Annotated in this window: 52 protein-coding genes, 1 tRNA gene, 1 pseudogene and 1 riboswitch (2 of these 55 cut by a window edge); of the genes and pseudogenes, 38 read left to right on the forward strand and 16 right to left on the reverse strand. The window is 71.0% G+C overall.

All coding sequences use genetic code 11. The features are described from left to right. On the forward strand, positions 1-2,166 hold the 3' portion of the coding sequence (gene mfd / locus ACFT4A_RS20810) for a transcription-repair coupling factor (protein ID WP_382832249.1). 1,392 nt of this gene lie to the left of the window's left edge; the window shows 2,166 of its 3,558 coding nt (coding positions 1,393-3,558); its start codon lies off the left edge, out of view; it ends in the stop codon at positions 2,164-2,166. 13 nt (positions 2,167-2,179) lie between these two features. Here the strand turns inward: mfd and ACFT4A_RS20815 are convergent. From ACFT4A_RS20815 to ACFT4A_RS20825, 3 genes and pseudogenes are all read right to left on the reverse strand, one after another. Further along, a pseudogene (locus tag ACFT4A_RS20815) lies at positions 2,180-2,512 on the reverse strand (MerR family transcriptional regulator); the annotation flags it as partial. Between the two features lie 44 nt (positions 2,513-2,556). After that, positions 2,557-3,342 carry an SDR family NAD(P)-dependent oxidoreductase gene (locus ACFT4A_RS20820; protein WP_382832251.1) on the reverse strand — a complete coding sequence of 262 codons (786 nt, stop codon included), beginning with the start codon at positions 3,340-3,342 and terminating at the stop codon, positions 2,557-2,559. 130 nt (positions 3,343-3,472) lie between these two features. Next, the gene (locus ACFT4A_RS20825) at positions 3,473-3,658 is read right to left on the reverse strand and encodes an antitoxin (protein WP_382832253.1); all 186 of its coding nucleotides are present in this window, start codon (positions 3,656-3,658) and stop codon (positions 3,473-3,475) included. 138 nt (positions 3,659-3,796) lie between these two features. On the opposite strand from ACFT4A_RS20825, the gene ACFT4A_RS20830 reads away from it, so the two are divergent. The 16 genes from ACFT4A_RS20830 to ACFT4A_RS20905 all read left to right on the forward strand — a co-directional run bounded on the left by ACFT4A_RS20830 (position 3,797) and on the right by ACFT4A_RS20905 (position 20,927). Then, positions 3,797-4,573, forward strand: coding sequence for an HNH endonuclease family protein (locus tag ACFT4A_RS20830; RefSeq protein WP_382832254.1), 777 nt, complete (start codon positions 3,797-3,799; stop codon positions 4,571-4,573). A 20-nt stretch (positions 4,574-4,593) separates the two neighbouring features. Then, positions 4,594-5,298, forward strand: coding sequence for a DNA alkylation repair protein (locus ACFT4A_RS20835; RefSeq protein ID WP_382832255.1), 705 nt, complete (start codon positions 4,594-4,596; stop codon positions 5,296-5,298). 104 nt (positions 5,299-5,402) lie between these two features. Then, positions 5,403-6,146: an N-acetyltransferase gene (locus ACFT4A_RS20840; RefSeq protein WP_382832257.1), complete on the forward strand. Its 744-nt coding sequence runs from the start codon at positions 5,403-5,405 to the stop codon at positions 6,144-6,146. A gap of 160 nt (positions 6,147-6,306) precedes the next feature. Further along, the gene (locus tag ACFT4A_RS20845) at positions 6,307-6,918 is read left to right on the forward strand and encodes a hypothetical protein (protein ID WP_382832259.1); all 612 of its coding nucleotides are present in this window, start codon (positions 6,307-6,309) and stop codon (positions 6,916-6,918) included. Further along, positions 6,915-8,453, forward strand: a complete 1,539-nt coding sequence (locus ACFT4A_RS20850; protein WP_382832261.1) for a protein kinase — start codon at positions 6,915-6,917, stop codon at positions 8,451-8,453. Before ACFT4A_RS20845 ends, ACFT4A_RS20850 begins: the two co-directional genes overlap by 4 nt. A 152-nt stretch (positions 8,454-8,605) precedes the next feature. After that, positions 8,606-9,253 carry a SurA N-terminal domain-containing protein gene (locus tag ACFT4A_RS20855; RefSeq protein ID WP_382832263.1) on the forward strand — a complete coding sequence of 216 codons (648 nt, stop codon included), beginning with the start codon at positions 8,606-8,608 and terminating at the stop codon, positions 9,251-9,253. A gap of 131 nt (positions 9,254-9,384) precedes the next feature. Then, positions 9,385-10,392, forward strand: a complete 1,008-nt coding sequence (locus tag ACFT4A_RS20860; protein ID WP_382832265.1) for a nucleoside triphosphate pyrophosphohydrolase — start codon at positions 9,385-9,387, stop codon at positions 10,390-10,392. A 45-nt stretch (positions 10,393-10,437) separates the two neighbouring features. Further along, positions 10,438-11,724 carry a cytochrome P450 gene (locus ACFT4A_RS20865; protein ID WP_382832267.1) on the forward strand — a complete coding sequence of 429 codons (1,287 nt, stop codon included), beginning with the start codon at positions 10,438-10,440 and terminating at the stop codon, positions 11,722-11,724. 148 nt (positions 11,725-11,872) lie between these two features. Further along, a complete protein-coding gene (locus ACFT4A_RS20870; protein WP_382832269.1) occupies positions 11,873-12,841 on the forward strand; it encodes a transglycosylase family protein in 969 nt (322 codons plus the stop codon). A 228-nt stretch (positions 12,842-13,069) separates the two neighbouring features. Further along, positions 13,070-13,236: riboswitch (cyclic di-AMP (ydaO/yuaA leader) on the forward strand. A gap of 4 nt (positions 13,237-13,240) precedes the next feature. Continuing rightward, positions 13,241-13,942, forward strand: coding sequence for a transglycosylase family protein (locus ACFT4A_RS20875; protein WP_382832271.1), 702 nt, complete (start codon positions 13,241-13,243; stop codon positions 13,940-13,942). A 257-nt stretch (positions 13,943-14,199) separates the two neighbouring features. Next, positions 14,200-15,480 carry a phosphopyruvate hydratase gene (eno, locus tag ACFT4A_RS20880; RefSeq protein ID WP_382832273.1) on the forward strand — a complete coding sequence of 427 codons (1,281 nt, stop codon included), beginning with the start codon at positions 14,200-14,202 and terminating at the stop codon, positions 15,478-15,480. A gap of 119 nt (positions 15,481-15,599) precedes the next feature. After that, positions 15,600-16,076 (forward strand): septum formation initiator family protein, encoded by a 477-nt coding sequence (locus ACFT4A_RS20885; RefSeq protein WP_376390706.1) that lies wholly within the window; start codon positions 15,600-15,602, stop codon positions 16,074-16,076. A 65-nt stretch (positions 16,077-16,141) separates the two neighbouring features. After that, positions 16,142-16,672, forward strand: a complete 531-nt coding sequence (locus ACFT4A_RS20890; protein ID WP_376390708.1) for a DUF501 domain-containing protein — start codon at positions 16,142-16,144, stop codon at positions 16,670-16,672. Continuing rightward, positions 16,669-17,610, forward strand: coding sequence for an exopolyphosphatase (locus ACFT4A_RS20895; protein ID WP_382832275.1), 942 nt, complete (start codon positions 16,669-16,671; stop codon positions 17,608-17,610). The genes ACFT4A_RS20890 and ACFT4A_RS20895 overlap by 4 nt, the downstream gene beginning before the upstream one ends. A 421-nt stretch (positions 17,611-18,031) precedes the next feature. Continuing rightward, entirely contained in the window at positions 18,032-19,420 is a 1,389-nt protein-coding gene (locus tag ACFT4A_RS20900; protein WP_184598197.1) for an NAD(P)/FAD-dependent oxidoreductase, read from the forward strand. A 205-nt stretch (positions 19,421-19,625) separates the two neighbouring features. Next, positions 19,626-20,927, forward strand: coding sequence for a class I SAM-dependent methyltransferase (locus ACFT4A_RS20905; protein ID WP_382832276.1), 1,302 nt, complete (start codon positions 19,626-19,628; stop codon positions 20,925-20,927). A gap of 62 nt (positions 20,928-20,989) precedes the next feature. Here ACFT4A_RS20905 and ACFT4A_RS20910 read toward each other — a convergent pair whose 3' ends face one another. After that, positions 20,990-23,521, reverse strand: coding sequence for an ABC transporter permease (locus ACFT4A_RS20910; protein WP_382832278.1), 2,532 nt, complete (start codon positions 23,519-23,521; stop codon positions 20,990-20,992). Positions 23,522-23,559: 38 nt separating this feature from the next. After that, positions 23,560-24,330 carry an ABC transporter ATP-binding protein gene (locus ACFT4A_RS20915; RefSeq protein WP_189726760.1) on the reverse strand — a complete coding sequence of 257 codons (771 nt, stop codon included), beginning with the start codon at positions 24,328-24,330 and terminating at the stop codon, positions 23,560-23,562. Between the two features lie 417 nt (positions 24,331-24,747). Between ACFT4A_RS20915 and ACFT4A_RS20920 the strand changes: the two genes are divergently transcribed. From ACFT4A_RS20920 to ACFT4A_RS20930, 3 genes are all read left to right on the forward strand, one after another. Next, positions 24,748-24,831 (forward strand) — tRNA-Leu (locus ACFT4A_RS20920). A 147-nt stretch (positions 24,832-24,978) separates the two neighbouring features. After that, complete coding sequence (locus ACFT4A_RS20925) at positions 24,979-26,154, forward strand: 4-hydroxybenzoate 3-monooxygenase (RefSeq protein WP_382832280.1); 1,176 nt, start codon at positions 24,979-24,981, stop codon at positions 26,152-26,154. A gap of 169 nt (positions 26,155-26,323) precedes the next feature. Further along, positions 26,324-27,232, forward strand: a complete 909-nt coding sequence (locus ACFT4A_RS20930) for a Bax inhibitor-1/YccA family protein (protein ID WP_215120963.1) — start codon at positions 26,324-26,326, stop codon at positions 27,230-27,232. 70 nt (positions 27,233-27,302) lie between these two features. Here the strand turns inward: ACFT4A_RS20930 and ACFT4A_RS20935 are convergent, their stop codons facing one another. Beyond that, positions 27,303-27,533 carry a DUF4287 domain-containing protein gene (locus ACFT4A_RS20935; protein WP_215120964.1) on the reverse strand — a complete coding sequence of 77 codons (231 nt, stop codon included), beginning with the start codon at positions 27,531-27,533 and terminating at the stop codon, positions 27,303-27,305. Positions 27,534-27,634: 101 nt separating this feature from the next. On the opposite strand from ACFT4A_RS20935, the gene ACFT4A_RS20940 reads away from it, so the two are divergent. Next, the gene (locus tag ACFT4A_RS20940) at positions 27,635-27,946 is read left to right on the forward strand and encodes a hypothetical protein (protein ID WP_376390716.1); all 312 of its coding nucleotides are present in this window, start codon (positions 27,635-27,637) and stop codon (positions 27,944-27,946) included. Between the two features lie 91 nt (positions 27,947-28,037). Here the strand turns inward: ACFT4A_RS20940 and ACFT4A_RS20945 are convergent, their stop codons facing one another. From ACFT4A_RS20945 to ACFT4A_RS20955, 3 genes are all read right to left on the reverse strand, one after another. Further along, entirely contained in the window at positions 28,038-28,820 is a 783-nt protein-coding gene (locus ACFT4A_RS20945) for a hypothetical protein (protein ID WP_382832283.1), read from the reverse strand. A 273-nt stretch (positions 28,821-29,093) separates the two neighbouring features. Next, positions 29,094-30,314, reverse strand: coding sequence for an acetyl-CoA C-acetyltransferase (locus tag ACFT4A_RS20950; protein WP_215120967.1), 1,221 nt, complete (start codon positions 30,312-30,314; stop codon positions 29,094-29,096). Between the two features lie 129 nt (positions 30,315-30,443). After that, positions 30,444-31,469, reverse strand: a complete 1,026-nt coding sequence (locus ACFT4A_RS20955; protein ID WP_382832284.1) for an SGNH/GDSL hydrolase family protein — start codon at positions 31,467-31,469, stop codon at positions 30,444-30,446. Between the two features lie 159 nt (positions 31,470-31,628). Between ACFT4A_RS20955 and ACFT4A_RS20960 the strand changes: the two genes are divergently transcribed. Then, entirely contained in the window at positions 31,629-33,035 is a 1,407-nt protein-coding gene (locus ACFT4A_RS20960) for a cystathionine beta-synthase (RefSeq protein WP_382832286.1), read from the forward strand. A gap of 318 nt (positions 33,036-33,353) precedes the next feature. Here ACFT4A_RS20960 and ACFT4A_RS20965 read toward each other — a convergent pair whose 3' ends face one another. Then, complete coding sequence (locus ACFT4A_RS20965; RefSeq protein WP_382832287.1) at positions 33,354-34,208, reverse strand: helix-turn-helix transcriptional regulator; 855 nt, start codon at positions 34,206-34,208, stop codon at positions 33,354-33,356. Between the two features lie 145 nt (positions 34,209-34,353). On the opposite strand from ACFT4A_RS20965, the gene ACFT4A_RS20970 reads away from it, so the two are divergent. Continuing rightward, on the forward strand, positions 34,354-35,115 hold the full coding sequence (locus ACFT4A_RS20970) for an SDR family oxidoreductase (protein WP_382832289.1): 762 nt from the start codon (positions 34,354-34,356) through the stop codon (positions 35,113-35,115). A gap of 15 nt (positions 35,116-35,130) precedes the next feature. On the opposite strand, the gene ACFT4A_RS20975 is transcribed toward ACFT4A_RS20970, so the two are convergent. After that, complete coding sequence (locus ACFT4A_RS20975) at positions 35,131-35,553, reverse strand: hypothetical protein (RefSeq protein ID WP_382832335.1); 423 nt, start codon at positions 35,551-35,553, stop codon at positions 35,131-35,133. Positions 35,554-35,719: 166 nt separating this feature from the next. Between ACFT4A_RS20975 and ACFT4A_RS20980 the strand changes: the two genes are divergently transcribed. Beyond that, the gene (locus ACFT4A_RS20980) at positions 35,720-36,562 is read left to right on the forward strand and encodes a MurR/RpiR family transcriptional regulator (protein WP_193480035.1); all 843 of its coding nucleotides are present in this window, start codon (positions 35,720-35,722) and stop codon (positions 36,560-36,562) included. A 26-nt stretch (positions 36,563-36,588) separates the two neighbouring features. Here the strand turns inward: ACFT4A_RS20980 and ACFT4A_RS20985 are convergent, their stop codons facing one another. After that, on the reverse strand, positions 36,589-38,088 hold the full coding sequence (locus tag ACFT4A_RS20985) for a diaminopimelate decarboxylase (RefSeq protein ID WP_382832291.1): 1,500 nt from the start codon (positions 38,086-38,088) through the stop codon (positions 36,589-36,591). Here ACFT4A_RS20985 and hutU point away from each other — a divergent pair. From hutU to ACFT4A_RS21010, 5 genes are read left to right on the forward strand one after another with little or no spacing between them, the layout of a single operon-like run. After that, positions 38,087-39,751 carry a urocanate hydratase gene (gene hutU / locus ACFT4A_RS20990; protein ID WP_382832293.1) on the forward strand — a complete coding sequence of 555 codons (1,665 nt, stop codon included), beginning with the start codon at positions 38,087-38,089 and terminating at the stop codon, positions 39,749-39,751. The two genes, ACFT4A_RS20985 and hutU, sit on opposite strands and share 2 nt — an antisense overlap. Positions 39,752-39,804: 53 nt before the next feature. After that, positions 39,805-41,007: an allantoate amidohydrolase gene (locus ACFT4A_RS20995; protein WP_382832337.1), complete on the forward strand. Its 1,203-nt coding sequence runs from the start codon at positions 39,805-39,807 to the stop codon at positions 41,005-41,007. Further along, a complete protein-coding gene (locus ACFT4A_RS21000) occupies positions 41,004-42,353 on the forward strand; it encodes a formimidoylglutamate deiminase (protein ID WP_382832294.1) in 1,350 nt (449 codons plus the stop codon). Before ACFT4A_RS20995 ends, ACFT4A_RS21000 begins: the two co-directional genes overlap by 4 nt. Then, positions 42,350-43,651, forward strand: a complete 1,302-nt coding sequence (gene hutI / locus ACFT4A_RS21005) for an imidazolonepropionase (RefSeq protein ID WP_382832296.1) — start codon at positions 42,350-42,352, stop codon at positions 43,649-43,651. Before ACFT4A_RS21000 ends, hutI begins: the two co-directional genes overlap by 4 nt. Before the next feature lie 7 nt (positions 43,652-43,658). Next, positions 43,659-43,979: a hypothetical protein gene (locus ACFT4A_RS21010; RefSeq protein WP_382832297.1), complete on the forward strand. Its 321-nt coding sequence runs from the start codon at positions 43,659-43,661 to the stop codon at positions 43,977-43,979. A gap of 77 nt (positions 43,980-44,056) precedes the next feature. Here the strand turns inward: ACFT4A_RS21010 and ACFT4A_RS21015 are convergent, their stop codons facing one another. Further along, positions 44,057-44,983 carry an RNA polymerase sigma factor SigF gene (locus tag ACFT4A_RS21015; RefSeq protein WP_193480042.1) on the reverse strand — a complete coding sequence of 309 codons (927 nt, stop codon included), beginning with the start codon at positions 44,981-44,983 and terminating at the stop codon, positions 44,057-44,059. Positions 44,984-45,225: 242 nt separating this feature from the next. Between ACFT4A_RS21015 and ACFT4A_RS21020 the strand changes: the two genes are divergently transcribed. From ACFT4A_RS21020 to ACFT4A_RS21035, 4 genes are all read left to right on the forward strand, one after another. After that, positions 45,226-45,603, forward strand: coding sequence for an STAS domain-containing protein (locus ACFT4A_RS21020; protein WP_382832299.1), 378 nt, complete (start codon positions 45,226-45,228; stop codon positions 45,601-45,603). A 243-nt stretch (positions 45,604-45,846) separates the two neighbouring features. After that, entirely contained in the window at positions 45,847-46,407 is a 561-nt protein-coding gene (locus tag ACFT4A_RS21025) for an ATP-binding protein (RefSeq protein WP_382832301.1), read from the forward strand. A gap of 178 nt (positions 46,408-46,585) precedes the next feature. After that, positions 46,586-47,287 carry an LPXTG cell wall anchor domain-containing protein gene (locus tag ACFT4A_RS21030; protein WP_382832303.1) on the forward strand — a complete coding sequence of 234 codons (702 nt, stop codon included), beginning with the start codon at positions 46,586-46,588 and terminating at the stop codon, positions 47,285-47,287. Positions 47,288-47,289: 2 nt separating this feature from the next. Next, the gene (locus tag ACFT4A_RS21035; RefSeq protein ID WP_382832304.1) at positions 47,290-48,330 is read left to right on the forward strand and encodes a hypothetical protein; all 1,041 of its coding nucleotides are present in this window, start codon (positions 47,290-47,292) and stop codon (positions 48,328-48,330) included. Between the two features lie 76 nt (positions 48,331-48,406). Here the strand turns inward: ACFT4A_RS21035 and ACFT4A_RS21040 are convergent, their stop codons facing one another. Then, a complete protein-coding gene (locus ACFT4A_RS21040) occupies positions 48,407-49,903 on the reverse strand; it encodes an oligopeptide:H+ symporter (RefSeq protein WP_382832306.1) in 1,497 nt (498 codons plus the stop codon). Positions 49,904-50,395: 492 nt separating this feature from the next. Here ACFT4A_RS21040 and ACFT4A_RS21045 point away from each other — a divergent pair, with 492 nt between their 5' ends. Then, positions 50,396-51,073: a response regulator transcription factor gene (locus ACFT4A_RS21045; RefSeq protein WP_189726740.1), complete on the forward strand. Its 678-nt coding sequence runs from the start codon at positions 50,396-50,398 to the stop codon at positions 51,071-51,073. A 32-nt stretch (positions 51,074-51,105) separates the two neighbouring features. After that, positions 51,106-52,383 carry an ATP-binding protein gene (locus ACFT4A_RS21050; protein WP_382832307.1) on the forward strand — a complete coding sequence of 426 codons (1,278 nt, stop codon included), beginning with the start codon at positions 51,106-51,108 and terminating at the stop codon, positions 52,381-52,383. Positions 52,384-52,401: 18 nt separating this feature from the next. Here the strand turns inward: ACFT4A_RS21050 and ACFT4A_RS21055 are convergent, their stop codons facing one another. Further along, a complete protein-coding gene (locus ACFT4A_RS21055; protein ID WP_382832309.1) occupies positions 52,402-52,893 on the reverse strand; it encodes a GtrA family protein in 492 nt (163 codons plus the stop codon). Between the two features lie 163 nt (positions 52,894-53,056). Between ACFT4A_RS21055 and ACFT4A_RS21060 the strand changes: the two genes are divergently transcribed. Genes ACFT4A_RS21060 through ACFT4A_RS21070 form a run of 3 tightly spaced genes read left to right on the forward strand, consistent with a single transcriptional unit; the run spans position 53,057 to position 55,913 of the window. After that, entirely contained in the window at positions 53,057-54,196 is a 1,140-nt protein-coding gene (locus ACFT4A_RS21060) for a 5-(carboxyamino)imidazole ribonucleotide synthase (protein WP_382832310.1), read from the forward strand. Then, positions 54,193-54,720 (forward strand): 5-(carboxyamino)imidazole ribonucleotide mutase, encoded by a 528-nt coding sequence (gene purE / locus ACFT4A_RS21065; RefSeq protein WP_382832312.1) that lies wholly within the window; start codon positions 54,193-54,195, stop codon positions 54,718-54,720. Before ACFT4A_RS21060 ends, purE begins: the two co-directional genes overlap by 4 nt. A gap of 5 nt (positions 54,721-54,725) precedes the next feature. Beyond that, on the forward strand, positions 54,726-55,913 hold the full coding sequence (locus ACFT4A_RS21070; RefSeq protein WP_382832314.1) for a dipeptidase: 1,188 nt from the start codon (positions 54,726-54,728) through the stop codon (positions 55,911-55,913). On the opposite strand, the gene ACFT4A_RS21075 is transcribed toward ACFT4A_RS21070, so the two are convergent. Beyond that, on the reverse strand, positions 55,853-56,114 hold the end of the coding sequence (locus ACFT4A_RS21075) for an alkene reductase (RefSeq protein ID WP_382832316.1). It continues 881 nt past the right edge of the window; the window shows 262 of its 1,143 coding nt (coding positions 882-1,143); its start codon lies off the right edge, out of view — the gene reads right to left on this strand; the stop codon is at positions 55,853-55,855. The two genes, ACFT4A_RS21070 and ACFT4A_RS21075, sit on opposite strands and share 61 nt — an antisense overlap.

Below are 56,114 nucleotides of genomic sequence, written 5' to 3' on the forward strand. Positions count from 1 at the left end.
GGCTTCGTCGACACGGCCCTCGGCCTCGCGGTGCTCACCGAGACCGACCTGACCGGTCAGAGGGCCGCGGGCCGCGAGGGCGCCCGGATGCCGGCCCGCCGCCGCAAGACCATCGACCCGCTCACCCTGGAGCCGGGTGACTACATCGTCCACGAGCAGCACGGCGTGGGCCGCTACATCGAGATGGTGCAGCGCACCGTGCAGGGCGCGACCCGCGAGTACCTGGTCGTCGAGTACGCGCCCGCCAAGCGCGGCCAGCCAGGCGACCGGCTCTACATTCCCACCGACCAGCTGGAGCAGATCACCAAGTACGTCGGCGGCGAGGCGCCCACCCTGCACCGCCTGGGCGGCGCCGACTGGACGAAGACGAAGGCCCGCGCGAAGAAGGCCGTCAAGGAGATCGCCGCCGACCTCATCAAGCTCTACAGCGCGCGCATGGCCGCCCCCGGGCACGCCTTCGGGACGGACACCCCCTGGCAGCGCGAGCTGGAGGACGCCTTCCCCTACGCGGAGACGCCCGACCAGCTCACCACCATCGCCGAGGTCAAGGACGACATGGAGAAGACGGTCCCGATGGACCGGCTGATCTGCGGCGACGTCGGCTACGGCAAGACCGAGATCGCGGTCCGGGCCGCCTTCAAGGCCGTCCAGGACGGCAAGCAGGTGGCCGTCCTGGTGCCCACGACCCTGCTGGTGCAGCAGCACTTCGGGACGTTCAGCGAGCGGTACGCGCAGTTCCCGGTCAGCGTGAAGGCGCTCTCCCGTTTCCAGACCGACACCGAGGCCAAGGCGGTCCTGGAGGGCCTGCGCGAGGGCTCGGTGGACATCGTCATCGGCACGCACCGGCTGTTCTCGTCGGAGACCAAGTTCAAGGACCTGGGCCTGGTCATCGTCGACGAGGAGCAGCGCTTCGGCGTCGAGCACAAGGAGCAGCTGAAGAAGCTCCGGGCGAACGTCGACGTCCTGACGATGTCCGCGACCCCGATCCCCAGGACCCTGGAGATGGCGGTCACCGGCATCCGGGAGATGTCGACGATCACCACCCCGCCCGAGGAGCGGCACCCGGTGCTGACCTTCGTGGGCCCCTACGAGGAGCGGCAGATCGGCGCCGCCATCCGCCGTGAACTGCTGCGCGAGGGCCAGGTCTTCTACATCCACAACCGGGTCGAGTCGATCGACCGGGCCGCGGCCAGGCTGCGCGAGATCGTCCCCGAGGCGCGCATCGCCACCGCCCACGGCCAGATGTCGGAGGGGGCGCTGGAGCAGGTCGTCGTCGACTTCTGGGAGAAGAAGTTCGACGTGCTCGTCTCCACGACCATCGTCGAGTCCGGCATCGACATCTCCAACGCGAACACGCTCATCGTGGAGCGCGGCGACAACTTCGGGCTCTCGCAGCTGCACCAGCTGCGCGGCCGGGTGGGCCGAGGCCGCGAGCGTGGGTACGCGTACTTCCTGTACCCGCCGGAGAAACCGCTGACCGAGACCGCGCACGAGCGGCTCGCGACCATCGCGCAGCACACGGAGATGGGCGCGGGCATGTACGTGGCGATGAAGGACCTGGAGATCCGCGGCGCGGGCAACCTCCTCGGCGGCGAGCAGTCCGGCCACATCGCGGGCGTCGGCTTCGACCTGTACGTGCGGATGGTGGGCGAGGCGGTCGCCGACTACCGGCGTCAGCTGGAGACGGGCGGGATCGAGGAGGAGCCGCCGCTCGAGGTCAAGATCGAGCTGCCCGTCGACGCGCACGTCCCGCACGACTACGCGCCGGGCGAGCGGCTCCGTCTCCAGGCGTACCGCGCCATCGCCTCCGCCAATACGGAGGAGGACGTCAAGGCCGTCCGAGAGGAACTCGTCGACCGCTACGGCAAGCTGCCCGAACCGGTGGAGAACCTGCTGCTCGTCTCCGGTCTGCGGATGCTCGCGCGCGCGTGCGGGGTCGGCGAGATCGTGCTCCAGGGCACCAACATCCGCTTCGCCCCCGTGGAGTTGCGCGAATCGCAGGAACTCCGGCTCAAGCGGCTGTATCCCGGGACGGTCATCAAGCCGGCGGTGCACCAGGTGCTGGTGCCGCGCCCGAAGACCGCGAAGGTCGGCGGGAAGCCGCTGGTCGGGCGGGAGTTGCTGGGGTGGGTCGGGGAGTTCCTGACGTCGGTGCTGGGGTCCTGACGCCCCGCGTGTGAAGGACCGCCGCCAGCCGGTCGCGCACCGCGACCTGGGCGGCGATCCGCGCGTCCAGTACGGCGAGGCGCTCGGCGGCGGTCCGCACGGCCCGGTCGGAGGCGGGTCCGGCCATGACGTCGCCGTCCAGGCAGGGCAGGAACACCCGTACGTCGTCGAGCGTCAGTCCTACGTCGAGCAGCTGCCGGATGTTGCGGACGCGGACCGCCGCGGCGGCGTCGTACAGGCGGTAGCCGTTGGCGGCGCGCTCGGAGGTGATGAGGCCCGCCTGCTCGTAGTGGCGCAGGGCGCGCGGGCTCGTGCCGGTGGCCTCGGCGAGTTCGCCGATCCGGATACGGGCTTCCGCCCCGCGTGTCGGTCTCATGGTGCGTGTCAGTCTCATGTGACGAGCGCGCCGCCGTCCACCGGAAGCACCACGCCGGTGATGAACGAGGCCTGCGGCGAGGCCAGTCGGGCGATCGCCCACGCCACCTCCGCGGGGCGGCCGACCCGGCCGAGCGGCGTGTGGGCGAGCTGCCAGGCGCGGATCGCGGCGCGCTGCTCGGGGGTGTGGCCGGTGTGCTCGCCGATCGGGGTGTCGATCGCGCCCGGGGCCACGGCGGCGACCCGGATCCCCAGCGGGGCGAGTTCCACAGCCCAGCTGCGGGTGAGCACCTCCAGGGCCGCCTTTCCGGCCGCGTAGAGGGAGTTGCCGGGCCAGCCGCGCTGTCCCACCGCTGTCGTCACGTTCACGATCACCCCGCGGCTCTCCTCCAGCGCCGGGAGCGCGGCCTGGGTGAGCAGGACGGGCGCGAGGAGGTTCGTCGCGAGCTGCGGCTCGACGGCTTCGCGGGTGTACGTACGCAGGGACTGGGTGCTGACGATGCCCGCGTTGTTCACCAGGACGTCGATACGGCCGTGCCGGTCGAGCGCCGTACGGACGATGGTCTCCGGGCCGTCGTCGGCCGTGATGTCGGCGGCGAGCGGGCTGATGCGGGACGGGTCGTGGGCGGCGGTCTCGACCAGGGGCGCCTCACGGCGGCCGATCGCCACGACGTGAGCGCCCTCGTCGGCGAACGCGTGGGCGGTGGCGCGGCCTATGCCGGTGCCGGCGCCGGTGACGAGCACGGTTCTCGCGGTTTTCGGATCTGGGGATGCCGAGTTCTTCGGATCGGAGGATGCCATGCGGGCATCGTCCGACCCTGACGCCGGTGTCAAGGTCAAGCGCCGCAACGTCCGAAGCCGCCCGCGGGAGGTGCGTACACGTCTCCCCGGACGGCCTCTGAGGGAGGAGAGGCCTTGTTGCTGAGAGGCCTTACTGCTGGTCGGGCCGGTCGCGGTCCTGGTCCATGCCGAGCGAGCCCTCCATCCGCTGCTGCCCGGATTCGACCTGGTCCTCGTACTTGCCGCCGGTCCTCTCGTTGGCCTTCTGTTCCGCGGTGTCCGAGCCTTGCTTGCCCTTGTGCCGCGCCTGGCTCTTGAACTTGTCGAAGATGCCCATGCAGAACTCCTTCAGGAGGTGACTCAGAACCGACGATACGCGCGACATGAGAGGAATGCCCCTTTAGGCCTGGTGTGGTCTGGACCTCTCCCTCGCTACCGTGGGACCAGGCACAGGCAAGCAGGGGAGGGGCGCACGGTGACGCGTCTGAGGGGCGGGGCGGCACTGGCTGTCGCGATGGTGTTCGCCGGTTCGGCGCTGGTCGGCTGCGAGGGCCTGGCCCCGCCCGCGGACGGCGGCGGACCCTCCGGTTCCGGTGTCCCGGCCGACGGTGACGGCCGGGCGGTGAACCCGCTGGACAACCCGGACGGCACCAAGCCGGGGCTCGCGGCGATCACCTCCACCGCGGACCGGGCCAAGGCGCGCACCTTGATCGAGAAGGTGGCGACGAAGGGGCGCGGCCCCAGGACGGGATACGAACGGGACAAGTTCGGCTACGCCTGGATGGACTCGGCGCCGCGCGACGTCCCCTTCTCGCACAACGGCTGCGACTCGCGGAACGATCTCCTCAAGCGCGACGGGGAGGACCTCCGTTTCCGCTCGGGCTCGGACTGCGTCGTCATGGCGCTGACGCTGGACGACCCGTACACCGGGAAGGTCATCGAGTGGACCAAGTCCCGCGCGATCGCGGTCCAGATCGACCACGTCATGCCGCTGTCGTACGACTGGCAGATGGGCGCCGCGCGCTGGACGAAGGACAAGCGGGAGTCCATCGCCAACGACCCGCTCAATCTCGTCCCGGTGGACGGCCCGACCAACAGCTCGAAGGGCGACTCCGGCCCGGCGTCCTGGCTGCCCCCGAACAAGACGATCCGCTGCTCCTACTCGGTGCGCTTCGCCCAGGTGTCCCTGAAGTACGACCTGCCCGTGACGGCCGCCGACAAGGAGATGATGCTGCGGCAGTGCGGAGGGTGAAGGGGCTAGCGTCCTTCGTCATGACGGCCGATTCGCTCGACGCCATGCGGGCCGAGCTCCGGGGCGTGGTGGAGCCGGGGATCAGAGTGCAGCAACTGCGGGTGCTCCGTCCCTCGGAGGACGACGAACTGCTCGGCGTGCGCGTGCCCGTGCTGCGCCGGCTGGCCCGTGCGCACCGGGACCTCGCGCTCGACGACGTCGAGGTGCTGCTGGGCAGCCGCGTTCACGAGGAGCGGCTCGCCGGACTCCTCGTCCTGGCCGAGCGGATGCGGAGGGCGCGCGGGGCCGAGCGCGCGGTGCTCGTCGACTTCTATCTGGCGCACACCGGCGGTGTGGACAACTGGGACCTGGTGGACGCCTCCGCGCATGTCGTGCTCGGGCCCTGGCTGGTGGACGGACCGGCAAACGCCCCGGAGATCCTGGACCGGCTGGCCGCCTCGGCGTGGCTGTGGGACCGCAGGATCGCCGTGGTGGCCACGCTGGCGCTGATCCGCGAGGGGCGCTTCGAGCCGACGCTCCACCTGGTGCGCGCGCTGTGCCGGGATCCGGAACCGCTGATCCACAAGGCACTCGGCTGGATGCTGCGCGAGATCGGCCGCCGCGACGCGCCCCTGCTGGTGGCGTTCCTCGAACGCCATCGGACCGACCTGCCGCGCATCACGGTGCGCTGTGCGACCGAGCTGCTCCCGGCCGACGAGCGGGCGCGGTTCGTACGCACGCGATAGCGCGCGAACGCGACAAGGGGGCGTCCCAGCCGCCCCAGCCGTCGGACCGGGTCCCGTCTGGTAATTCGTTACCGGGTGTGCCCCAGCTCGCCTAACGTGACCGCATGCAGCCGAAGATATCGAGCCTCGCCGATCGCCCGGACATGCTGGAGCGGGTCGTCGGAATGGCCGACAGCTGGCCGGAGTTCGTGATCCAGGACCTCGTGGGCGCCGCGCACTTCCCGCGGATCGCCGCCGAACTCCCTGAGTACGTCCTGTTCGCCGAGGACGAGCGGGGCGAGATCGTGGCGAACGCCTACAGCGTGCCCTTCGCGCTCGACGCCGAGGGCCGCGGCGAACTGCCCGCCCGCGGCTGGGACACCGTCCTCGTCTGGGCCTTCTCCGACCTGCGCCGCGGTGTCCGCCCCGACACCGTCAGCGCGGTCTCGGTCTCCATCGCCCCGCACGCCCAGGGCCGGGGCCTGTCCACGGTGATGCTCTCGGCCATGCGCGACAACGCCCGGGCCCGCGGCTTCCGCGAGGTGGTCGCCCCGGTCCGCCCCAACGCCAAGCACCTGGAACCGCACACCCCCATCGAGGAGTACGCCCGCCGTGTACGCCCCGACGGCCTGCCCCAGGACCCGTGGCTGCGCGTCCACGCCCGGGCCGGCGCCACCATCGACTCCGTGGCACCCGCGTCCATGACGGTGTCCGCCGGCCTGACGCAGTGGCGCCGCTGGACGGGGCTGCCCTTCGACACCGAGGGCGACGTCGAGGTGCCCGGCGCCCTGGTGCCGGTGCGCTGCGAGCCCGCGCGCGGCTACGCGGTGTACGTCGAGCCCAACGTGTGGATGCGGCACCCTTTGTGAGGACCGGGCAGCAGCGGTGAGCGGCGCGAAGTGATCAGCACGACAACGGTTCGGTACAACCCGTGACGGGTTGTCCGTGTCGGGCTATACGCTCGGACTCCCATCCGGGCTCTGTCACTCGCACATCCGTCCCCATCGGCTCACCGGTCCAGGAGCAGTCATGTACGGCCACGGCGCGGCGCCGCCTCCCCGTAGCGCGGCAACGGTCATCTCCCTGCGCGTGCTGTTCGCCGCGGCCGGATTCCTCACGTGCGGCGTGCTGGCCTGCGTACCGCTGTTCCGGGTGGCCGTCCTGCGCGGACGGGGCCTTCACTGGGCGCTGGCCTGGGTGAGTCTGCCGCTGTCCATCGCGTGCTTCGCGGTGGTCGGCACCCTGCCGGAGGGCGACTACCGCAGCGACATCGCGCTGGCCGTGATGCTGCTGATCGGCCTGGGCGCCTCCATCTGGTTCCTGATCGTGGACATCGGCCACCACAGCGAGCCGCGGCAGTTCACCGGCTACCCGTCGCCCCACGCGCAGACGGCGGCGCACACCCCGTACGGCTATCCGCACCCCGCGCCGCCCTACGCCCCCACGTCCACGCCCGTCCCCCAGCAGCCGCCGCACCCACCCGTCGCCGGCGACACCCCGCACCCCGGCCCGCCGTCGCCGCAGCGCCCCGCCCCCGCCCGCATCGACCAGGTACGCGCCGAACTCGACGAACTCAGCGACTACCTGCGCCGGCACGAGGGCGAAGGCCACCCCGGTGGCACCACCGAGGGCGGCAGATGAGCGCGGCGGCGGGACGTGTCGTCGCCGGTCGCTACGAGCTGTCCACGCTCCTCGGCCAGGGCGGCATGGGACAGGTCTGGACGGCGTACGACCAGCGCCTCGACCGGCGGGTGGCGGTGAAGCTGCTGCGCCCCGACAAGGTGGCCGGGCAGGACGCGGAGGAACTGCGCCGCCGCTTTGTGCGCGAGTGCCGGGTGACCGCGCAGGTCGACCACCCGGGCCTGGTCACGGTGCACGACGCGGGCAGTGAGGGCGAGGAGCTGTTCCTCGTCATGCAGTACATCGACGGCGCCGACCTCGCCGGCCATCTCGCCGAGCGCGACCCTTACCCCTGGCAGTGGGCGGTTGCGGTCGCCGCGCAACTGTGCGCCGTGCTCAGCGCTGTGCACGCCGTGCCGATCGTCCACCGCGACCTCAAGCCGCGCAACGTGATGGTGAAGCAGGACGGCACGGTCACCGTCCTCGACCTGGGCATCGCCTCCGTCATGGACACGGACACCACCCGCCTCACCCACACCGGCACCCCCATAGGATCGCCCGCCTACATGGCCCCCGAGCAGGCGATGGGCGGCGCGGTCGGCCCGTACACCGACCTGTACGCCCTCGGCGTGGTCCTGCACGAACTGCTCAGCGGCGACGTCCCGTTCTCCGGCTCCACCGCCCTCGGCGTACTGCACCGGCACCTCTACGAGCCCCCGCTGCCCGTGCGCCGTACCCGCCCCGAGGTCCCCGAAGCCCTGGAAGCCCTCGTCCTGCGCCTCCTCGCCAAGGACCCGCAGCACCGGCCCGCCTCCGCGCAGGAGGTCTACGAGCATCTGGAGCTGCTCCTGCCCGCGCGCGGGACGCCCACCGGAGCACCCCTCGACCCCACCCGCCCGTTCCTGCGCCCGCACGCCCCCTGGCCCGACCGAGCGCGCACCCCGGCGCCCCAGCCCGCGCCCGCCACGCCCGTCACCGAGACGCCCGGGAAGACGGACATCGCCCGCGCCGTCGACGAGGTCAAACGGCTCCTCGGCGAGGGCCGCATCACCCAGGCCGTCGACATCCTCGGCGCGACCCTGCCCGCCGCCGCCGAACAGCACGGCGAGCACTCCCCGGTCGTCCGCACCCTGCGCAAGCAGTACGCGGCCACGCTCCTGGACGACGGCCAGTACCGGCGCGCCCTGCCCGAGCTGCGCCGCCTCGCCGACGAACGTGCCGCCGAGGCCGGCCAGGCCGACCCGCAGTCCCTGCGTTTCCGCTACGAGGCCGCCCAGTGCCTCGAACAGCTGGGCGAACCGGCCGCCGCGCTCGCCGAGTACCGGGCGGTGCTGCCCTACTACGAGAACCAGTACGTCGCCGCCGGCGGTCCCGAACTCGCGCACGACGTGCGCCGCCGCATCGGCCATCTCCTGCTCGCCCTCGGCGACCGCGGCGCCGCCCACGACACCCTCGCCCGGCTGCTGCACGACGTGGAGCGCACCCACGGCCCGGGCCACCCGCTGGGCACGGAGATCCGCCGGACGCTGCAGTGGCTGGGGCAGGTCCGCGGTTAGCACCCGCGCTTCACCCGGCTCGGGGCGGCGCGGCGGTGCCGGAAGTCCTGGTGAATCGTTGGTCGAATGGGTTGGCCAGAGCCCGCCCACTGCCTAACATCGATCAACGCAAGACCTTGTGCACCGTCGCACAATCTCCTCGGGAGGTTCCCTTGCACCGCCGCCGTCGCACCGCGCTCGTCCTCACCGCCGCGATCGCCGCCGCGGCGCCCCTCCTCACCGCCTGCGGAAACGACGCGCATCCCGGCGCCGCGGCCGTGGTCGGCGGGCAGCGGATCACCGTCTCCCAGCTGGAGGAGCGGGTCGGCGAGGTACGCGCGGCCCAGCGGGCGACCGTGCGGAACGACGCCCAGTACCAGCAGGCCATCGCCCGGACCGGCACCCTCACCCGCGACACCCTGCACACCATGGTCCTCGACCGGGTGCTGCACCGAGCCGCCGAGGACGCCGGGGTGACCGTCACCCGCAGGGAGATCCAGGAGATGCGGTCCGGCCTGGAGGAGCAGGCCGGCGGCGCCAAGGCGCTGGAGACGACCTGGCTCCAGCAGTACGGCATCCCGCCGGAGCGCCTGGACGAGAACCTCCGCCTCCAGCTCGAGGCCCAGAAGCTCGCCGAGAAACTCAACACCGACACCAGCCGTCCCGAGTTCTGGAAGGCCCTGTCCGAGGCCTCCAAGGACCTGGACGTCGACCTCAACCCGCGCTACGGCGCCTGGGACGTCCAGAAGAGCAGCCGCGCCGACGCGAAGACGCCGTGGGTGCGGGACGTGACGGCGGCCCAGACGCAGCAGGGCATGTAGGCCCGCCCCTCCGCGGGCTTGTGGAGGTAGGCCCCGCCCCTCGCGGAGCCTGTGGACAATCCCGGCGCCGCAGGATCTGCGGCCTGTGGATAACTTCGGGGGCTGTCGGCGACGTGGGATAGCTTCGAATCGTGAACGCCAACAGCCCCGAAGCCACCCCGCGACCCGAGCAGGCCGCCCCCGGCACACACGCCGCCCCCGGCCGCATCGTCCTGCTCACCACCAGCCACCGCGTCGCCCCCGGCCTGCTCTCCTGGCCCGCCTGGCAGGCACTGCACGCGGCCGACCAGGTGCTGTGCGCGGACGGCACCCACCCGCAGCTGCCCTATCTGCGCGAGGCGGGGATAGCCGTCGACGAGGCCTCCCCGGCCGCCCAGGAGCTGGTCGACACCTGCGCCGGGGGCCGCACGGTGGTCGTCGTGGCGACCGGCGAGGGCGAGCCGGTCCTCACGGACGGCCTGGCCCGCCTGGCCGGCACCGGCCGCGTCGACATGCCGGAGCTGGAGCTGCTCCCCGCCTCCTACGACCTGCCGGGCGCCCGCCTCCTCGACCTCGTCCAGGTCATGGACCGCATCCGTGCCGAGTGCCCCTGGTCGTCCCGGCAGACCCACAAGGGCCTGGCCAAGTACGGCATCGAGGAGGCGTACGAACTCGTCGAGGCGATCGAGGAGGGCGACCGCGACGAACTGCGCGAGGAGCTCGGTGACGTCCTCCTCCAGGTCGTCTTCCACGCCCGCATCGCCGAGGAGGATCTGGAGACCCCGTTCTCCATCGACGACGTCGCCGGCGGCATCGTCGCCAAGCTGATCCACCGCCACCCGCATGTCTTCGGCGACGAGACGGCCACCACCCCAGAGGAGGTCAAGGAGCACTGGCTGCGCACCAAGGCGGTCGAGAAGCAGCGCACCTCCGTCACCGAGGGCATCCCCCTAGGCCAGCCCGGTCTGGCCCTCGCCGCCAAGCTGGCCTCCCGGGCCCGCACAGCGAACCTGGACATACCGCTTCCGCCCGTCGAAGGCATCGGCTACGACCTCCTGGCCCTGGCGGTCCGCGCCGAATCGGAGGGCGTGGACCCGGAGGCGGCCCTGAGAGCGGCGGCCCGCGCCTACCGGGACGCGATCAGGAAGACCGAGGGCTGAGGGCAGCGGCCGTGAGGTGCTCCGATCGCTGCGTAGGGTCATGGCATGCGACATGAAGTGCCCGGGGTGCCCGAACTGTTCTCGTGGGAGTTCGCCACCGACCCCTACCCCGCCTACGCCTGGCTCCGCGAGCACGCCCCCGTGCACCGGACCAAGCTGCCCAGCGGTGTGGAGGCCTGGCTGGTCACGCGGTACGCCGATGCCAAGCAGACCCTCGCCGACAACCGGCTCTCCAAGAACCCGGCGCATCACCACGAACCCGCCCACGCCAAGGGCAAGACGGGTATCCCCGGTGAGCGCAAGGCCGAGTTGATGACGCATCTGCTCAACATCGATCCGCCGGACCACACCCGGCTGCGGCGGCTCGTGTCCAAGGCGTTCACGCCCCGCCGGGTCGCCGAGTTCGAGCAGCGGGTGCAGGAGCTCACCGACGGTCTCATCGACGGGTTCGCGCAGCAGGGGTCCGCCGACCTGATCCACGAGTTCGCCTTCCCGCTCCCCATCTACGCCATCTGCGACCTGCTCGGCGTCCCCCGCGAGGACCAGGACGACTTCCGGGACTGGGCGGGCATGATGATCCGTCACCAGGGCGGGCCCCGGGGCGGCGTGGCGCGGTCCGTGAAGAAGATGCGCGGCTACCTCGCCGACCTCATCCACCGCAAGCGGGAGGCGCTCCCCGCCGAACCCACCCCCGGCGAGGACCTCATCTCGGGTCTCATCCGCGCCTCCGACCACGGCGAGCACCTCACCGAGAACGAGGCCGCCGCCATGGCCTTCATCCTGCTGTTCGCCGGTTTCGAGACAACCGTGAACCTGATCGGCAACGGTACCTACGCCCTGCTCACCCACCCCGAGCAGCGTGCCCGGCTCCAGGCGTCCCTCGCCGCCGGAGAGACCGGCCTCCTGGAGACCGGCGTCGAGGAACTGCTGCGCTTCGACGGCCCCGTCGAGCTCGCCACCTGGCGCTTCGCCACCCAGCCGCTCACCATCGGCGGGCAGCACATCGAGGCCGGCGACCCGGTCCTCGTCGTCCTGGCCGCCGCCGACCGGGACCCGGAGCGGTTCGCCGATCCGGACGTGCTCGACCTCTCCCGCCGCGACAACCAGCACCTCGGATACGGCCACGGCATCCACTACTGCCTCGGCGCCCCGCTCGCCCGCCTGGAGGGCCAGACCGCCCTCGCCACGCTCCTCACCCGCCTCCCGGACCTGAGGCTCGCGGCCGACCCGGCCGAGCTGAGGTGGCGCGGCGGCCTGATCATGCGCGGGCTGCGGACGCTGCCGGTGGAGTTCACGCCCGCGCCGGTGGAGTCCACGCCCGCCCAAAGGTGACACACCGTCAGACCTGTGATCTTCACGTGATCTACGCGGCATTAACTTGTGACAAGTGATCGTCTGCCTATACGTTCACCCATCATCGGCGCGGCCTGGGAAATCCCTCCGCCGCGCCGGTCTCTGCTGTCTTGCGAAAGGTCTCCGTATGCTCTCCGGGAACGGTCGGCACCGTCGCCCCCGCCAGGCTCCGGCCCTCCTCGTCGCGGCCGGAGTGACCGGCTCCGCCATCGCGATCCCGCTCCTCGGAGCCACCGGCGCCAGCGCGGCCGACGGCACGACCTGGGACCGGGTCGCGGACTGCGAGAGCGGCGGCGCCTGGAGCGAGAACAGTGGCAACGGATACTTCGGCGGCCTGCAGTTGTCGCAGGAGGACTGGGAGAACCACGGCGGCCTCGGCTACGCCCCGAGCGCCGACCTGGCCAGTCGTTCCCAGCAGATAGCCGTGGCCGAGAGAATCCTCGCCGACCAGGGAGTCGGCGCCTGGCGCACCTGCGGGCTGCTCTCCGGCCTCGAGCAGGACAAGGAGTCGTCCGACTCGGATGACTCCTCCGACTCGTCCGGCTCGTCGGATTCGTCCGGATTGCTCGACTCTCTCGGATCGTCCCCTTCATCGTCCGACTCGCCGTCCTCTGACGAGTCGTCGACCTCGAAGGACGAATCCACCAAGTCCGACAAGTCGCCCGACTCCGAGGAGTCCGCCTCCCAGGACCAGGAGCCCAGCAGCTCCCCGTCGGCCACGCCCGAGGGTGACAAGTCCGACAAGTCGCGGCAGGACGGCGACTCTTCGGCGTCCGCCGAGACCGACTCCGGCTCCGGCCGTCACCGCGGCCCCAGCGCCGACGAGGCCCACGCGCCCGAGAACGGCCGTACGGACGAGTCCGCGGGCCGTCACGCCTCGCGCGACGACCGCGGCGACGAGGGCTCCGACGACTCGTCCGTAGGTGCCTACATCGTGGGGATCGGCGACACCCTCTGGTCCATCGCCGACTCCCTTGGCATCAGCGGCGGATGGCACGAGCTCTACGACGGCAACAAGAAGGCCGTCGGTACCGACCCGGACCTCATCCGCCCCGGTCAGAAGCTCACGGTCGAGGGCGAAGCGGACGAGAAGTAGCGGTTCGGGCAGTGCGGAAACGGGGGCGGAAGTCGCCCCGAAACAGCGCGAGTTCGCGTCATGTTTCGCGGCTGATGTCCCGTTTGATGCCCGTGAGAGATAGATCTCAGAAGCCCTGATCGTCTTTGAAATTCGGCGGATCGCGTGGCTACGGTCGGGACCGCTCGTCACCACGAGCCCCGGCTGCCGCAACGCCGAATCCTGCCAGCGGCCGTACGGGAACAGTCGTCGCGTCAAGCGCCGTAGGCAGGAGCGGGGGACCCAAGGTAGGTGCCCGACCGGCCAGTTGCGCCGGAAGGGCTTGGGGTGAAGCCGTGTCCCGGGAGGGGCGCGGCCGGGCAACTCAACCGGCCCGAACCCGACAGCTCACCTCGCAGGCGTCGGTGAGGGGATCCTTCCATGCTGTTTTCCAGCAAGGGCAAGCACCGTCGTCCGTCCAAGGCCAGCCGTGCCATCGCCGTCGCCGGTGTCACCGGTGCCGCTGTCGCCGCCCCGCTGATGGCGGCCGGTGGCGCTTCCGCCGCCACCGCCTCCGAGTGGGACGCCGTCGCCCAGTGCGAGGCCGGCGGCAACTGGTCCATCAACACCGGCAACGGCTACTACGGCGGTCTGCAGTTCTCCGCCTCCACCTGGTCCGGCTACGGCGGCACCAAGTACGCCGCCACCGCCGACCAGGCCACCAAGGAGCAGCAGATCGAGATCGGCGAGAAGGTCCTCGCGGGCCAGGGCAAGGGCGCCTGGCCGGTCTGCGGCAAGGGCCTGTCGAACGCCAGCGGCGGCTCCTCCTCCTCGGACGACTCCGGCAGCTCCTCGCAGCAGAGCGAGCAGAGCCAGCAGAGCACCGAGTCCCGCGAGACCCAGCAGCAGCCGGCCTCCCGCTCCGACGAGCGCCCGGCCGCCAAGAAGACCGTCACCACCCCGACCGGCAAGAAGGTCAAGAAGGGCGACGGCGAGTACAAGGTGACCAAGGGTGACACCCTGAGCTCGATCGCGGCGGACGAGAAGGTCGAGGGCGGCTGGGAGAAGCTGTTCCAGCTGAACAAGGACATCGTCGAGGACGCCAACCTCATCTACCCGGGCCAGCAGCTGCACCTGAAGTAAGCAGCGGCTCTCATGGGCTCCCCGCCCCGGTGCGTGTTCCCCCCGTACGCGCGCCGGGGCGGGGTTTTTTCTGCCGGTCTTTGCGTCCCGGCTTTGTTCCGTTCGGAAACAATTTACTCTCGGTTCTGTCCATGGGGTGGGCGACCCGGTGGCCGATCGGCCCGAGCCGGTTAGGCTCATGTCGCGAGCCACCACGGCCCGCACCTCGCCGGGTCCACGTGACCCGCGTACCCGCGTCACATAAGAAGGAGATGCTCGTGCCGTCCATCGACGTCGTCGTAGCCCGGGAAATCCTGGACTCCCGAGGCAACCCCACGGTCGAGGTCGAGGTCGGCCTCGACGACGGCAGCACCGGTCGTGCCGCCGTCCCGTCCGGCGCCTCCACGGGCGCCTTCGAGGCCATCGAGCTGCGTGACGGCGACTCGAACCGCTACCTCGGCAAGGGTGTGGAGAAGGCCGTCCTCGCGGTCATCGAGCAGATCGGCCCGGAGCTCGTCGGCTACGACGCCACCGAGCAGCGCCTGATCGACCAGGCCATGTTCGACCTGGACGCCACCGACAACAAGGGCTCCCTCGGCGCCAACGCCATCCTCGGCGTCTCCCTCGCCGTCGCCCACGCCGCCTCCGAGGCCAGCGACCTGCCGCTGTTCCGCTACCTGGGCGGCCCGAACGCGCACCTGCTGCCGGTGCCGATGATGAACATCCTGAACGGCGGCTCGCACGCCGACTCCAACGTGGACATCCAGGAGTTCATGATCGCGCCGATCGGCGCGGAGTCCTTCTCCGAGGCGCTGCGCTGGGGCGCCGAGGTCTACCACACCCTGAAGAAGGTCCTGAAGAGCAAGGGCCTGGCCACCGGCCTCGGCGACGAGGGCGGCTTCGCCCCGAACCTCGGCTCCAACCGCGAGGCCCTCGACCTCATCCTCGAGGCGATCAAGGAGGCCGGCTACACCCCCGGCGAGCAGATCGCCCTCGCCCTCGACGTGGCCGCGTCCGAGTTCTACAAGGACGGCGCCTACACCTTCGAGGGCAAGACCCGCTCCGCCGCCGAGATGACCGAGTACTACGCCGAGCTCGTCGACGCGTACCCGCTCGTCTCCATCGAGGACCCGCTGTTCGAGGACGACTGGGACGGCTGGAAGACCATCACCGAGAAGCTCGGTGACAAGGTCCAGCTCGTCGGCGACGACCTGTTCGTCACCAACCCCGAGCGCCTGGCCCGCGGCATCGACGAGAACGCCGCCAACGCCCTGCTGGTCAAGGTCAACCAGATCGGCTCGCTGACCGAGACCCTGGACGCCGTCGAGCTGGCCCAGCGCAACGGCTTCAAGTGCATGATGTCCCACCGCTCCGGCGAGACCGAGGACGTCACCATCGCCGACCTGGCCGTCGCCACCAACTGCGGCCAGATCAAGACCGGCGCCCCGGCCCGCTCCGAGCGCGTCGCCAAGTACAACCAGCTCCTGCGCATCGAGGAGATCCTCGACGACGCGGCGGTCTACGCCGGCCGCAGCGCCTTCCCGCGCTTCAAGGGCTGACCCGGGCGACCCGATAAGGGTCAAGCCTGAGCCAGTCGTACGTACGTCCCCGTACTCGGTCCCGTACCGTGTCCGGGGACGTACGCGCGTTGGACGGTGGAGCGGGAGAGCGGGGAGACATGGCCGTGAAGGACCGGGACCGTTTCTCCACCGCGACCAGGATCCGGCTGCTCGGTGAGCAGACCGCGGCCCGGGTCTACCGTTCCCAGACCCGGCGCCAGGCGCGCCGCTCCCGGCTGACCGGCCGGGCCGCGCTGCTCGCCCTGGTGATGTGCACGCTGATCGTGGCGCTCGCCTACCCGATGCGGGAGTACGTCTCCCAGCGTGCCGAGATCGACGACCTCCAGCGCGAACAGCAGCAGGCCCGACAGCGCGTCGAACGGCTGCGCGACCAGAAGGCGCGCTGGCAGGACGACGCGTACGCGGAACAGCAGATCCGGCAGCGGTTGCACTACGTCATGCCGGGGGAGACGGGATTCATCGTCGTCGACCCGCACGCGGCGCGGCAGTCGCACGCCGTGCTCGGGACGGCCGACCGCCCCTGGTACGCCAATGTGTGGGACGGCGTCGACAAGTCCGACGCCTCCGACCGATGACCCCGAAGACCCAGCCGGTCGTCCGACTCATATCTGACTCAAAGAAAGACAGCCTGAAGACAGCCATGGAAACGCCCCCGCCGACCACCCCGCGCACCGAGCCCACCGACGCGGACGTCGAGGCCTTCAAGCAGCAGCTCGGGCGGCCCCCGCGCGGTCTGCGCGCGATCGCGCACCGGTGCCCGTGCGGCCAGCCCGACGTCGTCGAGACGGCACCTCGGCTGCCGGACGGGACGCCGTTCCCGACGCTGTACTACCTGACGTGCCCGCGCGCCGCCTCGGCCATCGGCACGCTGGAGGCGAACGGCGTGATGAAGGAGATGACCGAGCGGCTGGCCTCGGACCCCGAGCTGGCGGCGGCGTACCGGGCGGCGCACGAGGACTACATCCGGCGGCGCGACGAGATCGAGGAGCTGAAGAACTTCCCGAGCGCGGGCGGCATGCCGGACCGGGTGAAGTGCCTGCACGTGCTCGTGGGCCACTCGCTGGCCGCGGGGCCCGGCGTGAACCCGCTCGGCGACGAGGCCATCGAGATGCTGCCGGAGTGGTGGCGCAAGGGCCCGTGCGTGACGAACGCCGAGGAGGCCGCGCAGTGACCCGGGTCGCCGCCGTGGACTGCGGTACGAACTCCATCCGGCTCCTGGTCGCGGACGCCGACCCCGCCACCGGTGACCTGGTCGACCTGGACCGCCGTATGACGATCGTGCGGCTCGGGCAGGGCGTCGACCGCACCGGCCGGCTCGCCCCCGAGGCGCTGCAGCGGACCTTCGCGGCGTGCCGCGAGTACGCCGGGATCATCAAGGAGCACGGGGCGGAGCGGCTGCGGTTCGTGGCGACCTCCGCCTCCCGGGACGCCGAGAACCGCGACGAGTTCGTGCGCGGCGTGCTGGACATCCTGGGCGTCGAGCCCGAGGTGATCTCCGGGGACCAGGAGGCCGAGTTCTCCTTCACCGGCGCCACCAAGGAACTCGCCGGGGGAGACCACCTCCCTGAGCCCTACCTCGTCGTGGACATCGGCGGCGGCTCGACCGAGTTCGTCGTCGGCGACGACCATGTCCGGGCGGCCCGCTCGGTGGACATCGGCTGCGTCCGGATGACCGAGCGTCACCTGGTCAGGGACGGCGTGGTGAGCGACCCGCCGTCCGAGGAGCAGATCGCGGCGATGCGGGCCGACATCGAGGCCGCCCTCGACCTCGCCGAGGAGACGGTCCCGCTGCGGGAGGCCCGCACGCTGGTGGGCCTCGCCGGGTCCGTGACGACCGTGTCGGCGATCGCGCAGGAGCTGCCCGAGTACGACCCGGCCGCCATCCACCACTCCCGCGTCTCCCACGACCGGGTCCGCGAGATCACCGAGTGGCTGCTGCGCTCCACCCACGCCGAGCGCGCGGCCGTCCCCTCCATGCATCCGGGCCGGGTCGACGTGATCGCGGCGGGGGCCCTCGTACTGCTGTCGATCATGGAGCGGATCGGCGCCGAGGAGGTCGTCGTGAGCGAGCACGACATCCTCGACGGCATCGCGTGGTCGGTGGCGTAGGCCGCTTCTGAGCAGGCATGGATCACGTTTGAGCGCGTCCGGGGGGCTCGTACGGACCCCCCGGCGACAGCTCGTCGGAAAAGTTCGTGAAGTTCTTCACAAGGAATTCGGCCCGCGAGGGCGACAAGAAGGGCCCCGTTGACCCATCCGGGGCCCTCAGGTGTCTTTGAACGTGTTCAGAAGCATGGTATGGGGGTGCCGGGGAAGGAGCCCGGAGCGGGACTCCGGGGTGGCCTCACGGAGGCTCTTTCCGCCCAGAGAGGCAGCTCACGCGGCATTGACAACGGTCCGGGGTGCACAAAGGATCCCGGTTGTCACCATGACATGGATCACGCGAGCCGCGGAGGATAACACACCCCCTGCCCGAGCTTGTGAAGGGGCGCACGAGCCACCCCCCTGAGGCGGGTGGATACTCGATGGCATGAGCACCACGGAGCGTCCCAGGATCCTCGTAGTAGGCGGTGGGTACGTAGGCCTGTACGCAGCTCGGCGCATCCAGAAGAAGATGCGCTACGGAGAGGCGACCGTCACTGTCGTCGACCCCCGGTCGTACATGACCTACCAGCCCTTCCTCCCCGAAGCCGCCGCCGGCAACATCTCCCCGCGCCACGTCGTCGTCCCGCTGCGACGCGTGCTGCCCAAGGCGGAGGTTCTCACCGGCCGGGTCACCACCATCGACCAGGACCGCAAGGTCGCCACGGTCTCCCCGCTGGTCGGCGAGGCCTACGAGCTGCCCTTCGACTACCTGGTGATCGCGCTCGGCGCGGTCTCCCGCACCTTCCCGATCCCCGGCCTCGCCGAGCAGGGCATCGGCATGAAGGGCGTCGAGGAGGCCATCGGCCTGCGCAACCACGTCCTCGAGCAGCTCGACAAGGCCGACTCCACCACCGACGAGGAGATCCGCCGCAAGGCGCTCACCTTCGTCTTCGTGGGCGGCGGTTTCGCCGGTGCGGAGACCATCGGCGAGGTCGAGGACATGGCCCGCGACGCCGCGAAGTACTACAAGAACGTGTCCCGTGAGGACATGCGCTTCATCCTGGTCGACGCCGCCGACAAGATCCTCCCCGAGGTCGGTCCCAAGCTCGGCAAGTACGGCAAGGAGCACCTCGAGGGCCGCGGCGTCGAGGTCTACCTGTCCACCTCCATGGACTCCTGCGTCGACGGCCACGTCGTGCTGAAGAACGGCCTCGAGGTCGACTCCAGCACCATCGTCTGGACCGCCGGCGTCAAGCCCAACCCGGCCCTGTCCCGCTACGGCCTGCCGCTGGGCCCCCGCGGTCACGTCGACTGCGAGCCGACGCTCCAGGTCAAGGGCACCGACTACATCTGGGCCGCCGGCGACAACGCCCAGGTCCCGGACCTCGTCGGCCGCAAGGCGGGCAACGAGAACGCCTGGTGCCCGCCGAACGCCCAGCACGCGCTGCGCCAGGCCCGGGTCCTCGGCGACAACGTGGTCTCCGGCATGCGGGGCTTCCCGCAGAAGGACTACGCCCACGCCAACAAGGGCGCGGTGGCCGGTCTCGGCCTCCACAAGGGCGTCGCGATGATCGTCATGGGCAAGATGAAGATCAAACTCAAGGGCCGTCTCGCCTGGTACATGCACCGCGGCTACCACGGTCTGGCGATGCCGACCTGGAACCGCAAGATCCGCGTCTTCGCCGACTGGACCCTGGCGATGTTCCTCAAGCGCGAGGTCGTCTCCCTCGGAGCGATGGAGACGCCGCGCGAGGAGTTCTACGAGGCCGCCAAGCCGGCCCCGGTCGCCGCCGCGCCGAAGGAGAAGACCGAGGAGAAGGCCAAGGCCTCCTGACCCTCCCCCGGTCGCCCGTCTGACGAAGGACCTCCCGCCATCCGTGGTGCGGGAGGTCCTTCGGCGTTGTACGGAACTCACCCGCCGGGTGGGCGAAGTGGCGGTTTTGCTCAGAGATGACGCGTGCCGGGGACTGCGGTGAGGCCCCGCAGGTGTTTACGTGGTGTCGGACATTCCGGGATTCCCCGTCACGGAGGTGTACACCATGGCAGACGCCGCGCTGCGGCTGCAGGGCCTCTTCGCACAGTTGCTGGGAGCACCACCCCCCGTGCGCATCCGCGCCTGGGACGGTTCGCAGGCGGGCCCGCCGGGCGCGCCCACCTTGGTCGTACACCACCGCCGAGCCCTGCGCCGCCTGCTGTGGAAGCCGGGCGAACTGGGTCTGGCCCGCGCCTGGGTGGCGGGCGACCTGGACATCGAGGGCGACCTCTACACCACCCTCGACCTGCTCGCCGGAGACATCTGGGAGCGCGGCGAGGACGCCCGCACCCTCACCCAGGCCCTGCGCGACCCCGAGGTCCGCTCCGCGGTCCGGGGCCTCGTCAGGCTCGCCGGGTCCCCGCTGCCGCCCGCCCCGCCTCCCGAGGAGGCCCGGGCCCCCCGCCGCCACCTGCACACCAAGCGCAGCGACAGACGCGCCATCAGCCACCACTACGACGTCGGCAACGACTTCTACGAGATCGTCCTCGGCCCGTCCATGGTGTACTCCTGCGCCTACTGGGACAGCCCCGACAGCCCGGACGCCACCCTCGAAAAGGCCCAGCACGACAAGCTCGAACTCGTCTGCCGCAAGCTCGGCCTGAGACCCGGTCAGCGGCTGCTCGACGTCGGCTGCGGCTGGGGCTCCATGGCCATCCACGCCGCCCGCGAGCACGGCGTGAGCGTCGTCGGCGTCACGCTCTCGCAGGAGCAGGCCGCCTACGCCCGCAAGCGCGTCGCCGACGAGGGCCTCACCGACCGGATCGAGATCCGCGTACAGGACTACCGCGACGTCCGCGACGGGCCGTACGACGCGATCTCCTCCATCGGCATGGCCGAACACGTCGGCGCCGACCGGTACCTGGAGTACGCCGACGGCCTGTACGACCTGCTCAAGCCCGGCGGACGGCTCCTGAACCACCAGATCGCCCGCCGCCCGCAGCGGGACGAGACGACGTACGAGGTCGACGCGTTCATCGACTCCTATGTCTTCCCCGGCGGCGAGCTCCAGCCCATCGGCGTCACCGTCACCCAGCTGGAGCGCGCCGGGTTCGAGGTGCGCGACGTCGAGTCGATCCGCGAGCACTACGCCCTCACGCTGCGCCGGTGGGTCACGCGCCTGGAGGCCGACTGGAAGCGTGCCGTCCGGCTCACCGGCCCCGGCCGCGCCCGCGTCTGGCGCCTGTACATGGCCGCCTGCGCGGTCGCCTTCGAGCGCAACCGCATCGGCGTGAACCAGGTCCTGGCCGTGCGGGCCCCCGAATCCGGGGAGTCGGGCATGCCCCTGCGCGCCCGCACCTGGAACTGACACGGCGAAGGCCCCCTCTCCCACGGGTGGGAAAGGGGGCCTGCGCGCCTTCGCCGTGCTCGCTACTCCGCCTTGATCGCTTCCAGCATGTTCAGCCGGGCCGCGCGCCGGGCCGGCCACAGCGCCGCGAGGACACCCACCGTGGCGGCCAGCAGCAGGAAGACACCCATCCGCGCCCAGGGCAGGACCAGCGCGTAGGTCGGCATCTTGGAGGCCAGCAGCTCACCGGCCGCCCAGCCGAAGAACACGCCCAGGCCGATGCCCAGCACCCCGCCGAACAGCGAGATCACCAGGGACTCCATGCGGACCATCCGCTTGATGCCCTTGCGGTCCAGGCCGATCGCCCGGAGCATGCCGATCTCCTGGGAGCGTTCGAAGACCGACATGGCCAGGGTGTTGATGACCCCGAGGACCGCCACGATCACGGCCATGGCGAGCAGTCCGTAGAGCATGTTCAGCATCAGCGTGAACATCTTCGCGATCTCGTTGGAGATGTCCTGCTTGTCCTGGACCTTGATCGCCGGGTTGTTGTCGAGGGCCTTCTCCAGCTTGTCCTGGGCCGCGCCGGACGGGCCGCCGGAGGTCTTCGCCATGACCTTCATGACGTACGGGTCGGACGTGTGCGGCGCGAGCGCCGACTGGTCGAGCAGGATGCCGCTGAGGTACTCGTTGCTCTCGTAGGTCCCGGCGACGGTGAACCGCTGCTTCTTGCCGTCCTCGAAGGCGACGCTGAAGCTCGAACCGGCCTTCCAGTGGTTCGCCTCGGCGGTCGTGCTGTCCACGACGACCTGGGAGCCGCCGACCTTGAAGGTGCCGTCGTCGACCTTCGGGCCGGCCAGCTCGCCGATCGCGGCGCCGTTGACGCCGGTCAGATACTCGTCGGTCTTGCCGTCGACGCGGGCGACGGCGTTGGTCATCGCGCTGGTGGCGGTGACGCCGGCGGTCTGCTGCAGCTTCTTCTCGACGTCCGGGGAGAGCGGGTTGCCGTTCGCCATGGACACCACGTAGTCCGCCTTGATCGCGGACGCCGCCATCTTGTCGATGGCCTGCTGGAGGCTGCCCGCCGTCACCGTCATACCGGTGATCAGGGTCAGGCCGATCATCAGCGCCGAGGCGGTGGCCGCCGTACGGCGCGGGTTGCGCACCGAGTTCTGCCGGGCCAGCTTGCCGGAGACACCGAAGGCGCGCAGCACCGGCGCCGCGGCGGCGATCAGCGGCCGGGACAGCAGCGGGGTCAGGATGAACACGCCGATGATCAGCAGCACCGCGCCGAGGCCCATGGGCATCTGGCCGTCCGAGCCGTCCATGGTCGTGGCCATCAGGACCACCGCGACGCCCGCGGCCGAGAACAGGGTGCCCAGCGTGTTGCGCAGCACCAGCGACTTGGTCGTGGCCGTGGCGTGGACGCTGCTCATGGCCGCGACCGGCGGGATCTTCGCGGCCCGGCGCCCCGGCAGCCACGCCGCCAGCATGGTCACCAGGATGCCGACGGCGAACGCGACGGCGATCGTGGCCGGCTCGATGACCAGCGGGCCGTCGGGCACGGTCGCGCCGAACGAACCCATCAGGGAGCGCATTCCGGCCCCGATGCCGATGCCCGCGACCAGACCGGTCACGGCGGCGACCGCCCCGACCACGAACGCCTCGATCAGCACCGACCGCGTCACCTGTCGGCGCGAGGCACCGACCGCCCGCATCAGCGCCAGCTCCTTGGTGCGCTGGGCGACCAGCATGGTGAAGGTGTTGGCGATGATGAAGGTGCCGACGAACAGGGCGATGCCGGCGAAGACCAGCAGGGCCGTCTGCATGCCGCTCATCGACTGGGAGATGGTCTCGGCCTGGTCGTCGGCGAGCTGCTTGCCGGTGGTGGTCTGGACGGTGCCCTCGGGCAGCGCCTTGTCCAGCTCCGCCTTGAGCGCGGTCTGCGAGACGCCCGGCTTCGCCGTGACGTCGATCTGGTCGTAGACGCCCGCCTTGCCGAACTGCTTCTGCGCGGTCGCCGTGTCGAACAGGGTCAGGGAGCCGCCGGCCGCGACATTGCCGTCGTCGGTGGTGAAGATGCCGGCGATCTTCGGGGTCAGGACCGGCCCGTCGACCGACATGCGTACGGTGTCGCCGACCTCGTACCCGGCGCGCTTGGCCGTCTCGGAGTCGATGAGGATCTCGCCCGGGCCCTTGGGCGCCTGTCCGCTCGTCAGGGGGTAGCGGGGGTCCTTGTCCCCCCAGTAGTTGCCGCCCTGCGACTGGAAGCCCTGGCCGATCAGCTTGCCGTCCTTGTCGGCGATGGCGGTGAAGCCCTGCACGACCCCGATGGCGGACGCGGCACCGGGAACCCGCTCGCTCTTGTCGAGCACGGCCCGGTCCAGGTCGTGGACCTTGCCGACCCGGTCGCCCTCGGATTCCTGGTAGTCCGAGGTCACGGCGACGTCGACCCGGTCGAAGCCCTTGGCGGAGCTCTTCTGGAAGGCGTCGGAGATGGTGTTGGTGAAGACCAGGGTCCCCGACACGAAGGCCACGCCGAGCATCACGGCGAGGACGGTCATCAGGAGCCGGGCCTTGTGCGCGAGCACATTGCGCAAGGCGGTACGGAACATGGGTTCTTCTTCTCAGTCCTGTCGGTCCTGACGGGGGATCAGCTGGTGCGGCCCTTGGCGTCGAACGCCTTCATCCGGTCGAGCACCGAGTCGGCCGTCGGGCCGTGCATCTCGTCCACGATCCGGCCGTCCGCGAGGAAGACGACCCGGTCCGCGTAGGCCGCGGCGACCGGGTCGTGCGTCACCATCACCACCGTCTGGCCCAGCTCCCGCACGGAGTTGCGCAGGAAGCCCAGCACCTCGGCGCCGGAGCGCGAGTCGAGGTTTCCGGTGGGCTCGTCACCGAAGATGATCTCGGGCTTGGAGGCCAGCGCCCGCGCCACGGCGACGCGCTGCTGCTGACCGCCCGACAGTTGCGAGGGCCGGTGGCCCAGCCGGTCCGCCAGGCCGACCATCCGGATGACGGAGTCCAGCCACTGCTTGTCCGGCTTGCGGCCCGCGATGTCCATCGGGAGGGTGATGTTCTCCAGGGCCGTCAGGGTCGGCAGCAGGTTGAACGCCTGGAAGATGAAGCCGATCTTGTCCCGGCGCAGCTTGGTCAGCTGCTTGTCCTTCAGGGAGCCGAGCTCGGTGTCGCCGATGCGCACCGACCCGGAGGAGAAGGAGTCGAGACCGGCCACACAGTGCATCAGGGTCGACTTGCCGGAGCCCGAGGGGCCCATGATCGCGGTGAACTCGGCCTGCCTGAAGTCGGCGGAGACCCGGTCCAGGGCGACCACCTGGGTCTCACCCTGCCCGTAGATCTTCGAGAGATCCGTGGCGCGCGCGGCCACGGTGGTGGCCCGGTCGGCGAGGGAAGCGGTGGTCACGGGATGGCACTCCTGTCGGACGGTGATGCGGTCAGGGGGATGTGATCCATCGTCCGGGTCCCCCGCCGCCGTGTAGTCACCCGTAGTTCCCGTTCCGAGGGCCGACTTCGGTCTGACCGCGAGGGGGAGTGTCATACCTGGGGATGACGAACGTCCCTGAGTGGCCCCGGTGTCGGGAGCCTGAGAGGTCCGGATGTCGAGAACAGGTGGAGTGCCCTCGTTCAGGCGGTGAAATTCCGTCATTCCGTATGCGGCGCCCACCGCCGCACGGAAGGCTATTGGCAAGTGCGGATGGCGCGTTCCGTGTGCTGATGCACCCTCAGACGTCAATAAAATAAGACAACATCGGTCCGTGCTTCCGCTGTTCGGGGGATCCGTCCCGATAGTCTCGGAACCTCGACGCGGAGCCCATGGCCTGCCCGGATGGTGGAATGCAGACACGGCGAGCTTAAACCTCGCTGCCCCTTCGCGGGCGTGCCGGTTCGAGTCCGGCTCCGGGCACCTTCCGACTCCTGCATGGTTCATTGAAGACTTCACGGCATGCCCGTTGACAGCGGGCGCATGCCGTCGGAAACTCACATCCGACAGTAGTGAAATAATTTTCACCACACGAACAAGCCTCCATGAACCTGAGAGAGAAGGTGCCCGATGCGCACCACCGTCGGCATCATCGGAGCCGGCCCCGCCGGCCTCCTCCTCGCCCGGCTGCTCCACAACGCGGGCATCGACTCGGTCGTCCTGGAGAGCCGCGACCGTGCCTACGTCGAACGGAGGCAGCGGGCCGGGATCCTGGAGCAGGGCACGGCCGACGTACTGCGCGCGGCCGGCGCCGGGGAGCGCATGGACCGCGAGGGCCTGCGCCACGACGGCATCGAACTGCGCTTCGACCGCCGCCGGCACCGCGTCGACTTCCCCGCCCTCACCGGTGGCCGGTCCGTGATGGTCTACGCCCAGACCGAGGTCTGCAAGGACCTCATCGCCCTCCAGCTCCAGGAGGGCGGCCCGCTGCTGTTCGAGGCGGAGGCGCTGGCCGTGGAGGACGCCGGCACCGACGCCCCGCGCGTCCGCTTCCGGCACGAGGGCCGCGAGGACGTCCTGGAGTGCGAGTACGTCGTCGGCTGCGACGGCTTCTGGGGTGTGGCCCGGTCGGCGATCCCGGCCGAACTGACCCAGGTCTTCGAACGGACGTACCCCTTCGGCTGGCTCGGCATCCTCGCCGACGCACCGCCCTCGCACGACGAGCTCGTCTACGCCCGCCACGACCGCGGCTTCGCCCTGCTGTCCATGCGCTCGCCGTCCGTCTCCCGCCTCTACCTCCAGGTGCCCGACGGCACCGACGCCGGGGCGTGGAGCGACGAGGAGATCTGGGACGAGCTGGAGCGCCGCTTCGAGACCGCCGACGACTGGCGCCTGGAACGCGGCCCGATCACCCAGAAGTCCGTCACCCCGATGCGCTCCTACGTCCACGAGCCCATGCGCCACGGCCGCCTCTTCCTCGCGGGTGACGCGGCGCACATCGTGCCGCCGACCGGCGCCAAGGGGCTGAATCTCGCCGTCGGCGACGTAGTGACGTTCGCCCGGGCCCTGACACACCGGAAGGAGACCGGTTCGGCGGAACTCCTGGACGCCTATTCACAGACCTGCCTGCGCCGGGTCTGGCAGGCCGAGCGGTTCTCCTACGACATGACGACCCTGCTGCACCGCGCCCCCGGCGCGACCGGCTTCGAGGACCGGCTCCAGCTCGCCCGGCTGGAGCGCATCGCCTCCAGCCGCGCCGCCGAGACCGACCTGGCGGAGGGGTACACGGGCTTCCCCTTCGGCTGAGGTTCGGGCGACGTGATGAATGACCCCCTCCGGTGAGGGGAATCACGAAGCCGCGTAGCGTGTTGGGCAGCACGATGAGGGAAAGATCCTCCCCAAGCACTAGGGTCATTCCTTTGCCTACCTATTACTCTTGAGCCAAGGCCATGACGTGTGGCCATGGAGGAGTGAAATGAGGAGCAGAAACCCGGTCTTCTCGCGACGGGGGTTCAGCCGCGACAACGGCTACGCGGGCTTCAACACCGCGCCGCAGGCCGGGGGTCCCGCTGTCGCCACGCAGGGCAACCCGTACGCGCAGCCGACGGGCGACCAGTACGCGCAGAACCCGTACGCGCAGAACCCTTACGCCCAGCAGGACCTGCAGCACGGCGCACCGCCGCAGGCGCCGGCCACCACTGGCCGGATGACCATCGACGACGTCGTCCTGCGCACGGCGAGCACGCTCGGTGTGCTCATCCTCACCGCCGCGCTCTCCTGGGCCCTGCTGCCGATCGACGACGCCAACATCAGCCGTAGCTACGGCATCGGTATCGGCGCCGCGCTGATCGGCATGGTCCTGGCGTTCGTCCAGTCCTTCAAGCGCAAGGCCTCGCCCGCGCTGATCCTGACGTACGCCGCGTTCGAGGGTGTCTTCCTCGGCGTCGTCTCCAACATCGTCGACAACCGCATCGCCGACGGCGCGGCCATGCAGGCCGTGATCGGCACCATGGCGGTCTTCGCCGGTGTGCTGATCGCCTACAAGGCCGGCTGGATCCGCGTCAACCGCCGCTTCTACGGCTTCGTGATGGCGGCCGCGCTCGGCTTCATCCTGCTGATGACCGTGAACCTGCTGTTCGCGGTGTTCGGCGGCGGTGACGGCCTCGGCTTCCGCAGTGGTGCCCTCGGCGTCATCTTCGGCGTCATCGGCATCATCCTCGGTGCCTGTTTCCTCGCCCTGGACTTCAAGCAGGTCGAGGACGGCATCGCCTACGGTGCTCCGCGCGAGGAGGCGTGGTTCGCGGCCTTCGGCCTCACGCTGACGCTGGTCTGGATCTACCTGGAGTTCCTGAGGCTCATCTCGATCCTCAACAGCAGCGACTAGTACGGCCAGTCCTGACCGTCGTACGCGATAGGGCCCCGGCTTCGGCCGGGGCCCTTCTCGTTGTCCGCGCCTAGAGCAGTTTGCGCGCGGCCCTCCTCAGGTCGTACTCGTGGACGATCGCCTTGGCGTGGCCGTAGGCCAGGTTGTGTTCGTGCCGGAGCCAGCTGACCTTTTCCTCGAAGCGGAAGAGCGCCGGGCCATCTTCGACGGTGCGAAGCCAGTCGGTGATTTCACGACCGGTGCAGTGCGGGATGCGGGCTAGCAGGTTGCGATGGGTCTCTTCGGAGAAGACTTGGGACATCGGCGCCTCCGGACGCTGGGATGTAAGCCGGTCCTTCAGGTCACCGTGCCTGAGTGTTCGCCCGTTGGCAACAGTCCCGGTGCGACGCGTACGCTCGCGGCGTGGTTGATACGACGCCTCTGACCCGTGCGGTGGATCACTTCGCCGATCGTTTGAGGGCCGCGCCCCAGAGCCGGCTGCAGCGGGGCGCTGCCGCCGAGGCTCTCGGGCTGGCCCGGGAGTTGGCCCGGAGGGCGCAGGCCCTTGAGGAGCCGGGGGTGGAGCCTCGGGAGATGCCGGATGCGGGGATGTTTGCTGCCGCAGATCAGATCACCGTGGCCGTGCACGATCTGGCCGTGGTGATTCCCAGTGACGCCGATGTCGATGACGCGGTGAGGGTGGTGGAGGAGGCGCAGAAGCGGGCGGGGGTTTAGCGCCGTTCGCGGGTGCGGGGTGTGTGGTTGCTCGCGCCCAGGCGGCGGAGCCGCACATCGATACAGCCCCGCGCCCCTTTAGGGCGCTTCCCTACAGGGACGAGATGACCCTGTCGGCCAGGATGTAGACGTTCTCCTCGCCGCACTCGAACGTCAGGGTGTAGGCGCCCGAGACGCCGGAGCCGCCGAGGAGGACGGGGGTCTCGCCCGCGCGCAGGGCCGTGGCGAGGTGTTCCGCGGTTTCGCGGTGGCCCGGGGTCATGCACAGGGTCGTGCCGTCGGCGAAGACGTAGACGTCGAGGGTGCCCAGCGGGCCCGGGCGGACGTCCGTCAGTTCGACGCGGGAGGAGGCCAGCTCCTCCAGGGTGGCGACCGTGCGCTCGTGGTCGTTCACCACGGGGGACTGCGCCGGCACGAAGTCCGGGTGGGAGGGGTGACGGCGGCGGGCCGCGGCCAGCTCCGGGGACTCGGCGGCCGGCTCCTCGGTGTCGGCGCCGGACTCGGAGACCGGCTCAAGACCCGCGAAATCGGCCTGCCGGGGCAGGAACAGATCGGGGTCGGGCAGGCCCAGCAGCGTCGGGGCGTCGGAGGCGTCACGGGTCTCCTGGGCGGCCCAGAACGCCCGCGCCTCGGCGAGCTCCCGCTCCCGCTCCTCGGCCAGGGCGGCCGCCACGGCGGCGCGTATCTCCTCGGCGTCGGCATGGGTGCGGGCGGCCGGCAGCAGCGCACGGGTGGTGGCGGCCCGGCTCTCGGCCAGCGCGGTGTGCAGGGCCGCGACCTGTCGCCGCAGCTGCAGAACGGTGCGCAGGACGGCAACGCCAACGGCGCCCGTGGCGGCCGTGGTGACCAGCAACGCGATCGGCATGGCGCTCACTGACGTACTCCCGGTTCAAAGTCGACCCCCGACTTCCTACATCAGCTTGAAGGGCGGACTAACCAGCTGTCAGTGCGTAACGTCACCAAACGGACAGGGTGTCGGCCTCGGGGGAGGGGGTGTGGCTGCTGTGACCTGCGCTTCTCCCCGAACGGAGGGAGATAGGTCACATCCTGGGGGAGATTGGGTCACAAAACGGCCCGGAACCCTGGAGTTTCCGGGGTTCCGGGCCAATGCCTCACAGCCGGTGCTACGGCGGCTACGGTGCGGTGCTCAGCTGAGGCGCTCGATGACCATGGCCATGCCCTGGCCGCCGCCGACGCACATCGTCTCCAGGCCGAACTGCTTGTCGTGGAACTGGAGGGAGTTGATGAGCGTGGTGGTGATGCGGGCGCCGGTCATGCCGAAGGGGTGGCCGACGGCGATGGCGCCGCCGTTGACGTTCAGCTTCTCCAGCGGGATGCCCAGGTCGCGGTAGGAGGGGATCACCTGGGCGGCGAACGCCTCGTTGATCTCGACCAGGTCGATGTCGTCGATCGACAGGTTCGCGCGGCGCAGCGCCTGCTTGCTCGCCTCGACCGGGCCGAGGCCCATGATCTCGGGGGAGAGGCCGGAGACGCCGGTCGACACGATGCGGGCGAGCGGGGTGAGGCCCAGCTCGCGGGCCTTGGTGTCGGACATGATCACGAGCGCGGCGGCACCGTCGTTCAGCGGGCAGCAGTTGGCGGCGGTGACCAGGCCGTCCGGGCGGAAGACCGGCTTGAGGCCCTGGACGCCCTCCAGGGTGACGCCGGCGCGGGGGCCGTCGTCCTTGGAGACGACCGTGCCGTCGGGGAGCGTCACCGGGGTGATCTCGCGCTCCCAGAAGCCGTTCTTGATGGCTTCCTCGGCGAGGTTCTGCGAGCGGACGCCGAACTCGTCCATGTCCTGGCGGGTGACGCCCTTGGCGCGGGCCAGGTTCTCGGCGGTCTGGCCCATCGCGATGTACGGGTCGGGCAGCAGGCCGTCCTCGCGCGGGTCGTGCCAGGTCGAGCCCTCGGACTGGGCGGTCTCGACCGTGCGGGCCTCGGCGTCGGCGAAGAGCGGGTTGTGCGTGTCGGGCAGGCCGTCGGAGCTGCCCTTCGCGTACCGGGAGACGGTCTCGACGCCGGCCGAGATGAAGACGTCGCCCTCGCCGGCCTTGATGGCGTGCAGGGCCATGCGGGAGGTCTGCAGCGAGGAGGAGCAGTACCGGGTGACGGTACAGCCCGGCAGGTGGTCCATCCCCGCCTGTACGGCCACGATGCGGCCGAGGTTGTGGCCCTGCTCGCCGCCGGGCAGGCCGCAGCCGAGCATCAGGTCGTCGATGTCCTTCGGGTCCAGCTCGGGGACCTTGGCCAGGGCGGCCTGGACGATCGTGGCGGTCAGGTCGTCCGGGCGGAGGTCCTTGAGAGAGCCCTTGACGGCGCGGCCGATGGGGGAGCGGGCGGCTGAGACGATCACGGCTTCGGGCATCACGGCTCCATTGACGTACCGGGTGGTCTGGCTGGGCTGTCTGGGAAGTTACCCGTACGTATGGCCTGGGTCACGGGTCTCGCGGTGTGACCCTGACCGCAGTTTACTAAGCGCTTGCTTTCCCTGTCCTCAATTCGAGGGCGTCGCAGGCGCAGGCTCCTGCTCGGGTACCCGCCGGCGCCGCCTCCGCTTCAGCAGGGCCCAGGGTCCCCGCGACCCGGTCGGCATCGCCGCGGCGACCTCCGTGCCCGCCTCCGAGGCGGCCTCTGCCGCCGCCCGGGCCACCGGCAGGAAGCCCTCGCGACGGGAGGCGTCCGGGCGCTCCTCCTCGGCCGGCCACAGGCCGAGGGAAGCGCAGACGCTCGGCAGGACCGCCATCGCCGCCGTCGCATAGCCCTCGGCGGAGGGGTGGTAGCTGTCGGGCCCGAACAGCTCGCGCGGGTTCTCGGCGAACTCGGGGCCCAGCAGGTCGCCCAGGGACACCGTGCGGCCGCCCTGCTCGACGACTCCGATCGTCTGGGCGGCCGCCAGTTGGCGGGAGGCCCGTCGCGCCAGCCAGCGCAACGGCTGCCGGACCGGCTCGATCGTGCCCAGGTCGGGACAGGTGCCCACCACGACCTCCGCACCGGCCGTGCGCAGCCGCCGTACCGCCGACGCCAGGCAGCGGACCGAGCTGGTCGGGGGCATGCGGTGGGTGACGTCGTTCGCGCCGACCATGATCACGCAGATGTCGGGCACCGGATCGGGGTCGGCCAGCACCAGGGCCACCTGGCGGTCCAGGTCGTCCGAACGGGCCCCGGGCGTCGCCACCGTGCGCAGTTGCACCGGGCACTCGGCCAGCGCCGCGAGCCCCGACGCCAGCAGCGCCCCCGGTGTCTGCCCGGACCGGTGCACGCCCTGGCCCGCGGCCGTGGAGTCGCCCAGCATCGTCAGCCGCAGCGGTGTCTCACCGGGGCCGGCGTACGCACGGCCGTACAGCCCGTCCGCGTTCGGCACGTGCCCTGACGTGCCGTTGCCCACCCGGCGCCGCGCCAGCTGCACCTCCGCCAGCACCAGCCCCACGGCGGCCGCTCCCGCCAGACCGATGCCGCCGCCGCCGTACGCCGCGCCGGCCGCGATCCGCCGGGCCACCCTCGCCCTCGACATGCTCGTCATGCGTCGCCGCCACCTCCTCGAACCCGTACACCCAGTGCTTGCCCCGTACAGGCCGTCGCCCAATCTCAACGCGGAGTGAACGACCGTCACGGACGACGGGCAGCACATAGGCTGGCGGCACCACACAGACCACTTCTTCTGCGGCATCCGGAGACAACGGTGCAGTTCCACGACTCGATGATCAGTCTCGTCGGCAACACCCCGCTGGTGAGGCTCAACAGCGTGACCCAGGGCATCAGGGCGACCGTCCTGGCCAAGGTGGAGTACTTCAACCCCGGCGGGTCCGTGAAGGACCGCATCGCCCTGCGCATGATCGAGGCCGCCGAGGAGAGCGGCGCGCTCGAGCCGGGCGGCACGATCGTGGAGCCGACCAGCGGGAACACCGGTGTCGGGCTCGCCATCGTGGCGCAGCAGAAGGGGTACAAGTGCATCTTCGTGTGCCCCGACAAGGTGAGCACCGACAAGATCAACGTGCTGCGCGCGTACGGCGCCGAGGTGGTCGTGTGCCCGACCGCGGTGGACCCGGAGCACCCGGACTCCTACTACAACGTCTCCGACCGGCTGGTCCGTGAGACGCCGGGGGCCTGGAAGCCCGACCAGTACTCCAACCCCCACAACCCGCTCTCCCACTACCACTCCACCGGCCCCGAGCTGTGGAAGCAGACGGAGGGGAAGATCACCCACTTCGTCGCGGGCGTGGGCACCGGCGGCACCATCTCCGGGACCGGGCGCTACCTCAAGGAGATCAGCGACGGCACGGTGCAGGTCGTCGGCGCCGACCCCGAGGGTTCCGTCTACTCCGGCGGCTCCGGGCGGCCGTACCTCGTCGAGGGCGTCGGCGAGGACTTCTGGCCGACCGCCTACGACCGGACCGTCGCGGACGAGATCGTCGCCGTGTCCGACAAGGACTCCTTCCAGATGACCCGCCGTCTGGCCAAGGAGGAGGGCCTCCTGGTCGGCGGCTCCTGCGGCATGGCGGTCGTGGCCGCGCTGGAGGTCGCCGGGCGGCTCGGTCCGGACGACGTCGTGGTGGTGCTGCTGCCGGACAGCGGGCGCGGCTACCTCAGCAAGATCTTCAACGACGAGTGGATGGCCGACTACGGCTTCCTGGAGGACTCGGGCCCGAGCGCCCGCGTCGGCGACGTCCTCGCCGACAAGGAGGGCGACCGCATGCCCTCCCTCGTCCACATGCACCCGGACGAGACGGTCGGCCAGGCCATCGACGTGCTGCGCGAGTACGGCGTCTCGCAGATGCCGGTCGTCAAGCCGGGCGCGGGCCACCCCGACGTGATGGCCGCCGAGGTCGTCGGCTCGGTGGTGGAACGCGAGCTGCTGGACGCCCTGTTCAGCAAGAGCGCCTCACTCGACGACCCGCTGGAGAAGCACCTGTCCGGCCCGCTGCCCCAGGTCGGATCCGGCGAACCGGTCGAGGACCTGATGGCCGTACTGGGCAGGGCGGACGCCGCGATCGTCCTCGTCGAGGGCAAGCCGACCGGTGTGGTCAGCCGGCAGGACCTGCTGTCCTTCCTCGCCAGGACCGGGAAAGCGGCGACGAACGCCCGGTGAACCACCCGTGAACCGGGTGAACTTGAGGCGTCCGTGATCTTCGCGGACTTCGCGGAAGTGGTACGAGGGTGTCACGTTCGCGCAGCACCCGCTTAACACGAGTCCTGCACATTGGTGGGTGTCGGCAGGGCGGGAGCGGCTCCCCGCCCAGGCCGACGCCGTAGGCGTCAAGGACCTCCGGAGCGGCTCCCGGACCTCCATGGACCCTACTGACGCGCCAGCCCGGCCCTGACCAGGCCCGCGTCCCTCGCGGGGACCGCCGTCGTCCCGCCCCCCGAACAGGGGGTGCGGCGGTCCCCGCGCATTTCCCTCCCGGCCTCAGCCGACCCGGCTCGTCGCCCAACTCCCCAGCAGCGCCAAGCGTTCCGCCGTCTCCGAGCCCGGATCCGGTGCGTAGGCGACGATCGTCTGGTCCGGCGCCCCGGGGATCGCGAGGGTCTCGTACGGAAGGGTCAGCAGCCCGGCGACCGGGTGCCGCAGCTGCTTCACCCCGTGGTCGCAGGGCTTGACCAGGTGGTCGGCCCACAGCCGGCGGAAGTCCTCACTGACGCGGGAGAGTTCGGCGACGAGTTCCCCGGTGACGGCGTCCCCGGGGTGATGGCCCGCCTGCAGCCGCAGATGGGCGACCGTCTGGCCCGCGATCGCGGCCCAGTCCGGGTAGATCTCGCGGGCGGCGGGGTCGAGGAAGACACGGCGCGGGATGTTGCGCTCGTCGGAACCCGAGCCGGTGAAGTCGAGCAGGGCGTCGGCGAGCGGGTTCCAGCCGAGCACCTCCATGCGGTGGTCCAGGACGTACGCCGGGTTGCGGTCCATGCCGTCGAGGATCAGCTGGACACCCGGGCGCACCCGGGACGCGGCCGGAGCGCTCTCCGCCCGGCGGGGCCGGGCGACCGCCCGCAGATACGCGTGCTCCGCCTCGTCCAGCCGCAGCACCCGCGCCACCGCGTCCAGGACGGCGTCCGACACGCCCCCGGACTTCGTCCGGGACGGGTCCCCGGGGCCCCTGCCCTGCTCCAGGCGGACGTAGTAGTCGACGCTCACCCCGGCCAGCTGTGCCACCTCCTCGCGGCGCAGACCTGGGACACGGCGGCGGCCGTAGGAGGGCAACCCCACCTCCTCCGGCTGGATACGGGCGCGGCGCGAGCGCAGGAAATCTCCCAGTTCTCCGTCCATGTCTTCGAGCCTAGGCGCTCCGCGCGCGGTGAGCCTGGTACTGGCAGACCCAGGAAAAGCGCCCCCCTGGGTACGGCGGCCGACGGCGCCGAGGGTGGTGGACGAGGCCGGGGAGACGCCCCGGCCACCACCGAGGGGATCTCCCATGTCGTACGAGAACCTGGCCGGCCGCACCGCCGTCGTCACCGGAGCCGCGAGCGGGATCGGCGAGGCCATCGCCGTCCTGCTGGCCGCCCGGGGCGCACGGGTGGCCCTGCTGGCCCGGCGTGAGGAACGGCTGACGGAGCTCGCCGGGAAGATCCGGGCCGACGGCGGACAGGCCCTGGCCGTCGTCGCGGACGTCACCGACGACGCGTCCGTGGCGGCCGCCGCCGACCGGATCTACACCGAGTACGGGCCCGTCGACCTGGTCGTCAACTCCGCCGGCGTCATGCTGCCGCACCCGGTCGACGCCCGGCGCGCCGACGAGTGGCAGCGGATGCTCGACACCAACGTCGCCGGAGTGCTGCGGATCACCGGCGCCTTCACCGGCGACCTGGTGGCCGCGGCGGCCGACGGCCGTACGGCCGACATCGTGAACATCTCGTCCATCGCCGCGCACATCAGCTTCCCGAACTACGCGGTGTACGGCGCGACCAAGGCGGCCGTCACCTACCTGTCGGAGTCCCTGCGCGGCGAGTTCGGGCCGCGGGACGTCCGGGTCACCAACATCGAGCCCGGGTTCGTCGAGAGCGAGCTGCTCACCCACATCGGCGACGCGGAACTGGCCCGGCAGGTGGCGGAGCTGCGGGACCAGGTGGGCGCGCTGTCCGCCGAGGAACTGGCCGACCTGGTGGCCTACACGACCAGCCGGCCGCGCCGGGTCAACCTGCGGCAGATCGTCGCGCTGCCCACCCGGCAGGCCTGAACCGCCAACGCCCGCTCAGTCCTCCCAGCCGCTGTCCCGGGAGGACCTGCGGCGGCCGAACAGGTCCGGGTTGCTGCGCAGGGCCTGGACGACGTTGACGCCCACGATGCCGGCCCAGGCGACGAGCATGCCGGGCAGCCGGGCCACGCCCCCGCCGATCGCGGACAGCGGCACCGCGAGGACCAGGGAGACGATGCCGAAGCCGAAGCGCTCGCCCCAGGAGTCCGTGGGCCGCGGCGACCGGGACTCCCGGGCCGTCTGCATCTGCTGCTCGGCGAGCTGCCGGCGTACCCGGCGGTCCACCGCGCCGTCGATCCGCTGGTCGACCTTCTCCAGGAACGAGTCGACCAGCGCGGACTCGTACTCCTCGCCCAGCTCCCTGCGTGCGTGCAGGGTGGCGTCGAGTTCCTTCTTCAGCTCGGTGTCCCGCGCGTCCATTCCGGTCATGGGACTCACGGTAGAAAGAAGCGGTGCCCGTCGCACTGGGGTTAGCCCCCGTGTCGGGACGGGGGGCGACCCGGGGGCGGCCCTCCACTCCCGCTTGCCGGTCTGCATATGCTCATGCAGAATCCTCAGCTACTGAATAGGCGAGGGGGAGCACGTCATGAGCGTGACCGACAGCCCTGCCGCGCGGCTCCAGGCGCTCTTCGAGGGCCACCGGCTGACGCCGACCCAGCGGCGCATCGCGCACAGCATGGTGCGGCGGGCCGCCGACGTGCCGTTCCTGTCGAGTGTGGAGCTCGCCGAACTGGCCGGGGTCAGCCAGCCGTCCGTGACCCGCTTCGCCGTGGCCCTGGGCTTCGACGGCTACCCGGCCCTGCGCCGCCATCTGCGCGAGGTCGCCCCGGCCGAACCCGCGGCGGACGCCGGGTCCGTCAACGAGTACCAGCAGGCCGTCGAGGCCGAGATCGAGAACCTGCGCCACCTTGCGGAGGCCCTGGCCGACACCGGGCCCGTGCAGCGGGCCGGGCGCCTCCTCGCGGCCTCCCGTCCGCTCCCCGTCCTGGGCCTGCGGGCGGCGGCCGCCCAGGCGCACGGCTTCGCCTACTTCGCCGCCAAGGTCCATCCCGACGTACGGCTGCTCAACGAGGGCGGCACGATGGTCCAGGACCGCATCGACGCCGCCGTCCGGGCCGGTGCGACCGCACTGCTCTGTTTCGCGCTGCCCCGGCACCCCCGCGAGGTCGTCGACACCCTCGCCCACGCCAAGGAGGCCGGGCTCACCGTCGTCACGGTCGCCGACTCCGCCTTCGCACCGGTCGCCAAGGTGTCCGACCTGCTGATCCCCGCCGCGGTCGGCACCGGCCTGGCCTTCGACACGGCCTGCGCACCGATGCTGCTCGGCCGGGTGCTGCTGGAGGCGATGTGCGACGACCTGCCCGAGGCCCAGTCCCGCCTGGAGGAGTTCGACGCGAAGGCGGCGGCGCGGGGCCTGTTCGTCGACTGAGGGAACGCGCGCCGGTTTCTGGCTGACTACGGAAGCCCCAACGGCGACTGCGTAAGCCCCTCCACATACGCCCCACCAGACTCCGCCACAACCTCCCCCACCGTCTGCGCCTCCCGCACGACCGCGAAGACCACACCCCCCTCCCCGCCCGGCCCGAACCCATAAACCCCAGGCCGCAGAAGGGAGTTGTACCCATAGTGATGCGCGAAGTAATACGCCCCCGTATCCAGCGCCGCCGCGTAATCCCCCTGCTCCAGCACCGGCATGGACCGCCCCTCCGCCAGCAGATCCCCCGAGAAACAGGCCGGCCCCGCGACGTCCTGCACCACGACGGGCCCCTCCTTCACCCGCCCCTTCGCGTCATACGCCCCGATCCTCAACGGCCAGCTCTCCGGCGCGTACACCGTCCGCGTGGCGACCTGCACCCCGGCATGCGTCACCGCGACCGCCCGCCCGCCGGAGGACTTCGCGTACTCGACCCGCGCCACCACCGTGCCGTGCTTGGCCAGCAGCGACCGCCCGAACTCCGTGACGAGCCCGTACCGCCCGTCGAACAGCCCCGGCACCTCCGCGGCCAGCATCCGCGCGTACTCCGCGTACGTCGGCGTCGTCGCGTCCGAGGTGAAGTTCACCGGCAGCCCGCCGCCGATGTCGAGCGTGTCGATCTGCTGACGCCCGATCCGCCCGTTGATCTCCTCGGCGAGCGCGTACACCTCCGCGACCCCCTGGGCCAGCAGCGACAGCGGGATGCCCTGGGACCCGGTGTGCGCGTGCAGCCGGGTCAGCCACGGGCGGTCCTGGTACGCCCGCACGACCCACTCCCGGGCCCCCTCGTCGCGCAGCGCCACCCCGAACTTCGACGTCGCCGTGGCCGTCGAGGTCGCCCCGATGGAACCCCCGCCGACCTGCGGATTCACCCGGATCCCGAGGGGTGAGCGACTGCCGCCTGCGTCGGCGCTCATCAGGCCGTCGATGCGGTCCAGCTCCTGCGGATTGTCCGCGTTGACGGCGATGCCCAGGTCCAGTGCCTCGCGCAGTTCGGCCGCTGTCTTGGCGGGGGAGTCCAGGACCGTCATCTCCGGGCCCAGCCCCGCCGCCCGCGCCAGCGCCAGCTCACCCGGGCTCGCCACCTCCGCCCCGATGCCCTCCTCGCGCAGCAGCCGCAGCACCGGCACCAGCGGGGTCGCCTTCACCGCGAAGGCGTGCAGCACGGGCGTGCCCGGTGCCACGACCGCGTCGAACGCCGCCCGCAACTCCGCCGCCGACTCCCGGATCCCGGTGACGTCCAGCAGTCCGACGACGGGGCTGCCGGCCCCGACCAGTCCCTGCTCCACGGCCGCCCGCACCGCCTCGTCCCGCCGGGCCGCCCGCCCGGCACCGGAATCGCCTGCCTGAATGTCGTCATCCATGGATCCAGCCAAACATCCACGGCACCGCCGCGCCGACCTCCCCATGTATTGACTAGCTCTATTCAGATGGCAAGGATGTGAATAGACGTAACAACAGACCGCCGGGAGGCAGACCATGTCAGGACCCCGCCCCGTCCGAGCGCCGCGCGGCACGGAACCGAGCGCCCTGGGATGGCAGCAGGAAGCCGCCCTGCGGATGCTGCAGAACAACCTCGACCCGGAGGTCGCCGAGCACCCCGACAAGCTCGTCGTCTACGGCGGCACCGGCAAGGCGGCACGCGACTGGCGCTCCTTCGACGCGATGGTCCGCACCCTGAGGACGCTCAAGCAGGACGAGACGATGCTCGTCCAGTCGGGCCGCCCCGTCGGCGTCATGCAGACCCACGAGTGGGCCCCGCGCGTCCTCATCGCGAACTCCAACCTCGTCGGCGACTGGGCGAACTGGGAGGAGTTCCGCCGCCTGGAGGCCCTCGGCCTGACCATGTACGGGCAGATGACCGCCGGGTCCTGGATCTACATCGGCACCCAGGGCATCCTCCAGGGCACCTACGAGACCTTCGCCGCCGTCGCCGCGAAGAAGTTCGGCGGCACCCTCGCGGGGACCATCACCCTCACCGCCGGTCTCGGCGGCATGGGCGGCGCCCAGCCGCTCGCCGTGACGATGAACGACGGCGTGGCGATCTGTATCGACTGCGACCCGCGTGCCATCGAGCGGCGGATCGAGCACCGGTACCTGGACGTGAAGGCCGACTCCCTCGACCACGCGCTGCAGTTGGCCGTGGAGGCCCGTGACGCCCGCCGCCCGCTGTCCATCGGGGTCCTCGGCAACGCCGCCGAGCTGCTGCCGCAGCTGCTCGCCATGGGCGCCCCGATCGACATCGTGACCGACCAGACCTCCGCCCACGACCCGCTGGCCTATCTGCCCCTCGGTCTGGCCTTCGAGGACATGGCCGACGCCGCCGCGAAGGACCCGGCCGGATTCACCACCCGGGCCCGCGAGTCCATGGCCACGCACGTCGAGGCCATGGTCGGCTTCATGGACGCCGGCGCCGAGGTCTTCGACTACGGCAACTCCATCCGGGGCGAGGCCCAACTCGCCGGCTACGACCGGGCCTTCGCCTTCCCCGGCTTCGTCCCCGCCTACATCCGCCCGCTGTTCTGCGAGGGCAAGGGCCCCTTCCGCTGGGCCGCGCTGTCCGGCGAGGCCTCCGACATCGCGAAGACCGACAAGGCGATCCTCGACCTCTTCCCGGAGAACGAGTCCCTGGCCCGCTGGATCCGCATGGCGGGGGAGCGGGTCCACTTCCAGGGCCTGCCCGCCCGTATCTGCTGGCTGGGCTACGGCGAGCGGGACAAGGCCGGTGAGCGCTTCAACGACATGGTCGCGAGCGGGGAGCTGGCCGCGCCGGTCGTCATCGGCCGCGACCACCTCGACTGCGGCTCCGTCGCCTCCCCCTACCGGGAGACCGAGGCCATGCTCGACGGGTCCGACGCGATCGCCGACTGGCCGCTGCTCAACGCGATGGTGAACGTGGCGTCCGGGGCGTCCTGGGTGTCCCTGCACCACGGGGGCGGCGTCGGCATGGGGCGGTCGATCCACGCCGGACAGGTGACGGTGGCCGACGGCACGAAACTGGCCGGTGAGAAGATCCGCCGCGTCCTCACGAACGACCCCGGCATGGGCGTCATCCGGCATGTCGACGCCGGGTACGACATCGCGGAGTCCGTCGCCCAGGACAAGGGCGTCCGGGTCCCGATGCGCGAGGGTGACGACGCGTGACGCAGGAAACCGCCGGCGCGCTGCCGGACCCCACCGGCGACTCCTTCCACCGGATGTGGCGCGAGCTGCTCCCCCTCGGCCGCCACCCCGCCTCCGGCGGCTACCGGCGCTTCGCCTGGAGCGGGGTCGACGGCGACTGCCGGGCCTGGTTCGAAGAACAAGCCCTCGCCCGTGGCCTGCGCTACGAGACCGACCGGAACGGCAACCAGTGGGCCTGGCTCGGCGACCCCGCCGCCGGGGACGCCGTCGTCACCGGGTCGCATCTGGACTCCGTGCCGGACGGCGGGGCCTTCGACGGGCCCCTCGGAGTCGTCTCCGCCTTCGCCGCGCTGGACGAACTGCGCGGCCGAGGCGCGCGGTTCACCCGCCCCCTCGCCATCGTGAACTTCGGTGACGAGGAGGGCGCCCGGTTCGGGCTCGCCTGCGTCGGATCCCGGCTCACCGCCGGACAGCTCACCCGCGAGCAGGCGCACCGGCTCACCGACGGCGAGGGCGTGACGCTGCCGCGCGCCATGGAGGCCGCCGGATACGACCCCGACGCCATCGGGCCCGCCCCCGAACGGCTCGCCCGGATCGGCGCCTTCGTCGAACTCCACGTAGAGCAGGGCCGGGCCCTGGACCTGTCCGGCGACCGGGTCGGCATCGCCAGCGCGATCTGGCCGCACGGCCGCTGGCGGTTCGACTTCCGGGGCGAGGCCAACCACGCCGGCACGACCAGGCTCGCCGACCGGCGCGACCCCATGCTGTCCTACGCCGAGACCGTCCTCGCCGCCCGCCGCGAGGCCGAACTCGCCGGTGCCGTCGCCACCTTCGGCAAGATCGCCGTCGAGCCGAACGGCGTCAACGCCATCCCCTCCCTCGTACGCGGCTGGCTCGACTCGCGCGCCGCCGACCAGGACAGCCTGGACGCCGTGGTCGCCGGTGTGGAGAAGGCCGCCGGGGAGTACGCCACCGCCCACGGCGTGGAGCTGGCCGTCGTCCGAGAGTCGTTCACCCCCGTCGTCGAGTTCGACCACGCCCTGCGCGACGAACTCGCCCGCATCCTCGGCAAGGACACCGCCCTCACGGTCCCCGTCCTCGGCACCGGCGCCGGACACGACGCCGGGATCCTGTCCGGGAGCATCCCGACCGCCATGCTGTTCGTGCGCAACCCGACCGGCGTCTCCCACTCCCCGGCCGAGTCCGCGACCGAGGACGACTGCGTGGCCGGGGTACTCGCCCTCGCCGACGTACTGGAAGGACTGGCCTGCACGTGACGCCCACCCAGCAGCCCCGTACGTACTGGCTGGAACACGCCTGGCTCGGCACGCACGTCGAGCCGGGCGTCGCCCTCGACATCCACGACGGCCGGATCACCGCCGTCCGGACCGAGGTCACCACCCCGCCCCCCGGCGCCGAGATCCTGCGCGGCCTCACCCTCCCCGGGCTGGCCAACGCCCACAGCCACGCCTTCCACCGGGCCCTGCGCGGCACCGTCCAGGTCGGCTCCGGAACCTTCTGGACCTGGCGCGAGGTCATGTACGCCACGGCCGCCCGGCTCACCCCGGACACCTACCACGCCCTGGCCCGCGCCGTGTACGCCGAGATGGCCCTGGCCGGCATCACCGCGGTCGGCGAGTTCCACTACGTCCACCACGCCCCCGGCGGCGTCCCCTACGCCGACCCCAACGCGATGGGCGAGGCCCTGATCGCGGCCGCCGCCGAAGCCGGGATCCGTGTCACCCTCCTCGACACCGCCTATCTCTCCTCCGGCTTCGGGCAGCCGCCCTCCGCCCAGCAGCTCCGCTTCTCCGACGGCACGGCGGACGCCTGGGCCGAACGCTGTTCAGTTCTCAAGGAACGGGATCACGCGCGGATCGGAGCGGCGATCCACTCCGTACGGGCCGTGCCCGCCGACCAGCTGGCGACCGTCGCGCGGTGGGCCGAGGAGCGGCGGGCCCCGCTGCACGTGCACCTGTCGGAGCAGACCGCCGAGAACGAGGCCTGCCTGGACATCCACGGGTGCACTCCGACGCAGCTGCTCGCCCTGCACGGCGTCCTCGGGCCGCGCACGACCGGCGTCCACAACACCCACCTCACCGCCGAGGACGTCTCCCTCATCGGAGGCAGCGGCACCGGCACCTGCATGTGCCCCACCACCGAGCGGGACCTGGCCGACGGCATCGGGCCCGCGGCCGCCCTGCAGAACGAGGGCTCCCCGCTCTCCCTCGGCTCCGACAGCCACGCCGTGATCGACCTGCTGGAGGAGGCGCGGGCCCTGGAGCTGAACGAGCGCCTGCGCACCCGCACCCGAGGTCACTGGACGGCCGCCGCCCTGCTGCGGGCGGCCTCGGCCGACGGACACGCCGCCCTCGGCTGGGAGGACGCCGGCGCCCTGGAGCCCGGCGCGCTCGCCGACTTCACGACGGTCGCGCTCGACACGGTCAGAACGGCTGGGCCGCTTCCGCGGCTCGGGGCCGAGACGGCCGTATTCGCCGCGTCGGCAGCGGACGTGTCGCATACGGTCGTGGGAGGTCGGCACGTCGTACGGGACGGGGCGCACTCCCTCGTACCGGATGTGCCGCGAGCCCTCGCGGACGCCGTCGAAGCCCTGCGGGGATGACCCCGGGCCGCCCACCCGCGCGGCCCGCGTCCTCGTCAGCCCCCGAACCCGACCCCACCGCCGACCAGGCCACCAAGGACGCCATGAGCAACGCGACGACCGTCAGCCCCGCCCACTCCGCGAGCACCGCAAGCACGCTCATCACGAACATCGCCAGCCTGGTCACCAACGACCCCTCCCTCGGTGACGGTTCCCCCCTCGGACTGGTCCAGGGCGCGGCCGTCGCCATCGAGGGCGACCGCGTCGTGTGGACCGGTGATCAAAGCAAAGCACCCGCCACTGACAATCGGGTCGACGCGGGCGGCAGGGCGGTCGTCCCGGGCTTCGTCGACTCCCACTCGCACCTCGCCTTCGCGGGCGACCGCACGCAGGAGTTCAACGCCCGTATGTCGGGGCGCCCGTACAGCGCGGGCGGCATCCGCACGACCGTCGCCGCCACCCGAGCCGCGAGCGACGCGGAACTCGAGGCCAACGTCACCCGTTACCTCCACGAGGCGCTGCACCAGGGCACCACGACCTTCGAGACCAAGTCCGGCTACGGACTGACCGTCGAGGACGAGGCCCGGGCCCTGCGCGTCGCCGCCGCCCACACCGACGAGGTCACCTACCTCGGCGCCCACATCGTCGCCCCCGAGTTCGCCGAGGACCCGGCCGGCTACGTCGCCCTCGTCACCGGCGAGATGCTCGACGCCTGCGCCCCCTACGCCCGTTGGATCGACGTCTTCTGCGAGAAGGGCGCGTTCGACGGCGACCAGGCCCGCGCGATCCTCACCGCGGGCAAGGCCAAGGGCCTGCACCCCCGTATCCACGCCAACCAGCTCTCGTACGGCCCGGGCGTCCAGCTCGCCGTCGAACTCGACGCGGCCAGCGCCGACCACTGCACCCACCTCACGGACGCGGACGTCGACGCCCTCGCGAGCGGTGACACGGTCGCCACCCTGCTGCCCGGCGCGGAGTTCTCCACGCGGGCCGAGTGGCCGGACGCCCGCCGCCTCCTCGACGCGGGCGTCACCGTGGCCCTGTCCACCGACTGCAACCCGGGCTCGTCCTTCACCTCGTCCGTGCCGTTCTGCGTCGCGCTCGCCGTACGGGACATGGGCATGACCCCGGACGAGGCCGTCTGGTCGGCCACGGCGGGCGGCGCGGCGGCCCTGCGGCGCACCGACATCGGCCGCATCACCCCGGGCGCGTACGCCGACCTGACGCTCCTCGACGCCCCGAGCCACGTCCACCTGGCCTACCGCCCGGGCGTCCCCCTGGTCACCGGGGTCTGGCGGCGCGGCGAAAGGGTGCTCTGATGGGCCGGTGAAGAAGCACTGGTCGGCACCGCTCCTGGTGAACCTGCTGCTCGGGATCCCGGCGGTGGTGCCGATCTGGTTGCTCTGGTACCTCACCGTGAACTGGCCGCTCGCCGAACTCGGGCTGACGGTGCGGGAGCCGACGGAGGACGACGGCATGGCCCTCTGGCTCGTCATCGTCGTCCCGGTCGTCGCGCTGTTCGGCCTGATCTGGTGGCTGGCCAACATGCCGCTGCGGCGCCGGACGGCGCTGGCTCCGCGTACGTACTGGCTGATCAGCGCACTGGCCCCGCTCCTCCCGTCGGCCGCGCTGTTCCTCAACACGTGAACACGCACGCATTCGGGGGCGGACCGAACGGTCCGCCCCCGAAAGGACAGCGTCACCCGACAGGGATCACCCGAGGATCACTCCTCGACGGTCAGCCCCTTGCGCAGTCGTACCAGCGTGCGCGACAGCAGTCGCGACACGTGCATCTGCGAGATGCCCAGTTCCTCGCCGATCTCCGACTGCGTCAGACCCGCGACGAAGCGCAGGGACAGGATCTTGCGGTCGCGCGGCGGGAGTTCGGCGATCAGCGGCTTCAACGACTCGACGTACTCGATGCCTTCGAGTCCGTGGTCCTCGTAGCCGATGCGGTCCGCGAGCGCGCCCTCGGAGTCGTCCTCCTCCGGCTGGGCGTCCAGCGAGGAGGCGGTGTAGGCGTTCGAGGCGGCCATGCCCTCGACGACCTCGTCCTTGGACAGGCCCAGGCGCTCGGCCAGTTCCGTCACCGTCGGGGCGCGGTCCAGCTTCTGCGCCAGCTCGTCACCGGCCTTGGCCAGGTCGAGCCGGAGCTCCTGGAGCCGCCGCGGCACGCGCACGGACCACGAGGTGTCGCGGAAGAAGCGCTTGATCTCGCCGACGATGGTCGGCATGGCGAACGTGGGGAACTCGACGCCCCGGGAGAGCTCGAACCGGTCGATCGCCTTGATCAGGCCGATCGTGCCGACCTGGATGATGTCCTCCATCGGCTCGCTGCGGGAGCGGAACCGGGAAGCGGCGAACTTGACCAGCGCGAGATTCAGTTCGACCAGCGTGTTGCGGACGTACGAGTACTCGTGCGTGCCTTCCTCCAGCGCTTCGAGGCGCTCGAAGAGGGTCTTGGACAGAGCCCGTGCGTCGACCGCGTCGACCTGCTCGTACGGGGGGATGTCCGGAAGTCCGGCGAGAAGGTCGTCCTGTGTGACGAGCGTCTCGTCCTGCTCGATGGGATCCAGATGTTCCGGAGGGGGTGTCGACGTCGCTTTCTGGGTACGCGATGCGTCGAGCCGGGGTGACATGATGTCCTCCATCGTTCTCGGCATAAGGCTGCCGGAGCCATTACGTGCACTGCGGAGTGCGGCGCCTCCAAAGCCGGCCGTGGTGTCGGGTACGTGTCCTTACTAGGCCTACCCGCTTTCCTGAGCCCACCGCAAGTGCGTTCTGTGGGCATATGTCCGTTTGTGTGTAGTTGTTCGGGTGTCGAAGCGTGTCAGGAAGGCGTAGTGTTCGAGGGCGTCAGCAAGCAGCCTCGACGTCAGGAGAGAGAGACGGCATGGACCGCGGGACGGTCGGCAGCACACAGTCTGGCCGGCTTCTGGTGGAGGTGCGGGAAGAGGGCTCTAGTGCCGTCGTGACCCCGGCGGGTGAGTTGGATCACCACACCGCCGATTTGTTGCGTGAGCCACTCGAGGACTGCCTCGCCAAGGGATTCAAGCGCCTGGTCATCGACTGCGCGCGCCTGGAGTTCTGCGACTCCACGGGGCTCAATGTGCTCCTCGGCGCACGGCTGAAGGCGGAGGCCGTCGGTGGCGGCGTGACCCTCGCCGGGATGCAGCCGGTGGTGGCGCGCGTCTTCGAGATCACGGGTGCGGACGCGGTCTTCACCGTCCACGACACGCTCGAGGCGGCCCTGGCCGACGAGTCGAGCTGAGCGGCGGTGCGTCGGCGCGCTGAGCCTCGGCCTTCCCCCTGTGACCGACGTCCTATGTCCGTCACGCCTTTCGTGTCGAATCCGGGGGTGTTCCGCCGGGACGCCAGGGCAGGAGACATCCTGAACCTGTTGGCTACCGGGGTGGCGGGGGTGCAGCGAAACCGATATGCCGCGCGCTGCGTGACTGACTGTGTACAGAATCTTGTGAATCGTGAACTGGTGAATCGGTGAGGTGAAGCGCTGATGAGCACCACCCGGCCTTACCCGCCGGGCGACCGCGGGCCGGAGCCCAGCGGCGCTTCCGGGGCGTCCGAAGGTGGCGTACCGGCGGCCACGGTGTCCGGCGAGGGCGAGGGCGTGGGCGCGCCGTCCGGAGCCGCGGCGCCGCCGGGGGGTCGGCAGGTGCGCCGGCTGAGCTTCGACGGGGAGAGCGGTGTCGTCCCGCTCGCCCGCGATTTCACCCGCCAGGCGCTGTACGCGTGGGGCTGGCTGCCGGCCGCCTCCGCCGACCAGCGGGCCGCCGCCGAGGATGTATTGCTCGTCGTCTCCGAGCTGGTCACCAACGCCTGCCTGCACGCCGAGGGGCCGGACCAGTTGTGGATCACCTGCGACAACAAGGTGATCCGCCTGGAGGTCGCCGACCGGGGCACCGGGCAGCCGGCTCCCCGCAATCCGCACCGGGCGGGGCGCCCGGGCGGCCACGGCATGTTCATCGTCCAGCGGCTCTGCCTGGATTGGGGTGTCGTGCGCACGCCGGGAGTGGCCGGCAAGACGGTGTGGGCGGAACTGGGCGCACCCGCCTGACCGGGACCGTCCGCCGGTCCCCACGGATTCCCCGCCGTACATCCCCTCATACGTCACTCGCCGCGCGCCGGATCCCCACGGATCCGGCGCGCGCTGTGTCTTCCTTCCTCAAGGCCCCGGGCGTACCTTGGCGGCCCGATCTGATGCGCCGTCAGGAAACAGGAAGGGGAGTGGCACCGTGTCGTACCGGAATCGAACCGCCGCGCTCGCGTCCGCCGCGGCCCTGGCCGGCTCGGCGGTGTTGATGGCCGCCCCCGTGGCCCGGGCCGAGGTCGTCGACGTCAACTACCAGTGCAAGACGCCGATCGGCGACAAGAGTGCCGTATCGCCCATCGACATCAAGGGCGTCGAGGACGGCGACGGCTACAAGATCACCATGTCCTGGCAGAAGGGCGTCTCCTCCAGCCCGGTCGAACTGGGCAAGGGTGCGATGACCCCGAGCGCCACGATCGCCCTGGGCGGCGCCGACGACGGCACCCTGACGGTGACCGGCCCCGCCAACGACGCCGCCCTTCCGGCCAACACCCCGATCAAGATCAACGACCTGAGCGGGACGTACACGCCGAAGAAGAGCGGGAAGGTCACCTTCACGGCCGGCGTCCTCACCATCAAGGCCCTCGGTACGACGACCACCTGCACCCCGACGAACGACCCGGGCCCGTCCCTGACCCTCGACGTCAAGGCCGCGAGCGGCGGCGGCAGCACCGGCTCCGCCCAGGGCGGCGGCTCCGACTCGGACTCCGGCGCCGGGCTTCCGCAGACCGGGCCCGAGGACTCGGCCATAGCCCTCGGCACCCTCGGCGGAACGGTCCTGCTCGCCGGCGCGGCGGGCGCCCTGTGGCTGACACGCCGTCACCAGAACGCCGGCACCCGTCACTGAGCATGCGCCGGACGTGTGCGGGAGCTGTTCTGCTGGTGCTTCTGGCGGTTCTGGCGGGAGCCGGACCCGTAGCTGCGGTGGAGCGGCCCCGGGTCGAGTTGTCCGCGGCGCGGGCGGGGGCGGGTGGGGTGGTCACTGTCAGCGGCAGTGGCTGGCGGGCGCGTGCCCTGCTGACGTTGCTGGTCTGTGGGCAGGCCGAGCCGGACCGGGGTGTGACCGGGGGGAGCAACTCCTGTGCCAACGCCGACGGCCGGGCCGTCACCACGGACGCCGAGGGGCGTTTCCGCCGTACGCTGCCCATCGTCGAGCCACCGGTGCCCTGCCCCTGCGTGGTGCACGTGGAGACGGTGACCGGAGCCGGTGCCGAGGCCGACGCGGCCCTCCAGGTCGCCGGGCACACGGTCGAGCCGCTGCCCGCGGAACGGTCCGGGGGACGGCTCTCCCTGCTCGCGGACACCCGGCTGCGCGGCGAGAGCGGGCTGCTGACCTGGTTCGGCTCCCCGCCCGCCCGGACCCTCGAGGTCACCGTCGGCAACGTCGGCACGTCCCCCGTGAAGAACCCCGTCTTCCAGGTCGGCACCGCGCACGGCGTGTTCGCCCCGCAGTGGCAGGACCAGCGCTGGCGCGGCACGATCCGGCCCGGCGGCGAGGCCCGTATCGAGCTGCCCGTGGAGCTCGCCGCCGGGGCGCACGGCGACTACACGGTGTCCCTGAAGTACGGCGGCAAGGTCCTCGCCGAACACCCCTGGGGCGTCGGCCGTCCCTGGGGCGTGACGCTGTTCTGGGCCCTGGTCCTCCTGGTCGTACCGGCGGCGCTGTTCCGCGCCGGACTGGCCCTGGTGGACCACCTACGGCCTCGCAGGCCGGGCCACGCGGCCCGCCCGGCCCGTCGCAAGAGGCTGCCCGGGCTGCTGCCGAGGCCTCCGAGGGCGACCACCCCCTCCACCGCCCCGGCCCTGCCCTGGGTCACACCCGACGCCGGCCCGGAAGACGAGGAGCGGCCCTCCGCGCCGTACGGAAAGGACCCGACTGCGAAGGCCTGACCAGCGGGTACGCACGCGAAAGGGCCGCCGCGTCCAGAGGATGCGACGGCCCTTCGTCATGGCCCGGCGGGACGGCTCAGCGGACGTCGCCCATGAGCTCCTTGACCTTCTTGCGGTACATCCACACCGCGGCACCGGCGAGGACGGCGAGCGTGGCCTCCAGAGCCACGATGCCCGTCTTGTTCAGGTCGACCCCGGCGATGGAGAGCAGGCCGGTCGTGGCGTCGCCGGCGGTGACGGCCAGGAACCAGACGCCCATCATCTGCGAGGCGTACTTCGCGGGAGCCATCTTCGTCGTCACCGACAGACCCACCGGGGAGAGCAGCAACTCACCGACGGTCTGCGTGAAGTAGATCGCCACCAGCCACAGCGCCGCCGCCTTGTGACCGCCCTCGGCGATCGACAGCGGGGCCAGGAAGAGGAAGAAGGACGCGCCGACCAGGACCAGACCCGAGCCGAACTTCACGATCGTGCTCGGCTCCTTGCCGCGCCGGTTCAGCGCCAGCCAGAACCAGGCGAAGACCGGCGCCAGCGCCATGATCAGGACCGGGTTGACCGACTGGTACCAGGAGACCGGGAAGCCCCAGCCGAAGACGCTGTTCTCGGCGGAGGAGTCCGCGAAGATCGACAGCGTCGAGCCGCCCTGGTCGTAGATCATCCAGAACACGGCCGCAGCCAGGAAGAACCAGATGTACGCGGACATCTTCGACTGCTCGGCACGGTCCAGGTCCTTGTCGCGCTTGATGCGGACCAGGACCAACGTCGGGATGATCACGCCCAGCAGGGTCAGCGGGACCAGGATCCAGTTCAGCGTGTAGTGGCCGGAGAAGCCGACGATCGCGTAGAAGACGACCGCGATACCGGCCCAGATCGCCGCCTTGCGCAGCGTCGAGGCCTTCTCCTCGCCGGACAGCGGCGTCGGGACGACACTGGAGCGCTCGGCCAGGTTGCGCGAGCCGATCAGGAACTGGACGACACCCAGCGCCATGCCGAGCGCGGCGAGCGCGAAGCCCAGGTGCCAGTTGACGCTCTCACCGATGGTGCCGATGATCAGCGGCGCAGCGAAGGCACCGAGGTTGATGCCCATGTAGAAGACGGTGAAGCCACCGTCGCGGCGCGGGTCGTCCGGTCCGTCGTAGAGGTGGCCGACCATCGTCGAGATGTTGGCCTTCAGCAGACCCGAGCCGATCGCGACCAGGCCGAGACCGGCGTAGAAGGTGCTGGAGGAGGGCAGGGCCAGCGTGAGGTGGCCCAGCATGATGACGCCGCCCGCGATGGCGACGGTCTTGCGCGGCCCCCAGACGCGGTCGCCGAACCAGCCGCCGGGCATCGTGAGCAGGTACACCAGCGACACGTACACGGAGTAGATCGCCGTCGCCGTCCCCGCGGGCAGGTGCAGGCCACCCGGAGCCACCAGGTACAGCGGGAGCAGGGCCCTCATGCCGTAGTAGGAGAACCTCTCCCACATCTCGGTCATGAAGAGAGTGGCCAGTCCGCGGGGGTGGCCGAAGAAGGTCTTCTCGGAGCCGGGGGTGCCCGGACGGGCCGAGTCCTTCGTCAGGCTGGACGCCATGGTCGTTCCTTGCTGGTCGGGACGCGCCCCGCGACAGCGGTGGTGCGCCCGGTGGGGGGAGTCGGCATCGGTGCGTACGGCCGTCCGCCCGACGCCTACGGGGGTCCGCTCCGGGTCACGGAGCGGTGGGCGGTCGCCACCGGGGGCCACGTGGGGTCCACGCCTCTACGCGCGTCGCCGCACGACGAGGCCCGACACAAAAGAGACCTTCGAGGCAGAGCGCCTCAGAAGGTCGCCTAGGGCTACAGGCGTTGATTCACCATACGGCAGGACACAGCCGCATATGGAAGGACTTGAGAGGAGGATCACAGGTGTCAGGGGAACCGTGAGCCCTACTTCCAAGGTCCTTACCAGGATCGCACCCCATAGGCAGAGGTCCGGCAGAGGTTCGTGCGCGTTCCCCCGGAACGTAAGAAGCGGGTATGCCAACGGTAAGAATCAACGCTTCCGGTCACACCCCAGCTCACGGCCTCGCAGGTCTACCATCACTCCATGACCCGTGTACTGCTCGCCGAGGACGACGCGTCCATCTCGGAGCCGCTGGCCCGTGCTCTGCGCCGGGAGGGCTACGAGGTCGAGGTGCGTGAGGACGGCCCCACCGCTCTCGACGCAGGACTGCAAGGCGGCGTCGACCTGGTCGTGCTCGACCTGGGTCTGCCCGGCATGGACGGTCTGGAGGTGGCCCGCCGCCTGCGTGGCGAGGGCCACACCATCCCGATCCTCATCCTGACCGCGCGCGCCGACGAGGTGGACACCGTCGTCGGGCTCGACGCGGGCGCCGACGACTACGTCACCAAGCCCTTCCGGCTCGCCGAGCTGCTCGCGCGCGTCCGGGCCCTGCTGCGGCGCGGTGCCGCCGAGCCGCAGCAGCCGCCCGCCACGCACGGCGTGCGCATCGACGTCGAGTCGCACCGCGCCTGGATGGGCGAGGAGGAGCTGCAGCTCACCGCCAAGGAGTTCGACCTGCTGCGGGTGCTGGTGCGCGACGCGGGCCGGGTCGTCACCCGCGACCAGCTGATGCGCGAGGTCTGGGACACCACCTGGTGGTCGTCGACCAAGACCCTCGACATGCACATCTCCTGGCTGCGCAAGAAGCTCGGCGACGACGCGGCCAACCCCCGCTACATCGCCACCGTGCGCGGTGTGGGCTTCCGTTTCGAGAAGAGCTGAGCCGCGGGGCAGGCAGGCACGGGTAACAGGACATGCGCCGCCGACTGATCCAGTCCACGCTCGCCGTGGTGCTGGTCGTGATCGCCGTCTTCGGTGTCTCGCTCGTCATCGTCGAGACCAGGACGATCAGCAACAGTGCCCAGGAACGGGTGGAGTCCGAGGCGGTCCGCCTCGCCAGCATCGTCGACAGCCGGCTGTTCGGCGAGCAGCAGGTCGACGCCGAGGTGCTGCGCGAGCAGGTCACACAGAACCGCTACTACGCGGTGATCCGGCTCCCCGGCGAGGCGCCCATCGAGGTCGGCACCCAGCCGTCCGGTGACGTCATCAGCGCGACCGCGCCCGGCGAGGAGGGCGAGACGGTCACCGTCCAGGAGCCGCGCTCCTCTGTGACCCGCGAGGTCGGCCGGACGCTGCTGATCATCGCGCTGGTCGCGCTGCTGGCGGTGGTGGCCGCGGTGCTGCTGGCGGTCCGCCAGGCGAACCGGCTTGCGTCGCCGCTGACCGACCTCGCGGAGACCGCCGAGCGGCTCGGCTCGGGCGATCCCCGCCCCCGCCACAAGCGGTACGGCGTGCCCGAGCTGGACCGGGTGGCGGACGTGCTGGACGGCTCCGCCGAGCGCATCGCCCGCATGCTCACCGCCGAACGCCGACTGGCCGCGGACGCCTCCCACCAGCTGCGGACACCGCTCACGGCGCTGTCCATGCGGCTGGAGGAGATCACCCTCACCGACGACCCGGACACGGTGAAGGACGAGGCGACGATCGCGCTCACGCAGGTCGAGCGCCTCACGGACGTCGTCGAGCGGCTGCTGACCAACTCCCGCGATCCGCGCACCGGCTCCGCCGTCACCTTCGACCTCGACGAGGTCATCCAGCAGCAGCTCGCCGAGTGGCGGCCGGCGTACCGCAGCGCGGGCCGGGCGATCGTCAGCTCCGGAAAGCGGCATCTGGAGGCGGTCGGCACGCCCGGCGCGGTCGCGCAGGTGCTGGCCGCGCTGATCGAGAATTCCCTGATGCACGGTGGCGGCACGGTGGCCCTGCGGACCCGCGTCACCGGCAACCAGGCGGTCATCGAGGTCACGGACGAGGGCCCCGGCGTCCCCGCCGACCTGGGCGCGCGCATCTTCGAGCGGGCGATCAGCGGCCGCAACTCCACCGGCATCGGCCTCGCCGTCGCCCGCGACCTGGCGGAAGCGGACGGCGGCCGCCTGGAAATGCTCCAGACCAAGCCCCCGGTCTTCGGCCTGTTCCTGTCCCGCACAGCCGCCCAGACGTCGATGACGGACGAGGACGAGCCGACGGTCCGCTGAGGCTCTCGTCCGGTACGGCTACGGCACCCGCTGCTTGTTCCGCTCCTGCTCCGCCGTCGGGCCGGTGTCCGACGCCGGTGTCCGGGCCGGGAGGGCGACGAAGACCCAGGTGCGGTACGACCAGAAGCGGAAGAGCGTGGCGACGCCGATGCCGACGAACTTGAAGATGTTGTTCTGGAGCGGGGTGTTCCAGCCGAAGCCGTAGGTCGCCGCGTACAGGACGCCGTTCTCGATGACCAGGCCCACCGCGCTGAACAGCAGGAACAGGGTCATTTCCCGGGTGCGGCCGGACTTGTCGCGGTCGCGGTATGTGAAGTAGCGGAAGCCGATGTAGTTGAAGATGATCGCGACGACGGTCGCGATGACGCTCGCGCGGACCACCTGGAGGTCGGTGACGTGCCGCACCAGGTTGAACACGAGCAGGTTGACGAGCACCCCGGCTCCGCCCACCGCGCCGAACTTGGCGACTTCGCGAACGAGCCCTCGGAGCCGAGAGGCACCATGTCCCATGGTCGTGCAGGCCCCCGTCCCTCAGTTGGCGTCAACCCAGCCATGCTAACCACCCTCCCGCGCGATCTTCCTGCGGATACCGGTGGACGGCCGGAGATGGTCCGGGCCGGTTGGGGGAGGGACAGGAAACCGGCCACCTTGGCGCGGCCGATACCCTGAGGGAGTGACGTTTCCGGTAGTCGGCATGGTCGGCGGTGGCCAGCTCGCTCGTATGACACACGAGGCGGGCATCCCGCTGGGCATCAGGTTCAAGCTTCTCAGTGACACCCCGCAGGACTCAGCTGCGCAGGTCGTGAGCGATGTCGTCATCGGCGACTATCGCGACCTGGACACGCTGCGCGCCTTCGCACGCGGGTGCGATGTGATCACCTTCGATCACGAACACGTTCCCACCGAGCACCTCAGAGCCCTGGAGGCGGACGGCATCCCCGTGCGCCCCGGCCCCGACGCGCTCGTGCACGCCCAGGACAAGGGCGTGATGCGCGCGAAGCTCGACGCGATCGGCGTGCCCTGCCCCAGGCACCGGATCGTCTCCGATCCGCGGGACGTGGCGGCCTTCGCCGCCGAGGGAGAGGGCTTCCCCGTCGTCCTCAAGACCGTCCGCGGCGGCTACGACGGCAAGGGCGTGTGGGTCGTGGACTCCGCCGAGGAGGCCGCCGACCCGTTCAAGGCCGGTGTCCCCGTGCTCGCCGAGGAGAAGGTCGACTTCCTGCGCGAGCTGGCCGCCAACGTCGTACGGTCGCCGCACGGCCAGGCCGTCGCCTACCCGGTCGTGGAGTCCCGGCAGGTGAACGGCGTCTGCGACACGGTCATCGCCCCGGCCCCCGACCTCGACGAGGACCTCGCGGTCCGGGCCTCCGAGATGGCCCTGAACATCGCCAAGGAACTCGGTGTCGTCGGGCACCTCGCGGTCGAGCTGTTCCAGACCCGCGACGGACGCATCCTCGTCAACGAGCTGGCGATGCGCCCGCACAACTCCGGCCACTGGTCGATGGACGGCGCGGTCACCAGCCAGTTCGCCAACCACGTCCGGGCGGTCCTGGACCTGCCCCTCGGCGACCCGCGCCCGCGCGCCGGGTGGACGGTCATGGTCAACGTCCTCGGCGGCGACTTCCCGGACATGTACTCCGCGTACCTGCACTGCATGGCCCGCGACCCCCAGCTCAAGATCCACATGTACGGCAAGGACGTGAAGCCCGGCCGCAAGGTCGGACACGTCAACACCTACGGCGACGACCTGGACGAGGTGCTGGAGCGCGCCCGTCACGCAGCCGGCTACCTGAGAGGCACCATCACCGAATGAGCCCTGTTGTTGGCATCGTCATGGGGTCGGACTCCGACTGGCCCGTCATGGAGGCCGCCGCGAAGGCCCTCGACGAGTTCGAGATCCCCTACGAGGTGGACGTCGTGTCGGCCCACCGCATGCCGCGCGAGATGGTCGCGTACGGCGAGCAGGCCGACGGCCGCGGGCTCAAGGCGATCATCGCCGGGGCCGGCGGCGCCGCCCACCTGCCCGGCATGCTCGCCTCGGTCACCCCGCTGCCGGTCATCGGCGTGCCCGTGCCGCTGAAGTACCTCGACGGCATGGACAGCCTGCTGTCGATCGTCCAGATGCCGGCCGGTGTGCCCGTCGCGACGGTCTCCGTCGCCGGTGCCCGCAACGCCGGTCTGCTGGCCGCCCGCATCCTCGCCGCGCACGACGAGGAGCTGCGCGGCCGGATGCGCGAGTTCCAGCAGGAGCTGAACGACCAGGCCACCGAGAAGGGCAAGCGCCTGCGCTCCAAGGTCGAGGGCTCGGGCGGCTTCGGCTTCGGCGCGGGGAAGTGACGGCGATGACCTCCCTGGAGTCGGCCCGGGAACTCCTGCGCGAGTTCCCGGTCGCCGACGGCCACAACGACCTGCCCTGGGCGCTGCGCGAGCAGGTCCGCTACGACCTCGACGCCCGCGATGTCGCCGCCGACCAGAGCGCCCACCTGCACACCGACATCCCCCGGCTGCGCGCGGGCGGCGTCGGTGCGCAGTACTGGTCCGTGTACGTCCGTACGGACTCGCCGGACCCGGTCGCGGCCACCCTCGAACAGATCGACTGCGTACGGCAGCTGCTGGCCCGCCACCCCGGTGACCTCAGGCCCGCGCTGACGGCCGCCGACATGGAGGCCGCGCGCGGGGAGGGCCGGATCGCCTCCCTCATGGGGGCGGAGGGCGGCCACTCCATCGCCAACTCCCTGGGCACCCTGCGCGGTCTGTACGGCCTCGGCGTCCGGTACCTGACCCTCACCCACAACGACAACGTGGACTGGGCGGACTCCGCGACCGACGCACCGAAGGCCGGCGGCCTCACCGCCTTCGGCCGCGAGGTCGTACGGGAGATGAACCGCGTCGGCATGCTCGTCGACCTCTCCCACGTGGCGGCGACGACCATGCGGGACGCGCTCGACACGAGCACCGCCCCGGTGATCTTCTCCCACTCCTCCGCGCGGGCCGTGTGCGACCACCCGCGCAACATCCCGGACGACGTCCTGGAGCGGCTGCCCGCCAACGGCGGTGTCGCGATGGTGACGTTCGTGCCGAAGTTCGTGCTCCAGGCGGCCGTGGACTGGACGGCCGAGGCCGACGAGAACATGCGCGCCCACGGCTTCCACCACCTCGACACCACCGCGGAGGCCATGAAGGTCCACCGCGCCTTCGAGGGGCGCCGGCCGCGCCCGGTCGCGACGGTGTCGACGGTCGCCGACCACCTGGACCACATGCGCGAGGTCGCCGGCGTCGACCACCTCGGCATCGGCGGCGACTACGACGGCACGGCCTTCACCCCCGACGGCCTCGACGACGTCTCCGGCTACCCGAACCTCCTCGCCGAGCTGCTGGACCGCGGCTGGTCCAAGGCCGATCTGGCCAAGCTGACCTGGAAGAACGCGGTCCGGGTGCTGGGCGGGGCCGAGGGCGTGGCCCGGGGCCTTCAGGCGACGCGGCCGGCGTCCAACGCCACGATCGAGTCGCTCGACGCCCTCGACGGCTGAGTGTCCAGGGCGGGGTAGTCGGTGTAACCGGCCGCCCCGCCCACGTACATGAAGTACCGGTCGCGCACCTCGTTCAGGGGCGCGCCGAGCCGCAGCCGGGTCACCAGGTCCGGGTTGGCGAGGAAGGGCCTGCCGAGGGCGATCAGGTCCGCCCCGGCGGCCAGCAGCGCCTCCGACTCCCGGTGCACGGCTTCGGTGGTG

The organism is Streptomyces sp. NPDC057099, assembly GCF_042671245.1.
In the GTDB taxonomy this organism is placed as follows: Bacteria; Actinomycetota; Actinomycetes; order Streptomycetales; family Streptomycetaceae; genus Streptomyces; species Streptomyces purpurascens.

Excerpts from the sequence above, each read along its gene's own strand:
- ACFT4A_RS20965 (WP_382832287.1), bottom strand. The coding sequence starts at position 34,208 with ATGGACGGAGAACTGGGAGATTTCCTGCGCTCGCGCCGCGCCCGTATC.
- ACFT4A_RS20905 (WP_382832276.1), top strand. The coding sequence starts at position 19,626 with ATGGCAGACGCCGCGCTGCGGCTGCAGGGCCTCTTCGCACAGTTGCTG.
- ACFT4A_RS20840 (WP_382832257.1), top strand. The coding sequence starts at position 5,403 with ATGCAGCCGAAGATATCGAGCCTCGCCGATCGCCCGGACATGCTGGAG.
- ACFT4A_RS21020 (WP_382832299.1), top strand. The coding sequence starts at position 45,226 with ATGGACCGCGGGACGGTCGGCAGCACACAGTCTGGCCGGCTTCTGGTG.
- ACFT4A_RS20910 (WP_382832278.1), bottom strand. The coding sequence starts at position 23,521 with ATGTTCCGTACCGCCTTGCGCAATGTGCTCGCGCACAAGGCCCGGCTC.
- ACFT4A_RS20875 (WP_382832271.1), top strand. The coding sequence starts at position 13,241 with ATGCTGTTTTCCAGCAAGGGCAAGCACCGTCGTCCGTCCAAGGCCAGC.
- hutI (WP_382832296.1), top strand. The coding sequence starts at position 42,350 with ATGACCCCGGGCCGCCCACCCGCGCGGCCCGCGTCCTCGTCAGCCCCC.
- ACFT4A_RS20925 (WP_382832280.1), top strand. The coding sequence starts at position 24,979 with ATGCGCACCACCGTCGGCATCATCGGAGCCGGCCCCGCCGGCCTCCTC.
- ACFT4A_RS20980 (WP_193480035.1), top strand. The coding sequence starts at position 35,720 with ATGAGCGTGACCGACAGCCCTGCCGCGCGGCTCCAGGCGCTCTTCGAG.
- ACFT4A_RS21035 (WP_382832304.1), top strand. The coding sequence starts at position 47,290 with ATGCGCCGGACGTGTGCGGGAGCTGTTCTGCTGGTGCTTCTGGCGGTT.
- ACFT4A_RS20820 (WP_382832251.1), bottom strand. The coding sequence starts at position 3,342 with ATGGCATCCTCCGATCCGAAGAACTCGGCATCCCCAGATCCGAAAACC.
- ACFT4A_RS21070 (WP_382832314.1), top strand. The coding sequence starts at position 54,726 with ATGACCTCCCTGGAGTCGGCCCGGGAACTCCTGCGCGAGTTCCCGGTC.
- ACFT4A_RS20930 (WP_215120963.1), top strand. The coding sequence starts at position 26,324 with ATGAGGAGCAGAAACCCGGTCTTCTCGCGACGGGGGTTCAGCCGCGAC.
- ACFT4A_RS20885 (WP_376390706.1), top strand. The coding sequence starts at position 15,600 with ATGGCCGTGAAGGACCGGGACCGTTTCTCCACCGCGACCAGGATCCGG.
- ACFT4A_RS20900 (WP_184598197.1), top strand. The coding sequence starts at position 18,032 with ATGAGCACCACGGAGCGTCCCAGGATCCTCGTAGTAGGCGGTGGGTAC.
- ACFT4A_RS20985 (WP_382832291.1), bottom strand. The coding sequence starts at position 38,088 with ATGGTCTGCCTCCCGGCGGTCTGTTGTTACGTCTATTCACATCCTTGC.
- ACFT4A_RS20890 (WP_376390708.1), top strand. The coding sequence starts at position 16,142 with ATGGAAACGCCCCCGCCGACCACCCCGCGCACCGAGCCCACCGACGCG.
- ACFT4A_RS20955 (WP_382832284.1), bottom strand. The coding sequence starts at position 31,469 with ATGACGAGCATGTCGAGGGCGAGGGTGGCCCGGCGGATCGCGGCCGGC.
- hutU (WP_382832293.1), top strand. The coding sequence starts at position 38,087 with ATGTCAGGACCCCGCCCCGTCCGAGCGCCGCGCGGCACGGAACCGAGC.
- ACFT4A_RS21015 (WP_193480042.1), bottom strand. The coding sequence starts at position 44,983 with ATGGAGGACATCATGTCACCCCGGCTCGACGCATCGCGTACCCAGAAA.
- ACFT4A_RS21050 (WP_382832307.1), top strand. The coding sequence starts at position 51,106 with ATGCGCCGCCGACTGATCCAGTCCACGCTCGCCGTGGTGCTGGTCGTG.
- ACFT4A_RS21025 (WP_382832301.1), top strand. The coding sequence starts at position 45,847 with ATGAGCACCACCCGGCCTTACCCGCCGGGCGACCGCGGGCCGGAGCCC.
- ACFT4A_RS21045 (WP_189726740.1), top strand. The coding sequence starts at position 50,396 with ATGACCCGTGTACTGCTCGCCGAGGACGACGCGTCCATCTCGGAGCCG.
- ACFT4A_RS20970 (WP_382832289.1), top strand. The coding sequence starts at position 34,354 with ATGTCGTACGAGAACCTGGCCGGCCGCACCGCCGTCGTCACCGGAGCC.
- ACFT4A_RS21055 (WP_382832309.1), bottom strand. The coding sequence starts at position 52,893 with ATGGGACATGGTGCCTCTCGGCTCCGAGGGCTCGTTCGCGAAGTCGCC.
- ACFT4A_RS20975 (WP_382832335.1), bottom strand. The coding sequence starts at position 35,553 with ATGGACGCGCGGGACACCGAGCTGAAGAAGGAACTCGACGCCACCCTG.
- ACFT4A_RS20835 (WP_382832255.1), top strand. The coding sequence starts at position 4,594 with ATGACGGCCGATTCGCTCGACGCCATGCGGGCCGAGCTCCGGGGCGTG.
- ACFT4A_RS20995 (WP_382832337.1), top strand. The coding sequence starts at position 39,805 with ATGTGGCGCGAGCTGCTCCCCCTCGGCCGCCACCCCGCCTCCGGCGGC.
- ACFT4A_RS20850 (WP_382832261.1), top strand. The coding sequence starts at position 6,915 with ATGAGCGCGGCGGCGGGACGTGTCGTCGCCGGTCGCTACGAGCTGTCC.
- ACFT4A_RS20935 (WP_215120964.1), bottom strand. The coding sequence starts at position 27,533 with ATGTCCCAAGTCTTCTCCGAAGAGACCCATCGCAACCTGCTAGCCCGC.
- ACFT4A_RS20865 (WP_382832267.1), top strand. The coding sequence starts at position 10,438 with ATGCGACATGAAGTGCCCGGGGTGCCCGAACTGTTCTCGTGGGAGTTC.
- purE (WP_382832312.1), top strand. The coding sequence starts at position 54,193 with ATGAGCCCTGTTGTTGGCATCGTCATGGGGTCGGACTCCGACTGGCCC.
- ACFT4A_RS21040 (WP_382832306.1), bottom strand. The coding sequence starts at position 49,903 with ATGGCGTCCAGCCTGACGAAGGACTCGGCCCGTCCGGGCACCCCCGGC.
- ACFT4A_RS20825 (WP_382832253.1), bottom strand. The coding sequence starts at position 3,658 with ATGGGCATCTTCGACAAGTTCAAGAGCCAGGCGCGGCACAAGGGCAAG.
- ACFT4A_RS20950 (WP_215120967.1), bottom strand. The coding sequence starts at position 30,314 with ATGCCCGAAGCCGTGATCGTCTCAGCCGCCCGCTCCCCCATCGGCCGC.
- ACFT4A_RS20845 (WP_382832259.1), top strand. The coding sequence starts at position 6,307 with ATGTACGGCCACGGCGCGGCGCCGCCTCCCCGTAGCGCGGCAACGGTC.
- ACFT4A_RS20870 (WP_382832269.1), top strand. The coding sequence starts at position 11,873 with ATGCTCTCCGGGAACGGTCGGCACCGTCGCCCCCGCCAGGCTCCGGCC.